Annotated in this window: 54 protein-coding genes and 1 pseudogene (1 of these 55 cut by a window edge); 30 read left to right on the top strand and 25 right to left on the bottom strand. The window is 61.2% G+C overall.

The genetic code is table 11. The features are described from left to right. A protein-coding gene (locus tag AC1Q9F_RS10985; RefSeq protein WP_207983771.1) for a helicase HerA-like domain-containing protein crosses the window boundary here: on the bottom strand, positions 1-686 show its 5' portion. Its footprint begins 802 nt before the window's first position; the window shows 686 of its 1,488 coding nt (coding positions 1-686); it begins with the start codon at positions 684-686; the stop codon falls past the left edge of the window. Between the two features lie 188 nt (positions 687-874). Here AC1Q9F_RS10985 and AC1Q9F_RS10990 point away from each other — a divergent pair. The 5 genes and pseudogenes from AC1Q9F_RS10990 to gpgF form a co-directional block, all read left to right on the top strand. Continuing rightward, a pseudogene (locus tag AC1Q9F_RS10990) lies at positions 875-1,906 on the top strand (HAMP domain-containing protein); the annotation flags it as partial. Between the two features lie 93 nt (positions 1,907-1,999). Next, entirely contained in the window at positions 2,000-2,764 is a 765-nt protein-coding gene (locus tag AC1Q9F_RS10995; protein ID WP_371807424.1) for a methyl-accepting chemotaxis protein, read from the top strand. Positions 2,765-2,923: 159 nt separating this feature from the next. Further along, positions 2,924-4,036 (top strand): N-acetylglucosaminyl phosphatidylglycerol synthase, encoded by a 1,113-nt coding sequence (gene gpgS / locus AC1Q9F_RS11000; RefSeq protein ID WP_492619929.1) that lies wholly within the window; start codon positions 2,924-2,926, stop codon positions 4,034-4,036. Further along, complete coding sequence (gene gpgD / locus AC1Q9F_RS11005) at positions 4,029-4,805, top strand: N-acetylglucosaminyl phosphatidylglycerol deacetylase (RefSeq protein ID WP_492619928.1); 777 nt, start codon at positions 4,029-4,031, stop codon at positions 4,803-4,805. Before gpgS ends, gpgD begins: the two co-directional genes overlap by 8 nt. Beyond that, on the top strand, positions 4,802-5,800 hold the full coding sequence (gpgF, locus tag AC1Q9F_RS11010) for a glucosaminyl phosphatidylglycerol flippase (protein ID WP_492619927.1): 999 nt from the start codon (positions 4,802-4,804) through the stop codon (positions 5,798-5,800). Before gpgD ends, gpgF begins: the two co-directional genes overlap by 4 nt. Here the strand turns inward: gpgF and AC1Q9F_RS11015 are convergent. Both AC1Q9F_RS11015 and purU read right to left on the bottom strand, forming a co-directional pair. Then, on the bottom strand, positions 5,784-5,960 hold the full coding sequence (locus AC1Q9F_RS11015; protein WP_007951232.1) for a hypothetical protein: 177 nt from the start codon (positions 5,958-5,960) through the stop codon (positions 5,784-5,786). The genes gpgF and AC1Q9F_RS11015 overlap by 17 nt on opposite strands. 92 nt (positions 5,961-6,052) lie before the next feature. Continuing rightward, positions 6,053-6,901 carry a formyltetrahydrofolate deformylase gene (gene purU / locus AC1Q9F_RS11020; protein WP_207983777.1) on the bottom strand — a complete coding sequence of 283 codons (849 nt, stop codon included), beginning with the start codon at positions 6,899-6,901 and terminating at the stop codon, positions 6,053-6,055. 339 nt (positions 6,902-7,240) lie between these two features. Here purU and mvaT point away from each other — a divergent pair, with 339 nt between their 5' ends. Then, entirely contained in the window at positions 7,241-7,618 is a 378-nt protein-coding gene (gene mvaT / locus AC1Q9F_RS11025) for a histone-like nucleoid-structuring protein MvaT (protein WP_007951234.1), read from the top strand. 101 nt (positions 7,619-7,719) lie between these two features. Here mvaT and sbcB read toward each other — a convergent pair whose 3' ends face one another. After that, positions 7,720-9,150, bottom strand: a complete 1,431-nt coding sequence (sbcB, locus tag AC1Q9F_RS11030) for an exodeoxyribonuclease I (RefSeq protein ID WP_492619926.1) — start codon at positions 9,148-9,150, stop codon at positions 7,720-7,722. A 180-nt stretch (positions 9,151-9,330) separates the two neighbouring features. On the opposite strand from sbcB, the gene AC1Q9F_RS11035 reads away from it, so the two are divergent. The 8 genes from AC1Q9F_RS11035 (at position 9,331) to AC1Q9F_RS11070 (ending at position 17,411) form a co-directional block, all read left to right on the top strand. After that, positions 9,331-10,056 carry an RDD family protein gene (locus AC1Q9F_RS11035; protein WP_492619925.1) on the top strand — a complete coding sequence of 242 codons (726 nt, stop codon included), beginning with the start codon at positions 9,331-9,333 and terminating at the stop codon, positions 10,054-10,056. Continuing rightward, positions 10,053-11,030, top strand: coding sequence for a stage II sporulation protein M (locus tag AC1Q9F_RS11040; RefSeq protein ID WP_492619924.1), 978 nt, complete (start codon positions 10,053-10,055; stop codon positions 11,028-11,030). Before AC1Q9F_RS11035 ends, AC1Q9F_RS11040 begins: the two co-directional genes overlap by 4 nt. Continuing rightward, on the top strand, positions 11,017-12,561 hold the full coding sequence (locus AC1Q9F_RS11045) for a DUF4129 domain-containing protein (RefSeq protein WP_492619923.1): 1,545 nt from the start codon (positions 11,017-11,019) through the stop codon (positions 12,559-12,561). The genes AC1Q9F_RS11040 and AC1Q9F_RS11045 overlap by 14 nt, the downstream gene beginning before the upstream one ends. Then, positions 12,558-13,724, top strand: coding sequence for a DUF4350 domain-containing protein (locus tag AC1Q9F_RS11050; RefSeq protein ID WP_492619922.1), 1,167 nt, complete (start codon positions 12,558-12,560; stop codon positions 13,722-13,724). The genes AC1Q9F_RS11045 and AC1Q9F_RS11050 overlap by 4 nt, the downstream gene beginning before the upstream one ends. Further along, a complete protein-coding gene (locus AC1Q9F_RS11055) occupies positions 13,721-14,722 on the top strand; it encodes an AAA family ATPase (protein ID WP_207983783.1) in 1,002 nt (333 codons plus the stop codon). The genes AC1Q9F_RS11050 and AC1Q9F_RS11055 overlap by 4 nt, the downstream gene beginning before the upstream one ends. Then, on the top strand, positions 14,719-16,053 hold the full coding sequence (locus tag AC1Q9F_RS11060) for a DUF58 domain-containing protein (RefSeq protein WP_207983784.1): 1,335 nt from the start codon (positions 14,719-14,721) through the stop codon (positions 16,051-16,053). Before AC1Q9F_RS11055 ends, AC1Q9F_RS11060 begins: the two co-directional genes overlap by 4 nt. Positions 16,054-16,246: 193 nt before the next feature. Further along, complete coding sequence (locus tag AC1Q9F_RS11065) at positions 16,247-16,462, top strand: hypothetical protein (RefSeq protein WP_207983785.1); 216 nt, start codon at positions 16,247-16,249, stop codon at positions 16,460-16,462. 544 nt (positions 16,463-17,006) lie between these two features. Beyond that, positions 17,007-17,411 (top strand): DUF6124 family protein, encoded by a 405-nt coding sequence (locus AC1Q9F_RS11070; protein WP_207983786.1) that lies wholly within the window; start codon positions 17,007-17,009, stop codon positions 17,409-17,411. 46 nt (positions 17,412-17,457) lie between these two features. Here the strand turns inward: AC1Q9F_RS11070 and AC1Q9F_RS11075 are convergent, their stop codons facing one another. Next, positions 17,458-17,817, bottom strand: a complete 360-nt coding sequence (locus AC1Q9F_RS11075) for a PilZ domain-containing protein (RefSeq protein ID WP_129973149.1) — start codon at positions 17,815-17,817, stop codon at positions 17,458-17,460. A gap of 218 nt (positions 17,818-18,035) precedes the next feature. Beyond that, positions 18,036-18,422, bottom strand: a complete 387-nt coding sequence (locus AC1Q9F_RS11080; protein WP_492619921.1) for a tetratricopeptide repeat protein — start codon at positions 18,420-18,422, stop codon at positions 18,036-18,038. A 174-nt stretch (positions 18,423-18,596) separates the two neighbouring features. On the opposite strand from AC1Q9F_RS11080, the gene pyk reads away from it, so the two are divergent. Both pyk and AC1Q9F_RS11090 read left to right on the top strand, forming a co-directional pair. Further along, the gene (gene pyk / locus AC1Q9F_RS11085) at positions 18,597-20,048 is read left to right on the top strand and encodes a pyruvate kinase (protein WP_007951250.1); all 1,452 of its coding nucleotides are present in this window, start codon (positions 18,597-18,599) and stop codon (positions 20,046-20,048) included. Between the two features lie 173 nt (positions 20,049-20,221). Further along, positions 20,222-21,475 carry an NHL repeat-containing protein gene (locus AC1Q9F_RS11090; RefSeq protein ID WP_492619920.1) on the top strand — a complete coding sequence of 418 codons (1,254 nt, stop codon included), beginning with the start codon at positions 20,222-20,224 and terminating at the stop codon, positions 21,473-21,475. A gap of 141 nt (positions 21,476-21,616) precedes the next feature. Here the strand turns inward: AC1Q9F_RS11090 and AC1Q9F_RS11095 are convergent, their stop codons facing one another. The 3 genes from AC1Q9F_RS11095 to AC1Q9F_RS11105 are packed head-to-tail and all read right to left on the bottom strand — an operon-like array spanning position 21,617 to position 24,430. Then, a complete protein-coding gene (locus AC1Q9F_RS11095; protein ID WP_492619919.1) occupies positions 21,617-22,366 on the bottom strand; it encodes an enoyl-CoA hydratase-related protein in 750 nt (249 codons plus the stop codon). Between the two features lie 29 nt (positions 22,367-22,395). After that, on the bottom strand, positions 22,396-23,331 hold the full coding sequence (locus AC1Q9F_RS11100; protein WP_207983788.1) for an iron-sulfur-binding ferredoxin reductase: 936 nt from the start codon (positions 23,329-23,331) through the stop codon (positions 22,396-22,398). Next, positions 23,324-24,430 (bottom strand): GGDEF domain-containing protein, encoded by a 1,107-nt coding sequence (locus tag AC1Q9F_RS11105; RefSeq protein ID WP_207983789.1) that lies wholly within the window; start codon positions 24,428-24,430, stop codon positions 23,324-23,326. The genes AC1Q9F_RS11100 and AC1Q9F_RS11105 overlap by 8 nt, the downstream gene beginning before the upstream one ends. A gap of 311 nt (positions 24,431-24,741) precedes the next feature. Between AC1Q9F_RS11105 and AC1Q9F_RS11110 the strand changes: the two genes are divergently transcribed. The 4 genes from AC1Q9F_RS11110 to AC1Q9F_RS11125 all read left to right on the top strand — a co-directional run bounded on the left by AC1Q9F_RS11110 (position 24,742) and on the right by AC1Q9F_RS11125 (position 31,219). After that, complete coding sequence (locus AC1Q9F_RS11110) at positions 24,742-26,265, top strand: fumarate hydratase (protein WP_007960181.1); 1,524 nt, start codon at positions 24,742-24,744, stop codon at positions 26,263-26,265. Positions 26,266-26,509: 244 nt separating this feature from the next. Further along, complete coding sequence (locus AC1Q9F_RS11115; RefSeq protein ID WP_207983790.1) at positions 26,510-28,270, top strand: sensor histidine kinase; 1,761 nt, start codon at positions 26,510-26,512, stop codon at positions 28,268-28,270. Continuing rightward, complete coding sequence (locus AC1Q9F_RS11120) at positions 28,270-29,598, top strand: sigma-54-dependent transcriptional regulator (protein ID WP_074688402.1); 1,329 nt, start codon at positions 28,270-28,272, stop codon at positions 29,596-29,598. The genes AC1Q9F_RS11115 and AC1Q9F_RS11120 overlap by 1 nt, the downstream gene beginning before the upstream one ends. 301 nt (positions 29,599-29,899) lie before the next feature. After that, a complete protein-coding gene (locus AC1Q9F_RS11125) occupies positions 29,900-31,219 on the top strand; it encodes an MFS transporter (protein WP_492619918.1) in 1,320 nt (439 codons plus the stop codon). A gap of 129 nt (positions 31,220-31,348) precedes the next feature. Here AC1Q9F_RS11125 and AC1Q9F_RS11130 read toward each other — a convergent pair whose 3' ends face one another. Then, positions 31,349-32,107 (bottom strand): COG4705 family protein, encoded by a 759-nt coding sequence (locus AC1Q9F_RS11130; RefSeq protein ID WP_273901624.1) that lies wholly within the window; start codon positions 32,105-32,107, stop codon positions 31,349-31,351. Positions 32,108-32,455: 348 nt separating this feature from the next. Here AC1Q9F_RS11130 and AC1Q9F_RS11135 point away from each other — a divergent pair, with 348 nt between their 5' ends. Both AC1Q9F_RS11135 and AC1Q9F_RS11140 read left to right on the top strand, forming a co-directional pair. After that, positions 32,456-32,773, top strand: a complete 318-nt coding sequence (locus AC1Q9F_RS11135) for a hypothetical protein (protein ID WP_085610837.1) — start codon at positions 32,456-32,458, stop codon at positions 32,771-32,773. Between the two features lie 128 nt (positions 32,774-32,901). Then, on the top strand, positions 32,902-33,531 hold the full coding sequence (locus tag AC1Q9F_RS11140; protein ID WP_011335689.1) for a flavin reductase family protein: 630 nt from the start codon (positions 32,902-32,904) through the stop codon (positions 33,529-33,531). 4 nt (positions 33,532-33,535) lie between these two features. On the opposite strand, the gene AC1Q9F_RS11145 is transcribed toward AC1Q9F_RS11140, so the two are convergent. Both AC1Q9F_RS11145 and AC1Q9F_RS11150 read right to left on the bottom strand, forming a co-directional pair. Beyond that, the gene (locus tag AC1Q9F_RS11145) at positions 33,536-33,778 is read right to left on the bottom strand and encodes a hypothetical protein (RefSeq protein ID WP_207983792.1); all 243 of its coding nucleotides are present in this window, start codon (positions 33,776-33,778) and stop codon (positions 33,536-33,538) included. A 43-nt stretch (positions 33,779-33,821) separates the two neighbouring features. Further along, on the bottom strand, positions 33,822-34,175 hold the full coding sequence (locus tag AC1Q9F_RS11150) for a putative quinol monooxygenase (RefSeq protein ID WP_007960171.1): 354 nt from the start codon (positions 34,173-34,175) through the stop codon (positions 33,822-33,824). Positions 34,176-34,510: 335 nt separating this feature from the next. Between AC1Q9F_RS11150 and AC1Q9F_RS11155 the strand changes: the two genes are divergently transcribed. Next, on the top strand, positions 34,511-35,440 hold the full coding sequence (locus AC1Q9F_RS11155) for an AraC family transcriptional regulator (protein WP_064383794.1): 930 nt from the start codon (positions 34,511-34,513) through the stop codon (positions 35,438-35,440). Between the two features lie 152 nt (positions 35,441-35,592). On the opposite strand, the gene AC1Q9F_RS11160 is transcribed toward AC1Q9F_RS11155, so the two are convergent. From AC1Q9F_RS11160 to AC1Q9F_RS11185, 6 genes are all read right to left on the bottom strand, one after another. Further along, a complete protein-coding gene (locus AC1Q9F_RS11160; protein WP_108563115.1) occupies positions 35,593-36,648 on the bottom strand; it encodes an ABC transporter ATP-binding protein in 1,056 nt (351 codons plus the stop codon). Positions 36,649-36,662: 14 nt separating this feature from the next. After that, complete coding sequence (locus tag AC1Q9F_RS11165; RefSeq protein WP_007960165.1) at positions 36,663-37,511, bottom strand: ABC transporter permease; 849 nt, start codon at positions 37,509-37,511, stop codon at positions 36,663-36,665. Further along, a complete protein-coding gene (locus tag AC1Q9F_RS11170; RefSeq protein ID WP_007960163.1) occupies positions 37,508-38,416 on the bottom strand; it encodes an ABC transporter permease in 909 nt (302 codons plus the stop codon). Before AC1Q9F_RS11170 ends, AC1Q9F_RS11165 begins: the two co-directional genes overlap by 4 nt. Positions 38,417-38,608: 192 nt before the next feature. Then, complete coding sequence (locus AC1Q9F_RS11175) at positions 38,609-39,712, bottom strand: ABC transporter substrate-binding protein (RefSeq protein ID WP_492619917.1); 1,104 nt, start codon at positions 39,710-39,712, stop codon at positions 38,609-38,611. A 217-nt stretch (positions 39,713-39,929) separates the two neighbouring features. After that, entirely contained in the window at positions 39,930-41,381 is a 1,452-nt protein-coding gene (locus tag AC1Q9F_RS11180) for an aldehyde dehydrogenase family protein (protein WP_492619916.1), read from the bottom strand. Next, on the bottom strand, positions 41,378-43,015 hold the full coding sequence (locus AC1Q9F_RS11185; protein WP_127799643.1) for a 5-guanidino-2-oxopentanoate decarboxylase: 1,638 nt from the start codon (positions 43,013-43,015) through the stop codon (positions 41,378-41,380). Before AC1Q9F_RS11185 ends, AC1Q9F_RS11180 begins: the two co-directional genes overlap by 4 nt. Before the next feature lie 139 nt (positions 43,016-43,154). On the opposite strand from AC1Q9F_RS11185, the gene AC1Q9F_RS11190 reads away from it, so the two are divergent. Beyond that, positions 43,155-44,033 carry a LysR substrate-binding domain-containing protein gene (locus AC1Q9F_RS11190; RefSeq protein ID WP_129973307.1) on the top strand — a complete coding sequence of 293 codons (879 nt, stop codon included), beginning with the start codon at positions 43,155-43,157 and terminating at the stop codon, positions 44,031-44,033. Between the two features lie 46 nt (positions 44,034-44,079). Here AC1Q9F_RS11190 and AC1Q9F_RS11195 read toward each other — a convergent pair whose 3' ends face one another. Both AC1Q9F_RS11195 and AC1Q9F_RS11200 read right to left on the bottom strand, forming a co-directional pair. Continuing rightward, positions 44,080-44,694, bottom strand: a complete 615-nt coding sequence (locus AC1Q9F_RS11195) for an NAD(P)-dependent oxidoreductase (protein ID WP_492619915.1) — start codon at positions 44,692-44,694, stop codon at positions 44,080-44,082. A 46-nt stretch (positions 44,695-44,740) separates the two neighbouring features. Then, a complete protein-coding gene (locus tag AC1Q9F_RS11200; RefSeq protein ID WP_492619914.1) occupies positions 44,741-45,619 on the bottom strand; it encodes an MBL fold metallo-hydrolase in 879 nt (292 codons plus the stop codon). 115 nt (positions 45,620-45,734) lie between these two features. Here AC1Q9F_RS11200 and AC1Q9F_RS11205 point away from each other — a divergent pair, with 115 nt between their 5' ends. Both AC1Q9F_RS11205 and AC1Q9F_RS11210 read left to right on the top strand, forming a co-directional pair. Further along, entirely contained in the window at positions 45,735-46,640 is a 906-nt protein-coding gene (locus tag AC1Q9F_RS11205; RefSeq protein WP_492619913.1) for a LysR family transcriptional regulator, read from the top strand. An 86-nt stretch (positions 46,641-46,726) separates the two neighbouring features. Next, a complete protein-coding gene (locus tag AC1Q9F_RS11210) occupies positions 46,727-46,903 on the top strand; it encodes a hypothetical protein (RefSeq protein WP_007953274.1) in 177 nt (58 codons plus the stop codon). Between the two features lie 8 nt (positions 46,904-46,911). On the opposite strand, the gene AC1Q9F_RS11215 is transcribed toward AC1Q9F_RS11210, so the two are convergent. Beyond that, a complete protein-coding gene (locus tag AC1Q9F_RS11215) occupies positions 46,912-47,808 on the bottom strand; it encodes a helix-turn-helix domain-containing protein (protein WP_007953272.1) in 897 nt (298 codons plus the stop codon). 178 nt (positions 47,809-47,986) lie between these two features. Here AC1Q9F_RS11215 and pobA point away from each other — a divergent pair, with 178 nt between their 5' ends. Together pobA and AC1Q9F_RS11225 are read left to right on the top strand one after the other, a co-directional pair. Further along, a complete protein-coding gene (pobA, locus tag AC1Q9F_RS11220) occupies positions 47,987-49,180 on the top strand; it encodes a 4-hydroxybenzoate 3-monooxygenase (protein WP_492619912.1) in 1,194 nt (397 codons plus the stop codon). Positions 49,181-49,259: 79 nt separating this feature from the next. Continuing rightward, positions 49,260-50,777 (top strand): MDR family MFS transporter, encoded by a 1,518-nt coding sequence (locus tag AC1Q9F_RS11225; protein WP_103387419.1) that lies wholly within the window; start codon positions 49,260-49,262, stop codon positions 50,775-50,777. A gap of 44 nt (positions 50,778-50,821) precedes the next feature. On the opposite strand, the gene AC1Q9F_RS11230 is transcribed toward AC1Q9F_RS11225, so the two are convergent. From AC1Q9F_RS11230 to AC1Q9F_RS11245, 4 genes are all read right to left on the bottom strand, one after another. After that, entirely contained in the window at positions 50,822-51,670 is an 849-nt protein-coding gene (locus AC1Q9F_RS11230) for a cache domain-containing protein (RefSeq protein ID WP_085606706.1), read from the bottom strand. A 124-nt stretch (positions 51,671-51,794) separates the two neighbouring features. Then, positions 51,795-52,673, bottom strand: coding sequence for an ATPase (locus AC1Q9F_RS11235; RefSeq protein ID WP_492619911.1), 879 nt, complete (start codon positions 52,671-52,673; stop codon positions 51,795-51,797). Between the two features lie 116 nt (positions 52,674-52,789). Further along, positions 52,790-53,782, bottom strand: coding sequence for an NAD-dependent epimerase/dehydratase family protein (locus AC1Q9F_RS11240; protein WP_492619910.1), 993 nt, complete (start codon positions 53,780-53,782; stop codon positions 52,790-52,792). A 54-nt stretch (positions 53,783-53,836) separates the two neighbouring features. Further along, the gene (locus AC1Q9F_RS11245; protein ID WP_492619909.1) at positions 53,837-54,730 is read right to left on the bottom strand and encodes a LysR family transcriptional regulator ArgP; all 894 of its coding nucleotides are present in this window, start codon (positions 54,728-54,730) and stop codon (positions 53,837-53,839) included. Between the two features lie 96 nt (positions 54,731-54,826). Here AC1Q9F_RS11245 and AC1Q9F_RS11250 point away from each other — a divergent pair, with 96 nt between their 5' ends. Together AC1Q9F_RS11250 and AC1Q9F_RS11255 are read left to right on the top strand one after the other, a co-directional pair. Continuing rightward, positions 54,827-55,228 (top strand): ACT domain-containing protein, encoded by a 402-nt coding sequence (locus AC1Q9F_RS11250; protein ID WP_492619908.1) that lies wholly within the window; start codon positions 54,827-54,829, stop codon positions 55,226-55,228. A gap of 5 nt (positions 55,229-55,233) precedes the next feature. Beyond that, positions 55,234-55,836, top strand: coding sequence for a LysE/ArgO family amino acid transporter (locus tag AC1Q9F_RS11255; protein ID WP_085606714.1), 603 nt, complete (start codon positions 55,234-55,236; stop codon positions 55,834-55,836). The last annotated feature ends 64 nt before the right edge of the window (positions 55,837-55,900 follow it).

The following is a 55,900-nucleotide window of genomic DNA, read 5'->3' on the forward strand; positions in this document are numbered from 1 at the left end:
CTGGCATCCAGCAGATGAATCCGCCCGCGACCGTCAGCGGTCGGCTGCAGAATGTCTTCCAGTTGCAGCGCCGGCTCGCCGAACAACGCTTCGGCGCCCTGCTGCTCCAGAGTGGCCAGACGCCGCAACAGCGCCTGACTGGAGCCGGTGGTGAACAGCGCGGCGTCTTCGCCCAGCAGTTGCGGATTGTCCTTGAGGTGATTGAGCAGCGCTTTCAGGTCTTTGAGATCCAGCAGCAACAGGCCTTCGCGATCCGCCACCTTGAACGCTGCGTACAACGCCGATTGCTGGCTATCGGTCAGTTCCAGTAAGGCGCCGATCAGCAGCGGGCCCATTTCACTCAACGTAGTGCGCAACGGATGACCGGACTGACCGTGGATGTCCCACAAGGTCACCGGATACGCCTGAGGCGTGTGCTTGAGCCACGGCATGCCGGCGATGCGTTCGGCGATCTTGCCCTGAGGGTTGCCGGCAGCACCGAGGCCGCACAGGTCGCCCTTGACGTCGGCGGCGAACACCGCGACCCCGGCGTCGCTGAACGCCTCGGCCAGACGCTGCAAAGTAACGGTCTTGCCGGTACCGGTTGCGCCGGCTACCAGTCCGTGACGGTTGGCCAGGCGCATGGCCTGGGCGATCGGTTGCCCGGCGAGGTCGGCGCCGATGACGAGTTGCGAAGATTCAGGCATTTGGTCACCCAATGGTTAATCTTTGATCGAGCATGGCCGATAGCTAAAGGTGACAGATGCGACTGACATCCGCATCGGAGATTTCCCTAAGGAGAAGCGGAAATACCTGCTTGTACCCATCAAGCCCACCTGGCGAGTATCTATAGAAGCACGCCCTGAATAATAAGACCTTAGCGGAACCCCAAGCCATGAACAAAAATCTGCGTTTCAGCCATAAAATTTTGCTTGCCGCCGCCCTCATCGTCATTGCCGCCTTCGCCTCGTTCACGCTGTACAACGACTGGTTGCAACGCAATGCGATCCGCGAGGACCTGGACAATTACCTCAACGAGATGGGCGAGGTCACAGCCGACAACATCCAGACCTGGCTCAGCGGGCGCATCCTGCTGATCGAGAACGCTGCCCAGAACATCGCCATCAATCCCGAGCCTGCCGCTGTCGCCAGCCTGCTGGAACAGAAAGCCCTGACGTCGACCTTCATGGCGTCCTACCTCGGCGATGCCACCGGGCACTTCACCATCCGCCCGGATGCGAAAATGCCGGACGGTTTCGATCCGCGCGTTCGCCCTTGGTATAAAGGTGCGGAAAGCAGCAGCTCGTCGACCCTGACCGAACCGTACATCGATGCGGCCACCGGTCAGACCATCATTTCCATCGCCACTGCCGCGAAAAAGGCCGGCCAGAGCGTGGGCGTAGTAGGGGGTGACCTGAGCCTGCAAACCCTGATCAACACCCTCAGCGCCCGGGACTTCTCCGGCATGGGCTACGCGTTCCTGGTCAGCGCCGACGGCAAGATCCTGGTGCACCCGGACAAGGCCCTGGTGATGAAATCGCTGAAGGAAGCCTTTCCGCAGGACACCCCGCGCATCAGCAGCGACTTCAGTGAAGTCACCGTCGACGGCAAGACCCGCATCGTCAACTTCACCCCGATCAAGGGCCTGCCGTCGGTGAACTGGTACATCGGTCTGTCGGTAGATAAAGACAAAGCCTTCTCGATGCTCAGCGAATTCCGCGCCTCGGCCGTGATCGCGACCGTGATTGCCGTGGCGATCATCATTGCCCTGCTCGGTATGCTGATCCGCATTCTGATCCAGCCGCTGCACGTCATGACCCGCGCCATGGAAGACATCGCCGACGGCGAAGGCGACCTGACCAAGCGCCTGACCATCCAGAACCAGGACGAATTCGGCGTGCTCGGCACGGCGTTCAACCGTTTCGTCGAGCGTATTCACGGTTCGATCCGCGAAGTGTCGTCGGCCACCGGCCAGGTCAACGAAGTCGCCCTGCGCGTCGTCGCGGCCTCGAACTCGTCGATGTACAACTCCGACCAGCAAGCCTCGCGCACCAACAGCGTGGCCGCCGCGATCAACCAGCTCGGCGCCGCCGCCCAGGAAATCGCCCGCAACGCCGCCCAGGCCTCGACCCAGGCCAGCGATGCCCGTGGCCTGGCCGAAGACGGTCAGCAAGTGGTGGATCGCAGCATCAAGGCGATGAATCAGCTGTCGAGCATGCTCAGCGCGTCGAGCAGCAACATCGAATCGCTGAACAGCAAGACCGTGAACATCGGCCAGATCCTGGAAGTGATCACCAGCATTTCCCAGCAGACCAACCTGTTGGCGCTCAACGCGGCCATCGAGGCAGCACGTGCCGGTGAAGCCGGTCGCGGATTTGCGGTGGTGGCGGACGAAGTGCGCAACCTCGCCCACCGCACCCAGGAATCGGCGCAACAGGTACAGACCATGATCGAGGAGCTGCAAGTCGGCGCCCGCGAATCCGTCAGCACCATGAGTGACAGCCAGCGCCACAGCCAGGACAGCGTGGACATCGCCAACCTCGCCGGCGAACGCCTGAACAGCGTGACCCAGCGCATTGGTGAAATCGACGGGATGAACCAGTCGGTGGCGACCGCGACCGAGGAGCAGACTGCAGTGGTCGAGTCGATCAACGTGGATATCACCGAGATCAATACGCTGAACCAGGAAGGTGTCGAGAACCTGCAGGCGACGTTGCGTGCTTGCTCGGATCTGGAGCAGCAGGCTTCGCGTCTGAAACAACTGGTTGGCAGTTTCCGCATTTAAAGCCGTTCTACCGGTCGTCTTCGTCAGTTCATTGCTATCCGACGAAGACGGCCAACAATCCCTCCAAAACCAGCCCTGCACCCCACCGCGAAACCCCGACCGAACATCTATTCTTGATAAAGGTCAACCAAGGGAGATCAACGCGGAGGGACGTTCACCGTGCATATCGCCGACATCACCATGTTCTACGCCCCGGCCAGCGGCGGCGTGCGCACCTATCTGGATGCCAAGCACCGTCGGCTGGGGGGCAAACCCGGCATCCGCCACAGCCTGCTGATTCCCGGCGCGCATTTCGGCGAACAGGATGGCGTCTACACGGTTCCCGCCCCCGCCCTGCCCTTTGGCAAGGGCTATCGTTTTCCCCTGCGCCTGGCCCCTTGGCGAAACGTCCTGCAGGATCTGCAGCCGGATCTGATCGAAGTCGGCGACCCGTACCTCACCGCCTGGGCCGCGCTCGATGCGCGTCGGCAGCTGGATGTGCCGGTGATCGGCTTCTATCACTCCGACCTGCCGCTATTGGTGGGCAACCGAATGGGCCACTGGGTCACGCCGAATGTCGACGCGTATGTGCGCAAGTTGTACGGCAATTTCGACCGGGTACTGGCGCCCAGCCAGGTCATGGCCGACAAGCTCAGCGGGCTGGGTGTGCGCAACGTGTTCGTGCAGCCGCTGGGCGTTGACCTGAACACTTTCCACCCGGATGCCTGCGACGCTGGGTTGCGCAGCGACCTGGGGATCGCCGAGGACACCCGCCTGCTGATCTTCGCCGGTCGCGGTTCCAAGGAGAAAAACCTGCCGGTGCTGCTCGACTGCATGAAACGCCTGGGCCCGCGTTATCACCTGTTGCTGGTCGGCTCGTCGATGCCGGCGTCCGTTCCGGACAACGTCAGCGTGATCGACCGGTTCTGCCCGGCCGCGCAGGTCGCGCGGCTGATGGCCAGTGCCGACGCGCTGATCCACGCCGGCGATCAGGAAACCTTCGGTCTGGTGATTCTGGAGGCCATGGCCTGCGGCATTCCGGTGGTGGCAGTGGCGGCCGGGGCATTCGAGGAAATCGTCAGAGAATCCTGCGGCCTGCTCTGCGCGCCGAACAACTCGCAAGCCATGGCCAATGCCGTGCGCGAACTGTTCAGTCGCGGGACTGGCGTACTCGGGCAGCAGGCACGCCAGCATGTCGAACGGCATTACGCCTGGGACACAGTGGTCGACAGCCTGCTGGGCCATTACCACGCCGTGCTCGGCAATTCGGTTCCACGGGTGGCCAATGGCTGAATTTCACGAGCGCCCGGCGCTGATGCTGGTGCTGCATGACGTGGCGCCCTCCACGTGGGCCGATTATCGAGCGTTCGTCGAAGCCGTTGACCGGTTGGGCAACGTCCCGATGACGTGGCTGGTGGTCCCGGATTTCCATCGACACGATGCCCTTGAAGCCCATCCGGCGTTTTGTCGAATGCTCGACGAACGCGTCGCACGCGGCGATGAACTGGCCCTGCACGGCCACTTTCATGAAGACACCGAACCCGGCCCGCGCACGGCGCGCGACTGGTTCATGCGCCGTGTCTACACCCATGAAGGCGAGTTCTATCAGTTGTCTCGTGAAGCCGCCCTCGCCCGGCTGCGCCCGGGCATCGATCTGTTTCGGCGCCACGGCTGGCCGCTTCACGGTTTCGTCGCCCCGGCCTGGCTGATGAGCGCCGGCACACGCCAGGCACTGCGCGAATTGCCGCTGCGCTACACCAGCGATCCGCAGCATCTTTATCACTTGCCGGACTTCACCGCAGTCGAGGCCCCGGGACTGGTCTGGAGCGCACGCAGCGCCTGGCGTCGCGGCATGTCGAAGGTGGTCAGCGAACAGCGGGAACAGCGCTGGCGTCAGGCGCCGGTGATTCGTCTAGGCTTGCACCCGGTGGACATGCGCCACCGGTTTTCCCGGGATTACTGGTGGCGCACCCTTGAACGACTGCTGGCGGACGGACGCGTGCCCATGACCAAAATCGACTGGCTGACACGCCAGCGCACTCAAGCCGAGCGTGCCGCTTGAGCCGCGGCATTCTGTTGCTGATCGGCCTGCTGGTGGCCGTGGCGGTGCCCGTCCTGCTCGGAGGCGGCGAAACCTGGGAGCGCCTGCAAGCCTTTCCGCTGCGCTGGCTGTTGATCATGTTCGCCATGGTTCTGCTGTGCTGGGGCATCAACACCTTGCGCCTGCGGCTGTTGCTCGGCGATCAGCGTGACCGGGTCACGCCCGTCAAAAGCCTCGGGGTGGTGATGGCCGCCGAATTTGCCTGGTGCGCCACGCCTGGCGGCAGCGGCGGGCCGTTGACGATCATGGCATTGCTGGCCCGCAGCGGCGTGCGCCCTGCCCGGGGCAGCGCCGTGTTTGCAATGGATCAGTTGAGCGATCTGCTGTTTTTTCTCTGCGCCTTGAGCGGGATCCTGATCTACGCGCTGTTTCAGCATCTCAGCGACCGTATGGAGTGGCTACTGATCGTCAGTGCCCTGTCTTTGACCGGTGGCCTGTTCAGTTGCGTGCTGGTCGCGCGCTATCACCGTCGATTGATTCGCCTGAGCGGGCGCCTGCTGGCCGGAATGAACGTCGAACCCCGTACCCGACGGCGCTGGGCGCGGCAGTTGCTGCACTTTCTGGCCGCTTTCACCGATGCGCTGAAATTGCCATGGCAGACATTGATCAAGGTGTTCGTCCTGACCTGCGTGCATTGGTCGCTGCGCTATAGCGTGCTGTATCTGGCGTTGCGCGGGCTGGGGGCGGATGTGCAGTGGGCCTGGACGTTTCTGATCCAGATGCTTTCGCTGGGTGCGGGGCAATTCAGCCTGTTGCCGGGCGGTGCCGGTGCGGCGGAATTGACCTCGGCGGCGCTGCTGGCGCCGATGGTCGGCAAATCGACCGCGGCGGCGGCGATCCTGATCTGGCGGGTGGTGACGTATTACTTCTATCTGCTGGTCGGTGGCCCGGTGTTTCTATTGATGCTGGGCCGGCCGTTGCTGAAAAAGCTGCTGAGCGTCAGACGGGCTTCTTGAGGTCATCCTCTTCGTCCTTGAGTTGTTCCCACAGTTCGGCAGCGCCGGGAAACTCCGTGCCGTCCTCCGGGCTCAGGTCATCCGGGTCATAGCGGCTGAGGCAGCCTTCGCCCAGGGTGGCGGGTGCCTTGGAAGTGGCTTTGTCCAGTGGATCGCTCATGAACGCTTCCTCACAGGGCTGCAACAAGTCGAAAAAAAGGGCCTGAGGCGATTGAACGCCCAGGCCCTTTGTTTTTCAACCGAAAGGTTCGATCAGAACACCACGGTCTTGTTGCCGTGCACCAGCACGCGGTCTTCCAGGTGATAGCGCAGGCCACGGGCCAGTACCATCTTCTCGACATCACGGCCGAAACGCACCATGTCGTCGATGCTGTCGCTGTGGCTGACGCGGACCACGTCCTGCTCGATGATCGGGCCGGCGTCCAGCTCTTCGGTCACGTAGTGGCAGGTCGCACCGATCAGCTTCACGCCGCGCAGAGACGCCTGGTGGTACGGCTTGGCGCCGACGAACGACGGCAGGAAGCTGTGGTGAATGTTGATGACCTTGTGCGCGTATTCGCGGCACATGTCCGGCGGCAGGATCTGCATGTAGCGCGCCAGCACCACCACTTCGGCGTCGTGCTGCTTGACCAGGCGCGACACTTCGTCGAAGGCCGGTTGTTTGTCCTGCGGATTGACCGGGACGTGGTAATAAGGAATGCCGTGCCACTCGACCATGCTGCGCAGGTCGTCATGGTTGGAAATCACGCAGGAGATCTCGCAATCGAGCTCATCGCTGTGCCAGCGGTGCAGCAGGTCGGCCAGGCAGTGGGATTCGCGGCTGGCCATCAGCACCACACGTTTTTTCTGCTCGGTGTCGGTGATGCGCCAGTCCATCGAGAACTCTTCGGCGATCGGTGCAAACTTCTCGCGCAACACCTCGATACCGAAAGGCAGGGAATCGGCACGGATTTCGTGACGCATGAAGAACCAGCCGACCTGGTTATCCGAGTGGTGGCTCGCTTCGGTGATCCAGCCATTGTGGGCCGCCAGAAAGTTACTGACTTTGGCAACGATGCCAACGCGGTCCGGGCAAGAAATCACCAGCCGAAAAGTGCGCATGAGGGGAAAACTCCAGAACTTCGCAAAGGCGCCCATTCTAGCGACTGCGCGGAAAAACTGCAGTATTGATGACCCTCGGAGCCTCACGGCAGGCCGTCCCAGCTTTTTTGACGCTGACAAACGCCAGAATGATGGCGCAGTAATAGCCATGCTTGAACAGACCTGTGTGAATATCTGTGAAGACTCCATCACAATATTTAACTGAACAATCAATTCAGGGCTTTTCAACGTAACTAATTCAAATAAAAACCCCGGTTAAATGTTTACTTGATGAAACAGCCTGACTATTATTGCCGCACTGTCCCCTGCCATCGCGCACTCCCACATAAGGTAGTAATCATGTCCTTGATCAACGAATATCGTGCCACCGAAGAAGCTATCAAAGAGCTGCAAGCCCGTTTGAAGAACCTGTCGCAAGACGACAAACTGCAAGCCGAGCTGGAATTCGAAGGCAAACTGCGCACACTGATGGGCGAATATTCCAAATCCCTGCGCGACATCATCGCGCTGCTGGATCCAGAGTCCAAAACCAAAGCACCACGTGGCGGCGCAGCCAAAACTACCGGCACCAAGCGTGCTCGCAAAGTTAAACAATACAAAAACCCGCACAACGGCGAAGTCATCGAAACCAAAGGTGGCAACCACAAAACTCTGAAAGAGTGGAAAGCCAAGTGGGGCGGTGACGTGGTTGAAGGCTGGGCTACCCTGCTGGGCTAAGCCGCAACCCTTGTCGCAGAGCGCCTCTGTGACAAAAAAAACGCCAGCGAATGCTGGCGTTTTTTTTATGCCCGGCATTCAAGCGCCGGACATGTTCGATTTCAAAGATCCAAACGTTTGCGTAATGCCTGGACATAGTTCTGCCATTCAACCAGCACCTCGGCCTGCATCGGCGCGGCACTAAGCAGCCATTGCTCCATGGCCTCGGCAAAAGATTGCAAGGTATTAGGGGCGCCCCACTCCGGCGCGGACAAGCGTTGCCGGCAAAAGATTTTCCAGCGTTCTTGCTCTTCGAAATTCAACGTATCGGGAAAGTTACGTGCTCGATATCGAAACAACAATTCAGGCAAACGTTCATCATCGAACGGCCATTGCTCTCGCGCCAATTGAGCAGGATCGGTCGTCCTCACTTGCTCACATAAACGACGATCGCGATCACCGATAAATCCGTCGTACAACTGTTGTTCGGGATCTTCACCCGAGGTGAAATCTTCGCTGGCATAAATCGCCGAGACTTTATCTTTCCAAACTTGTTGTGCGTCACTTAGTCGCAATGCACGCGCCTGATACAACGCCATGTCCAGACCCAGACGCTGCTGATCTTCAGCTCTCAGCACCGACAACGGCGCCACCACCGGGCACTTGTTGATGTGGATGAGTTTGAGCGGCACCGGCAATTCGCCTTCGGCCAGGTCGTCACGCCGGGTGTACAGGCGCTGACGCAATGTTTCGGCATCCAGGTCGAGCAGGCCCTGCGGATCCAGGTGCAGATCACAGACGATCAACGCGTTCTTGTTGCGCGGATGCCAGGCCAGCGGCAGCACCACGCCGACATAACTGCGCGCAGCGGAGAAGCGACCGGAAATGTGCACCATCGGCTGCAACAGGCGAATCTGGTCCATGACCTTCTGTTTGCTGCGCAGCTGGAACAGCCAGTCGTACAGCTTCGGCTGCTTCTCGCGGATCAACCGGGCCAGGGCAATGGTGGCGCGCACGTCCGACAACGCTTCGTGGGCATTGCCGTGATCGATGTTGTTGGCGGCAGTCAGCCGTTCGAGCTTGAGCGTCACCTTGCCTTCGTCATCGGTCGGCCAGACCAGCCCGTCCGGGCGCAACGCATAGGCGGCGCGCACTACATCGATCAGATCCCAGCGACTGTTGCCGCCCTGCCATTCACGGGCATAGGGATCGAAAAAGTTGCGGTACAGACTGTAGCGGGTCATCTCGTCGTCGAAGCGCAGGGTGTTGTAACCCGCGCCGCAGGTGCCGGGAGCCGCGAGCTGGGCATGGACCCGGGTCATGAAGTCGGCTTCGCTCAAGCCTTGCTCGGCGAGGCGGCTCGGGGTGATGCCGGTGATCGCGCACGCCGCCGGGTGCGGCAGGATGTCTTCGCTGGGCTGGCAGTAAAGATTGACCGGCGCGTCGATTTCGTTGAGTTCGTGGTCGGTGCGGATCCCGGCCACCTGCAACGGGCGGTCGCATCGGGGATTGATGCCGGTGGTTTCGTAGTCGTACCAGAAAATGGAAGTCACGGGCGGTTCCTGAACTGAAGATCGGCAAAGTCTAGGCGTTCGACCGCTGTCGCGGCCAGCACCGCATCATTCAGTCACCTTTGGTTGAAAGATGTGTATGACATAGTTATGTCGTTTCCCCCCGAGAGACTGCTAGCATCGGACGCACTTGCATCCCGATCCGGCAACATCAGGTAGCCCATGCTCGAGACCACAGCACCGCCAAGGAAAGCACCGCTGAGCCCGCCACTGGACACACGGCACCAGGTCGAAACGCCGGAAGGCATCGACCTTCCGCTGCGTCCCGCCGGCCTGATGGTGCGTGCTGTGGCGTTCACCCTCGATCTGGGGTTGCGCGGGCTGATCCTGGGCTTGATGCTCATGGTGCTGGCGCTGCTCGGCAAACTCGGCATCGGCCTGGGCTCACTGCTGCTGTTCGTGGTGAGCTGGTGGTACATGGTGTTGTTCGAAGTGCTGCGTCAGGGCCGCTCGCCGGGCAAGCAATGGATGGGCCTGCGGGTGGTGCACGACGACGGCACACCGGTCGGCTGGTCGGCGTCGCTGCTGCGCAACCTGCTACGTTTTGTCGACCTGATGCCGTTCGGCTATTTCCTCGGTGCGATCAGTTGCCTGCAACACCCGACCTTCAAACGCCTCGGCGACATCGCTGCCGGCACGCTGGTGATCTACAGCGAACGCCCTCTGAAGCGCCCGCAATTGCCCGATGCCGAACCGCGCCGCTCACCGATCCCGCTGACCCTGACCGAACAACGCGCCCTGCTCGCCTTCGCCGAGCGCCAGGGTGAACTGTCGACGGCGCGGGTCAATGAACTCGCGGCGTTGCTCGCTCAGCCGCTGCATATCAGTGCGCCGAAAGCCGTCGGCGAACTCAACGGCATCGCTCGCGGCCTGTTGGGTCCGACATGAAGCAAAGCCTTTTCGAATCCCGCCACAAGGCCGAATGGGAGCGCTTCACCCTCGCTCTCGAACGACTTGAAAGAGGCAAGGACACTTCGCAGGTCGCGGAATTTCCCAAGGCCTATCGCCGACTTTGCCAGCATCTGGCGCTGGCGCAGGAACGTGGCTACAGCAGTTTTCTGGTCGACTCGCTGCAACAGCAAGTGCTGCGCGGCCATCAACAGCTTTACCGGCATCGCAGCCAGCTCGGGGCCAACGTGCTGGGTTTCATCCTGGCAGGCTTTCCACGGTTGGTGCGCGCGGAATGGCGTTTCGTACTCGCCGCCGCCGTGCTGTTCTTCGGCAGCCTGGCCGGTTTCGGCTTGCTGGTTTTCCTGTTTCCGGAGCTGGTCTACAACCTCATCCCCGCCGATCAGGTCCGCGAGATGCAGAGCATGTACGACCCCGCCGCCGGCCATCTCGGGCGTTCGGCCGAGCGCGCCGCCAGCGAGGACTGGGTGATGTTCGGCTACTACATCATGCACAACATCGGCATCGCCTTTCAGACCTTCGCCAGCGGTTTGCTGCTGGGCGTGGGCAGCGCGTTTTTCCTGCTTTACAACGGGCTGATCATCGGCGCGGTAGCCGGGCATCTCAGTGAAATCGGCTTCGGCCAGACCTTCTGGTCGTTCGTGATCGGGCACGGTGCGTTCGAACTCAGCGCCATCGCCCTGGCCGGTGCGGCAGGACTGAAACTGGGTTGGGCATTGATCGCGCCGGGACGCCTGACACGAATCGAGGCCCTGCAGATCGCAGCGCGCCAGAGCATCCTGCTGATCTGCGGCGTGATGCTGTTTCTGTTGATCGCCGCGTTTATCGAAGCCTACTGGTCGTCGCGCACCGGGGTTACGCCGCAGACCAAATACCTGGTCGGCGCCGGGCTCTGGCTCTGCGTGACGATCTATCTGCTGTTCGCCGGAAGGACCCGCCATGCGCCTGAGTGACGCGACCGTGGCGATCCGTCCGCGCACCACCTGGGAAGCCATGGACCTGGGCGTGCTCATGAGCCAGCAACATCGGCGCCTGCTGATGACCAGTTGGGCCATCGTCACCCTGCCGCTGTTCGCGGTGCTCAGCCTGTTATTGTGGGATTCACCGTCGCTCGCCGTGTTCATCTTCTGGTGGCTGAAACCGGCCTACGAACGCTTGCCGCTGTACATCCTGTCCAAGGCGCTGTTCGGCGAAACACCCACCTTGAAACAGGCCTTGCGCCAGTGGCCGCGCCTACTCAAGCCGCAACTCATCGCCAGCCTGACCTGGCGTCGCCTCAGCCTCAGTCGCAGCTTCCTGCTGCCCGTGCTGCAACTCGAAGGCCTCGACGGCACTGCCCGCCAGCAGCGTTTGCAGGTGTTGTTGCAACGCAATGCCGGCGCCGCACAGTGGCTGACGATCATCGGCGTGCATCTGGAAACGGCGCTGTGGATCGGCGCGATGGTGTTGTTCTACCTGCTACTGCCGCAACAGGTCGAAACCGATTGGGACTGGCAAACCCTGGTCTTCGCGGCTGACTACGAATGGCGCTGGCTGGAACATCTGACCAATGCGTTCTATGCGCTGATCCTGGTGATCTGGGAACCGGTGTATGTCGCCTGCGGGTTCAGTCTGTATCTGAACCGCCGCACCGTCCTCGAAGCCTGGGACATCGAACTGGTGTTCCGCCGCTTGCGCCAGCGTTTGAACAGCAGCGCGATCGGCTTGCTGCTGGTGGTGTGTCTGCTGCTGCCGGGCGTGCCCTCAGCCTGGGCTGCCGACCCTGCCACTGCTCCGGATGCACCGCGTCTTTTGAACCAGCCACTGACCAGCGAGGCGTCCCGCAACAGCATCAAGGCCTTGCTCGAACAACCGCCGTTCAAGAACAAGGAAACCGTCACCCGTTATCGCTTCGGCGAAGATCCCGCGGCTGCCGAAAAGTCCAAGGAAGGCGAGGCACCGCAATGGTTGAAAACCCTGCTCGACTGGCTGGACGGCCGACACCTCGACGGCCTGGCCAAGGCGATCGAAGTCGTCCTGTGGGGCGCGGTGATCGCCGGGCTCGGCTGGCTGATCTGGCGCTATCGGGATTTTCTGCAAGCGTTCGTCGGCCGCCGTCCGCGCTTGCCCAAAGCGTACAAAAGACCTTTGCCGCAACAGGCCTTCGGTCTGGATCTGCAAAAGGAAACGTTGCCCGATGACATCGCCAGCCACGCGGAACAGCTCTGGCAAACCGAACCGCGCGCAGCGTTGGGTCTGCTGTACCGGGCGCTGCTCAGTCATCTATTGCACGACTTCAACCTGACCCTGAAACCCGCCGACACCGAAAGCGAAGTGCTGGCCCGGGTCGAACAGTTGCAGCGTCCGGATCTGCTCACCTATAGCCGTCACCTCACCGGCCACTGGCAGAACATGGCCTACGGGCACCGCGCACCGGCGGCGCATCTGCAACAGGAATTGTGTGAGGGCTGGCGCACCCTGTTCGGCCAAGGAGCCGCCCGTTGAACCGGCGCGCGCTCTGGCTTTTGGGTGGCGCGCTGATCGTCGCCCTGCTCGGTGCGCTGGGCATTTATCTGTACCTCAAGGCCACGCCTTACCAGGCCGAGGTCGATCACGGCCCGTCCCCCGCTGCACAAGCCAATCCTTATCTGGCGGCGGAGATGTTTTTGCGCGAACGCGGGATCGACGTCAGTCATGCCGAAAGCCTCGCCGTGTTGCCTGAAATCGACCCGCGCCAACACACGCTGCTGATGTTCAACGACCGCTCGAAAATGACTCCGCGTCAGGTCGATCAGGTTCTGAACTGGGCCCGGGCCGGCGGAAGGCTGGTGTTCGTCGCCGAATCGATCTGGGATGAAAAGACCGGACAGAGCAACGACCTGCTGCTCGACCGCGTGCAACTGCATCAATCCTTCACCAAGGATCTCAAGGGCACGCCGCCGGACGACGCCGAAGACCCTTACCCCAATCTGACCAAGCTCTATCTGGAAGACGAAGACGCCCCCGCCTATGCCGGGTTCGACACCGCGTTCCACCTAGACGACCCGAAAAACCTCGCCCAGGCCTGGGCCAACAGCGCCCGCGCCACCCACATGATGCAACTGCCCTACGGCGTCGGTTCAATTACCGTGGTCACCGATGCCGACCTGTGGAAAACCCCGGCCATCGCCCAGCACGACAACGCGTGGCTGCTCTGGTATCTGAGCGCCGATACCGCTGTGACACTGCTGTACAACACCGAACACGACGGTCTGCTGACCCTGCTCTGGCGCTATTTCCCGCAAGCCATTGTTGCCCTGCTGGCGCTGATCGGTCTGTGGTTGTGGCATGTCGGCGTACGCCAAGGCCCGGTGCAGGCGCCCGCCCCGAGTGGTCGTCGACAGTTGATGGAACACCTGCGCGCCAGTGCCGATTTCATCCTCCGTCACAACGGCCAACAGACCTTGCTGCAAGCGTTGCAGCAAGACGTCCTGCGCCGCGCCCGTCACCGTCATCCCGGCTTCGACCAACTGAACGTCGCCGAACAATGGCTGGTGCTGTCGCGCCTGACCCGCCAGCCGACCCGTGCCATCAGCCAGGCCCTGAGCCCGGCACCGAAGCGGCGTATGTCCAGCGCCGAATTCTGCCGTCAGGTTGCCCACCTGCAAGCCTTGAGGAACACGCTATGACCGAACACATCGAACCCGGCTCGCCCAGCCACGCGGCCCAGCAACGCCAGCGCGCCAGCCAGTTGGCGCAAGCGGTGCGCGGTGAATTGCAAAAGGCGCTGATCGGTCAGAACCCGGTGATCGACGACGTGCTGACCGCGCTGATCGCTGGCGGTCACGTGCTGCTCGAAGGCGTTCCCGGCCTCGGCAAAACCTTGTTGGTACGCGCCCTGGCAAAATGCTTCGGCGGCGAGTTCGCGCGCATCCAGTTCACCCCGGACCTGATGCCCAGCGACGTCACAGGCCACGCGGTCTACGACCTGCAGACCGAACAATTCAAACTGCGCAAAGGCCCGTTGTTCACCAACCTGTTGCTGGCCGACGAGATCAACCGCGCCCCGGCCAAGACGCAAGCAGCCTTACTCGAAGCGATGCAGGAACGTCAGGTCACCCTCGAAGGCCGGGCCCTGCCGATTGCCCAGCCGTTCATGGTGCTCGCCACGCAAAACCCGATTGAGCAGGAAGGCACTTACCCGCTGCCCGAAGCCGAACTTGATCGCTTCATGCTCAAGGTGCGCATGGATTATCCCGACGCCGATCAGGAGCTGGACATGGTGCGCCAGGTCAGCCGCTCGACCCGCGCCGACATGCTCGACGTGCAACCGCTGCGCACCGTGTTGCAAGCCAAGGACGTGCAAGCCCTGCAACGCATCGCCAGTGATCTGCCGCTGGACGATCAGGTGCTCGATTACGCCGTACGCCTGGCCCGCAGCACCCGCACCTGGCCGGGACTGACCCTCGGTGCCGGGCCACGCGCCTCTATTGCACTGGTGCGTTGCGCCCGCGCCCGGGCCTTGTTGCGCGGCGGCGAATTCGTGATCCCGGACGACATCAAGGGCTGCGCACTGGCGGTATTACGCCACCGCGTACGCCTTGCACCGGAGCTGGACATCGAAGGGCTGCAAGTCGATCAAGTCCTTCAGCAATTGCTCGACCAAGTGCCGGCGCCGCGCCTGTGAAACCCTCGCGCCTGCTGTTGATCTGGCTGGCGATCCTGCTGGCCATCGGCATTGTGCTGGGCGCGTTGCAGGCGCTGGACGTCGAGGTGCCATCGAGCCTGCTGTCGATCAACTGGGGATTGTTGCTGGCGCTGTTTGCGCTGAGCCTGCTGGACGCGCTGCGCCTCAAGCGCCTGCCCTCGCCCCGCGTGCAACGACAGATGCCCGGCAGCCTGGCACTCGGTCGCTGGAGCGAAATCCGGCTGGACATCGAACACGACTTCGCCCAGCCACTGGCCATTCAACTCTTCGACCACGTACCCGACGGCCTCAGCCACGAACACCTGCCGCTCTTCACCGAACTGCAACCCGGCCAGCGCAGCCTGATCGGCTATCGCCTGCGCCCGCTCAAGCGCGGCCACTTCACCTTCGAAACCTGCGAGCTCAATCTGCCGAGCCCCTTGGGCCTGTGGTCCGGCAAACGCCTGCTGAACATCACCGACCACACCCGCGTCTACCCCGACTTCGCCCGCCTTTATGGCGGCCAGTTGCTGGCGGTCGACAACTGGCTCAGCCAGCTCGGCGTACGCCAGCGCCAACGTCGTGGCCAAGGGATGGAATTCCATCAACTGCGGGAATTTCGCGAAGGCGACAGCCTGCGCCAGATCGACTGGAAAGCCACCGCCCGCCACCGCACACCGATTGCCCGAGAATACGAAGACGAACGGGATCAACAGATTGTTTTCATGCTCGACTGCGGGCGACAGATGCGCAGCCAGGATGGGGAGCTGTCGCATTTCGATCATGCGTTGAATGCGTGTCTGCTGTTGAGTTATGTGGCGTTGCGGCAAGGGGATGCGGTGGGGTTGTCCACCTTCGCCAGTGATCAGCATCGGTTTATTGCACCGGTCAAAGGCGCGGGGCAGCTCAAGGTGTTGCTCAACGGTGTTTACGATCTGGATAGCACGCGGCGTTCGGCGGATTATCCGGCGGCGGTGAATCAGTTGCTGGCGAAGCAAAAACGCCGGGCGCTGGTGGTGCTGGTGACGAATGTGCGGGATAAGGATGATGAGGAATTGCTGGACGCCGTCAGACAACTAAGCCAACAGCATCGAGTACTCGTGGCCAGCCTGCGTGAAAGCACGCTTGAAGATAGACGGCATTCGCAGGTGCAAACGATTGAGCAAGCGCTTGAATACTGCGCAACAGTGGATTACCTGAACGCCCGATCGGTGCTCCATGAAAAATTGAGTGCCCAAGGAGTGCAAGTGATAGATGTCCCCCCAAGTGAATTGAGTACAGATGTAATTTCGCGATATCTGAGCTGGAAAAAATCTGGAGCACTCTGCTAACACATTGTGAAATACACACGGGAGGGCCAGATTAAAACTACGAAAATCAAAAGCTCTAAACAATAAGCTGGCTCAGTTCACCCGAGGAGCATCACAAGCTGATGCATCTCACCAGTTGAGTAGAAATCGCTAGCCAACTAACACTCGCAAATGCCACTGCTATGCTTGGTTTTTTGCAAAAAGGAGCCTAAGAATGACCGTTCAATACTCTCTATCAGACGTGTTGGAAAGGATGTATCAGAATCAACTCGGCTTGGAGGCCGCTCTGATGGAATTAGTACTCCAGGTCGAAGCACAGGGAATGGTGGATACCGGAAACAACGTCCGAGAAGCACTTTTTACAATTGGAGAAAACGCTGGCTTCATCAATCAAGGTTTGGCCAAGCTGAAAGGAAAACGTCCCAGCTGAAGCTCTCGGACCTTCACCTATGTCTCCAAGATCTTTCGATGTATTTCTTCTACGGTTCGTGTCCTCTAAAAACTAATAATTAACTGGGGGTTTTCTTACAGCTCGGTTCTCAAGAAAACTCCCTTTGCCTACGACTACACTAGCTCTGCCCCACGTGTAAAAACCTTCAAAAAGAGAGGCAAAACTGTTGCTCTCTCACTTTTTGTGGACAACAGAAAAACGGTGGAATTGAGGCTACAACACGTGACGCTTTTGCCTACATGTAAGCGCGAATCCGCTGGCTTGTGCACCTTAGCGTTGCCCCGTAACTTGATCCCCGTCGCTGCCAATCAGCGGCCGGGTTTAGTCGCCCGAGGTAAGATAGGTTTGCAAACGCATCGTCCAGTCGGGTATTCCCTATCCCTGCACTCGATGGTGGCTGTGAGCAGGGTGCCCCCGGGCACGCCGGAAAAGCCTACTTCCCCGGTCGACTAACCTGCTTACAGCTGCCACCCCCTCGTTTAGTCGCGAAGCGGTAACAGCCCAACTTATTAGGAAGTTAGGTATGTTTAAAGCTACACCAAATCCGCCTTCGGATATCGATCCAACTGACAAGACTGATCAAACCGATCCGGTCTCTCCCTACGCCTCCACCGATTCAAAGAAACTCCACGACGCCGCCCACCGGGCCCTCGACTTCTACCTCAATCCCTCGCCCGAAAAACCGCGCAACTCCGTGGATCGCGGCATGCAGATGTTCAAGGTCGATCCGGACATTAACCCGGAAGCCATCGCCATCCAGACCTACGAAACCTTTTCTTCGGTCAGCATCCTGCTGCTCGACCTGGCCGACAGCCTGGACGACAAGCCGCGGCATCTGGCGATGGCGATCTATCAGTTGAGTGAGCTGGGGTTGTTGCTGGTGGAGAAGACGCTGGATAACGAACGGGCGATTGCGACAACCGCGTAAGAAAAAAAGGCCACAACCTTCGGCAGGTTGTGGCCCTTTTTTGTTTTCAGGCCGAGGCAGGCAACGGCTGAAAACTGAAGTACTGCTTCAACGCCTCGACCAGTTGCCCATACTCGGGCGGCGTCCGGTACAGGCTGAAGCCTGCGTCGTAATGCTGGGGTGTCGCGTCTTCGTGGCACCACAGGCAGCACGCGGTGAGGTCGATGACCTGCTGACAACCCTCGCCCAAGGGGATTTTCAGGCGCAGGTTGAATTCGGCACCGATCATCATCGGCAACTGGCTGATGAGCATCAAACCGTCTTCGGACACATTGCCAAGAAAGCCGATGGGTTTGTCGGTGACGCTGTTGAACACTCGCAGAAAATACGGCAGCTGGTGCCGTTCGATTCGACGGTCGGTAAACATACGCAATTCGCCATGCAAGGCTCCATCACAGAGCCGCACTCTCGCTTCGGAACGGGCCTGTGCGTCAGACCCGCTCTCCCCGCTCCCGGTGTGGCGCTCTCCACGTGCATCTCATGCCAGTCGCAGGTGTTGCGCCGGTACAGATATCGATCTGTACCGGTGTCAATCGACTATAGCTCACCCTATACAAGCAGCCAGCTTTTGTATGACAACCGCCATCAGAAGCTGGTTGGACGTACCACGGCGGCAGCGCTGCGAGTCGGGTAGTGACCCAGGCTCTGCAGGGTTTCCAGACGCGCGCGGGCGCGGTAGGCGTATTCGCTGTTGGGGTACGAGGCGATGATGAACTGATAGGTCTGCGCCGCATCGACGAACATTTTCTGCCGTTCGAGGCACTGGCCACGCATCATCGACACTTCCGGCCACACATAAGGGCGGGCACGGCTGGCGCGTTCGACCTTGGACAGTTCGAGCATCACTTGCTCGCAGTTGCCCCGGTCGTAGGCGCTGTAGGCGTTGTTCAAATGATGGTTCATCGACCAACGGGTGCAGCCCGTGACGGCGAGGACGCTGAGGGCAAGGGCGGCAATGGGCACGAATCGCATGGGGGGTTCTCCTGTCTTGTGCTCTGTATCGACCCCTGGTCGGAAATCTTCAGGCGCGTTTGTCCCAAAGTTGCCGTGTTCAATAAAGAAAGTATTAAGTAGTGCAAACGAACAATGACTACACCCCAAGAGCATAGTAGCCTTCGCTGGCGCTTGAACCTGAGGAGTCTTTGCATGTCCGTCCGTCGTACCAAAATCGTCGCTACCCTTGGCCCGGCCAGTAACTCGCCGGAAGTTCTCGAACAGCTGATTCTGGCTGGCCTGGACGTCGCCCGTCTGAACTTCTCCCACGGCACCCCCGACGAGCACAAGGCTCGCGCGAAGCTGGTGCGTGACCTCGCTGCCAAGCACGGCCGCTTTGTCGCCCTGCTGGGTGACCTGCAAGGCCCGAAAATCCGTATCGCCAAATTCGCCAACAAGCGCATCGAGCTGAAGATCGGTGACCAGTTCACCTTCTCCACCAGCCATCCGCTGACCGAAGGCAACCAGCAGGTTGTCGGTATCGACTACCCGGATCTGGTCAAGGACTGCGGCGTGGGCGACGAGCTGCTGCTCGACGACGGCCGCGTAGTGATGCGCGTTGAAACCGCCACCGCAACCGAGCTGAACTGCGTCGTGACCATCGGCGGCCCGCTGTCCGACCACAAAGGCATCAACCGTCGCGGTGGCGGCCTGACCGCTCCGGCCCTGACTGAAAAAGACAAGGCCGACATCAAGCTCGCCGCTGAAATGGAAGTCGACTACCTCGCCGTGTCCTTCCCGCGTGACGCGGCCGACATGAACTACGCCCGTCAACTGCGCGACGAAGCCGGCGGCACCGCCTGGCTGGTAGCGAAGATCGAACGCGCCGAAGCCGTGGCCGACGACGAAACCCTCGACGGTCTGATCAAGGCTTCCGACGCCGTGATGGTTGCCCGTGGCGACCTGGGTGTGGAAATCGGCGACGCCGAACTGGTGGGCATCCAGAAGAAAATCATTCTGCATGCACGCCGCCACAACAAGGCTGTGATCGTGGCGACCCAGATGATGGAGTCGATGATCCAGAACCCGATGCCGACCCGCGCCGAAGTGTCCGACGTGGCCAACGCCGTGCTCGACTACACCGACGCCGTGATGCTGTCGGCCGAATCCGCTGCCGGCGCGTATCCCCTGGAAGCCGTGCAGGCGATGGCGCGCATCTGCGTCGGCGCTGAAAAGCACCCGACCAGCAAGACCTCCAGCCACCGCATCGGCAAGGAATTCGAGCGCTGCGACGAAAGCATCGCACTGGCGACCATGTACACCGCCAACCACTTCCCGGGCGTCAAGGCGATCATCGCGCTGACCGAAAGCGGCTACACCCCGCTGATCATGTCGCGTATCCGTTCATCGGTGCCGATCTACTGCTTCACCCCGCACCGCGAAGCCCAGGCCCGCGCGGCGATGTTCCGTGGCGTGTACACCGTACCGTTCGACCCGGCTTCGCTGGCCCCGAACGAAGTCAGCCAGAAAGCCATCGACGAGCTGGTCAAGCGCGGCGTGGTGGAGAAAGGCGACTGGGTCATCCTGACCAAGGGCGACAGCTACCACACCACCGGCGGCACCAACGGCATGAAGATCCTGCACGTGGGCGACCCGCAGGTCTGAGTGACCGGTTGCTGAAAACGAAAAGCCCCGCCATGTGAATGGCGGGGCTTTTTCATTTCAGACTGCCTCATAGGCCAGAGAGTACCGTTTGTCGGAACTGTTATTTCTAACAGTAGCGAATGGTAGCTCGCAGAGTGGACGCTCAGTGCTTCTCTTCGAAAGGAGCAAAATAAATGTCGAATATCTCAAGTTCAATTCCCGAGTTTAATGGTGAGCTAGACTTATCCTTCGCAAAAAATGGCGAGTTTATCGCGCCTCTACCGCCGAATGTTAAAAGCATGAGGATCCTCGGATTCACTGAAGATGAAGAACATATTTACATAGTTGGTTACCTGGACTACGAACCTTCAAAAAATGACTATGTTTGTTGCCGCCTGAGCAAGGATGGAAAATTTGAAACAGACTTCGGCGACCAGGGATATGCCAGAGGAAACTTCAGCGACGAGGGCATCACCATCAACGGAGTGGCCAGACAAGCAATTATTCAATACATCGACGGGAACAAAAAAATCCTGCTGATTGGGGATACCCATTCCCAGCAACCCGCTCTGGTTCGCCTGAATTCGGATGGCAGCCTGGATAAAAGTTATGGGATAGACGGAAAGATCATCATAGAGCTTCCTTCGCTCACCATAGGCACTCAGCAACCCGATAGCACTGCAGATGTTTCGCAGGCTGTTGCTTTGGAAGATACCAATGTTATTTTTCTCGAATCAACGACTGAAGGTGCATATGTCATTAGAGTGAACACGAATGGATCGCTCGACGATACATTCAATGGTTCAGGCTATCGACTATTCAAACGTTCGGAGGAGGGAATTTTTTTATTTGCCATTTCAGAAACTACGGATGGCAAGTATTTGTTAGGTGGAACCCGGTCTAATCCTGAAAGACCGAATTCAGGGTTGATTATCCGATTACTGGCAAACGGAGAAAATGATCCTGAATACGGGGTAAACGGAGTTGTAGAAATTGAAGATACAAGCATCCAAAAAAAAGACTATGCATTTACAGCGCTCGCGCCTCAACACAACAACCGTACGGCCGCGTTTGGTCGGGCCGAAGAAAGTACAACTTCAGGCTTGATTACCAGTATTGAACCAGACGGCAGCAGGAATATTCAATTCAACCGGGCAGAGCCACTAGTCACACAGGTGGATCATAATCACACGAAATGGTTGAGTGGACGAATGTTGCCCAATGGCCAGTTGCAAGTACTTGGGCAGGCCGATGATTTACCAAATTCCGATAAAAATCTTGTTATTGTTCAACTCAACGCCAACGGCACAATCGATAACACCTATGGCAGGAACGGTGTCGTGCGCTTCGCTGGCACTTCGGAAACACTGATGAAGTTCGATGGGAACAGGGTACTGTTCACCCGGCTCGAAAATCAGCAGGCACTTATGTGTGGTCTTGTTCCTTGACCAGGCGAAATACTGGCCTCTTGGGCAATAAAACGTCCGGGTGAAGTTTCAACACCGGACGTTGCCTGAGCGTCTTACACATGTAGCACCCAAGTCGGCTCATTCCCTCTCCTCCGGTGAGGAAGGGAATGGGATGGCTTTTCAATGCCGTTTGATGAATCCCGTCAACGCCGCCAACGCCTCCGGCGAGCGCAGCCGCTGGGTGAACAGCGCGCCCTCCTCCTCGATCACCTTGCGAATCAACTCGCGATCCGGCGCCCGCATCAACTGTTTGCTGATCCGCACCGCCTCAGCCGGCAACTCATCAAACCGCAACGCCATCTCCCGCGCCTTGGCCAGTGCCGCTTCGCCACTGCCCAGCGCCTCGGTTGCGATCCCCCATTGCGCCGCCTGCTCACCGGTAAAACCCTCACCGAGCAGCAACAACTCCGACGCCTTGGCCTGCCCAAGCAAACGCGGCAGGATCAGGCTGGAGCCGAACTCCGGGCACAACCCGAGATTGACGAACGGCATGCGCAGCCGCGCATCCCGCGCCACGTACACCAGATCGCAATGCAGCAACAGCGTCGTGCCAATCCCCACCGCCGCCCCGGCCACGGCGGCGATCACCGGTTTGCGGCATTCGAGCAGTTTGAGCATGAAGTGGAACACCGGGCTGTCGAGGTCGCTCGGCGGTTGCTGGATGAAGTCGGCGATGTCGTTGCCGGCGGTGAAGCACTCGGCGCTGCCGGTGATCAGCACGGCGTTGATCTCGGGATCGTGATTAGCCTGCTTGAGCGCGTTGGCCAACTGGCTGTACATGGCGCGGGTCAGGGCGTTTTTCTTGTCCGGGCGGTTGAGGCGCAGGGTCAGCAAACCGCGTTCGCGGTGCAGCAGGATGGCTTCGGGCATGGCAGGTCTCGCGTCTGAGAATTCAGCGCTCAACCACGGCTCAGGAAGACATCGGCCAGCAGTTGATTGCGCGGCAGTCCGGCCAGGAACAGACGCTTGGCAAACGCGTCGACGCTGGCAGTCGAGCCGCAGACTAAGGCCAGGGTTTGTCGGGAGACAAGGCGCAGTTGCGCCAAAGCGCCCGGCAACTCGGCCGCCGTCCACCCTTCGACGCTGAGGTTTTCCCGCTGCGCGGCCAGTGCTTCAAGGGGTTTGGCCAGGTAATGTCCGTCGGCATCATGGGCCAGGTGAATGACGCGAATGGCGCCCCGATGATCGTGACGCAAGGCTTCGCGCAACACGCCGAACAACGGGCCGAGCCCGGTGCCGGCGGCGAGCAGCCACAGCGGCCGGTCGTGCCAGTCCGGGTCGTAATGCAGCGCGCCGCCGCGCAGTTCGCCGAGGCGGATCGGATCGCCGATCTGCAAGCGGCGCGCGGCATCGCTGAATTCACCGGGCTGGCGACAATCGAGGTGGAACTCGAGAAAGCGGTCTTCTTCCGGCAGGCTCGCCAGCGAATACGGCCGCGCAATGTGGCCGGCCCACAGCACCAGATGCTGACCGGCGCTGTAGCGCAACGGCCGCTGGGGTGTCAGGCGCAGACGCAACACGCTGTCGCCGAGCCAGTCCAGCGCTTCGACCGTGGCCGGGCGACCATCGGTGACGGGATCGAAGGCGTGTATCTGCAAGTCTTCGATGACCTGACACTGACAGGCCAGCCGCCAGCCCTGATCACGCTGTTCGGCGCTCAGGGCATCGGGGCGACTGTCGGCGGGCAAGCCTTGCACGCATTGCACCAGACACGCATGGCAACTGCCGGCGCGGCAGCTATAAGGCACCGCCACACCGTTCTGATTGAGGGCATCGAGCAAGTTGCTGCCCGCCGCCACCGACCACTGTCGTTCACCGACCCGCAGTTCAGGCATCGACGTTCTCCCACGCGGCTGCGCAACGGTTGCGCCCGTCGCGCTTGGCCCGGTACAGCGCCTGATCGGCGCGCTGCAAGGCGTCGTCCAGATCATCGCCCAGTTCCAGCAGGGTCATGCCAGCGGACAGGCTCAGGTTTTTCACATTCAGGCCCACCAGTTCGACGTCGGTGAAGGCGATGCGCAGCCGTTCGCAGCAAGCGGTCAGGCGCTCGGCGTTGCAATCGGGCAGCAGCACCACGAATTCTTCACCACCATAACGCGCCAGCACGTCGCCGTCGCGCAGACAGGCCCCGGCCACGCCGGCGAAGGCTTGCAGCACCTGATCGCCGGCGGCGTGGCCGTGAATATCGTTGATGCGTTTGAAGTGGTCGAGGTCGATCAGCGCCAGACCGTGCACCACGTTGGCCTCCATCGCATTCAGCTCGCGGGTGGCCAGGCGCAGGAAATGTCGGCGGTTGAACAGCCCGGTCAGTTCGTCAGTGGCGACCAGGTCTTCGAGCTGGCGCATCATCCCGCGCAGGGTGTCCTGATGCGCCTGCAAGGCAAACCGGCGCTGGCGCATGCGTTGGCGCGAGGTCTGGACGAAGCTGGCGTAAATCACCAGCCATACCAGCACGATCAGCAGGATGCACACCTGCAACGCGGCCAGCGCCGGGTCGGGCAACTCGAAGTGGTAGCCGCCCCACAAGGTGATGGCGCAGAAGCTGAAGAACACCAGCATCGCGCAGCGCACGAACGCCCGTCGCGAAAGGTGGAACAGACCGAACAGCAGGATCAGCACATAAAAGACCAGGAATTCGCCCCGGGCTTCGTCCAGATGGGCGATCAACCACGTCTGCCAGCCAAGGCCCAGCAGCACTTGGACTTCGGTCAGGCTCGGGTCGGAAAAGCGCAGGTTGCAGCCGGAAAAGAACACGGCGAACAGAGTCGCCTGGCAGATCACCACCAGCGCGCTGCCGACGGCGACGCCTGCCAGCGAGTCGTTGTAGTGTCCGGTGAAATACGCCAGCCACAGCAGCAGCAAGGCCAATCCATAGGTGGCTGCAGCGAGGGCGAAGCGTTTGAGCAAAAGACGTTGAATGGCGTTATGGGTCAATCGTTGACTCACCGTGCGATAAGAGGCTGACCGAGTGTCCTACTCTACAGACCGGCTGCCACTTTAGTGGCGCAGGCGATAAATGACCATTGATTTTCGGGCCGGGTATTTGGCGTCAAAAACCTGCAGCCATGCGACCAACGAATGACTCCCGGCAGATGTGCCCGCCACCGAGGCGCGGTATACTGCCGCGCCTTTTTAGCGTCGCGCCAGCAGCCCCGGCGTGCCTTGAAAGGTGTCTGCGACCGACCGATGCACCCAAGCCGCAGGCACCTTATTGAATGTTCCCGTCTTTTAGAGGAGCGCGACTCATGACCGTGATCAAGCAAGACGACCTGATTCAGAGCGTTGCCGACGCCCTGCAGTTCATTTCCTACTACCACCCCGTGGACTTCATCCAGGCGATGCACGAAGCCTACCTGCGCGAAGAATCGCCAGCGGCCCGTGACTCGATGGCGCAGATCCTGATCAACTCGCGCATGTGCGCCACCGGCCACCGGCCGATCTGCCAGGACACCGGCATCGTGACCGTGTTCGTGCGTGTGGGCATGGACGTGCGTTGGGATGGCGCGACCATGAGCCTGGACGACATGATCAACGAAGGCGTGCGCCGCGCCTACAATCTGCCGGAAAACGTCCTGCGTGCTTCCATTCTGGCCGACCCGGCCGGTGCGCGTAAGAACACCAAGGACAATACCCCGGCGGTCATCCACTACTCCATCGTTCCGGGTAACACCGTGGAAGTGGACGTGGCGGCCAAGGGCGGCGGCTCCGAGAACAAGTCGAAAATGGCCATGCTCAATCCGTCCGACTCGATCGTCGACTGGGTACTCAAGACCGTTCCGACCATGGGCGCCGGCTGGTGCCCACCGGGCATGCTGGGTATCGGCATCGGCGGTACTGCCGAGAAAGCCGCCGTCATGGCGAAAGAAGTGTTGATGGAATCCATCGACATTCACGAGCTGAAAGCCCGTGGCCCACAGAACCGCATCGAAGAAATGCGTCTGGAGCTGTTCGAGAAGGTCAACCAGCTGGGCATCGGCGCCCAGGGCCTCGGTGGCCTGACCACCGTGCTCGACGTGAAGATCATGGATTACCCGACCCACGCAGCCTCCCTGCCGGTGTGCATGATCCCGAACTGCGCCGCCACCCGTCACGCGCACTTCGTGCTCGACGGTTCCGGCCCTGCTTCGCTGGAAGCGCCACCGCTGGACGCCTACCCGGAAATCGTCTGGGAAGCCGGCCCGTCGGCCCGTCGCGTCAACCTCGACACCCTGACCCCGGAAGACGTGCAGAGCTGGAAGCCGGGCGAAACCGTCCTGCTCAACGGCAAGATGCTCACCGGTCGCGACGCTGCGCACAAGCGCATGGTCGAGATGTTGAACAAGGGCGAAACCCTGCCGGTGGACCTCAAAGGTCGCTTCATCTACTACGTCGGCCCGGTTGACCCGGTCGGTGACGAAGTGGTTGGCCCGGCTGGCCCGACCACCGCCACGCGGATGGACAAGTTCACCCGTCAGATCCTCGAGCAGACCGGCCTGTTGGGCATGATCGGCAAGTCCGAGCGCGGCCCGACCGCGATCGACGCGATCAAGGACAACAAGGCTGTGTACCTGATGGCCGTCGGCGGTGCCGCTTACCTGGTGGCGCAAGCGATCAAGAAGTCCAAGGTTCTGGCGTTCGCCGAGCTGGGCATGGAAGCGATCTACGAGTTCGAGGTCAAGGACATGCCGGTCACCGTCGCGGTGGACAGCAAAGGTGAATCGGTGCACATCACCGGTCCTGCGATCTGGCAGCAGAAGATCAGCGAAAGCCTGGCAGTTGAAGTGCAGTAAGCTATTCGCCATATAAAAACGGCCGGCTCATCCAAATGGAGAGCCGGCCGTTTTTTTGAGTGTATAAAATCCGTACAACCAAACATCTATATGCAGAGCGGTTTTTTCGTGCGCAATTACCGATGCCTTCAGTGATCGGTATCGGCAAAAAGTACCGCATGCTCATAGCGCCTATGAACGGGAGCCCCGCCTACACATCTGCATGGTATCGTGCCCGCCCGTCCTGCCATCCGTTTGCCACAGCATGCTGCCGACTTCCCGTACCCTGCGTCTGTCGTTGTATACCCTGCTGATCATCGCCGGTGCCGCCCTTGCTGCAACGCTTGCGATCCGCCACGCCGAGCGCCAGGCGCTGGAAGAAGACGCCGCGCGGGCCAATCAACAGCTGGCGCTGTACGCCAACTCGCTGCATACCCTGATCGACCGCTATCGCGCCCTGCCCGCCGTGCTGGCGCTGGACCCGCAATTGCGTGCGGCGCTGGCAGGTCCGGTCGATGCCGAACAGCAGGCTGCGCTGAATCTGAAGCTGGAAAAGATCAACGGCGCCGCACAATCCTCGACCCTTGAATTGCTCGACCACACCGGCCTTGCGGTGGCAGCCAGCAACTGGCGTCTGCCCAGCAGTTACGTCGGTCACAACTACGGCTTTCGCCCCTATTTCAGTCAGACCCGCACTCAGGGCACCGGGCGTTTCTACGCGGTCGGCGTGACCAGCGGGATTCCCGGTTACTTCCTGTCCAGCGCGGTGCTCGGCGACAACGGCGAGTTTCTCGGGGCGATGGTGGTCAAGCTCGAATTCCCCGAGCTCGAACGTGAATGGAGCCAAGGCAATGACACCCTGCTGGTCAGCGATGCACGCGGGATCATCTTCATCGCCAACCAGCCCGGCTGGCGCTATCGCCTGCTGCATCCGTTGAGCCCGGCCGATTACCGCGAGATCAAGGCCACCCGCCAATACGACAAACAGTCGCTGGTGCCGCTGACGCATCTGGCGCTGCGCAGCTTCGACGACAACAGTGACCTGCGCCGCGTCGAAGGCCCGCAAGGCACGGCGGATTACCTGTGGGAATCGCTGCCGCTGAGCGCCGAAGGCTGGACCTTGCATCTGCTGCGGCACCCCCAGGTGTCCTTCGAGGATCAGCGCAATGCCGGGCTCGCCGCCGCCGGAGTATGGCTGGCGCTGGTGTTCCTGCTGCTGTTCCTCAACCAGCGCTGGCGTCTGGCGAAGATGCGCCAGCGCAGCCGCGAAGAGCTTGAGCAACTGGTCGAGGAACGCACCCGGGATTTGCGCACCGCCCAGGACGGTCTGGTGCAGTCGGCAAAACTGGCGGCACTGGGGCAGATGTCCGCCGCGCTGGCCCACGAAATCAATCAGCCGCTGACCGCCCAGCGTATGCAGCTGGCGACCCTGCGCCTGCTGCTCGATCATGGCCGGGTCGACGACGCCTACAAGGCGCTCAAACCGGTGGATGAAATGCTCACGCGCATGGCCGCCCTCACCGGCCACCTGAAAACCTTCGCCCGCAAGAGCCCCAGCGGTTTGCGCGAACGGCTGGATCTGGCGACGGTGGTCGATCAGGCCCTGCAACTGCTCGATGCGCGTCTGCGCGATGAACAAGTCAGTCTGGTGCTGCACCTGACCCGTCCGGCGTGGGTGCGCGGCGATGCGATCCGCCTCGAACAAGTGTTGATCAATTTGCTGCGCAATGCCCTCGATGCGATGCAGGGCAAACCGTGCAAACGTCTGGAAATCCGTCTGGAAGCCGACGAGCAACTGTGGCGCCTGAGCGTTATCGACAACGGTGGCGGCATCGCCGAAGAACATCTGGGTCAGGTGTTCGATCCGTTCTTCACCACCAAACCTGTGGGTGACGGGCTGGGTCTGGGGCTGGCGGTTTCCTTTGCCATCGTCCATGAATCCGGCGGGCGCCTGTGTGCCGAGAATGGCGACAACGGCGCGGTGTTCAGCCTGACCTTGCCGATCGATCTGGAGGCGCACATCTGATGCTCAATTCTGTGATGGTGGTCGATGACGAAAGCAGCATTCGCAATGCCGTTGAGCAATGGTTGAGCCTGTCCGGGTTCGAGGTGCAATTGTTCAGCCGCGCCGAGGAATGCCTGGCGGCGTTGCCCGCGCATTTTGCCGGGGTGATTGTCAGCGACGTGCGCATGCCCGGGCTCAGCGGTCTTGAACTGCTGGCCGAAGTGCAGCGCCGGGATGCCGACCTGCCGGTGATTCTGCTGACCGGCCACGGCGATGTGCCGATGGCGGTCGAAGCGATGCGCGATGGCGCCTATGACTTTCTGGAAAAACCCTTCAGCCCCGAGACCCTGCTCGGCAGTCTGCGCCGGGCGCTGGACAAGCGTCGGCTGGTGCTGGAAAACCGCGCCCTGCACGAGCAGGCCGACAACCGCGCCAGACTCGATGCGACGCTGCTCGGAGTATCCCGTGGCTTGCAGACCTTGCGCCGTCAGGTGCTGGACCTCGCAACATTGCCGGTCAACGTGCTGATCCGTGGCGAGACCGGCAGCGGCAAGGAACTGGTCGCCCGCTGCCTGCACGACTTCGGCCCGCGCGCCGACAAGCCGTTTGTGGCGCTGAACTGCGCGGCGATCCCCGAGCAGTTGTTCGAAGCCGAGTTGTTCGGTCATGAGAGCGGCGCGTTCACCGGCGCTTCGGGCAAGCGCATCGGCAAGCTGGAATACGCCGACGGCGGCACGCTGTTTCTCGATGAAATTGAAAGCATGCCCCTGGCCCAGCAGGTGAAACTGCTGCGGGTGTTGCAGGAGCAGAAGCTGGAGCGGCTGGGATCGAACCAGAGCATTCGCGTGGACTTGCGGATTGTCGCGGCGACCAAACCCGACTTGCTGGATGAAGCGCGGGCCGGGCGTTTTCGCGAGGATCTGGCGTATCGCCTGAACGTCGCCGAGCTGCGATTGCCGCCGCTGCGTGATCGGCGGGAAGACATTCCGCTGTTGTTTGAATCCTTCGCACAGAGCGCCGCCCAGCGTTTGGGCCGCACGTTCCCACCGCTCAGTGGTGCGCAGTTGAGCCATCTGCTGAGTCATGACTGGCCGGGTAACGTGCGGGAGTTGGCGAACGTTGCCGAGCGTCAGGTGCTGGGGCTCGATGAACCGGTGCAGGGGATTGATCCGGGGCAGTCGCTGGCGGCGCAGCAAGAGGCGTTTGAGGCGCAGTGTTTGCGGGCTGCTTTGACACGGCACAAGGGGGATGTGAAAGCCGTGCTTGAGGAGCTGCAACTGCCGAGGCGCACGTTCAATGAAAAGATGCAGCGGCATGGCTTGACCCGGGAAATGTTCGTACCCGACTGATCGCTCCCACGTGATCGTTCCCACGCTCCGCGTGGGAATGCAGCCCGGGACGCTCTGCGTCCCAAAGCGGACGCAGAGCGTCCATTGAGGCATTCCCACGCAGAGCGTGGGAACGATCAGATCAACGATCAGATAGGCGGAAATCCGCTCATTCATTCCGGATCATCGGCAAAATCCCGCTCAACCCATCTCCCCAGCCCCTCTAAACCGGCCCTCCCCCCGTTGGCACAGCTCCTGCTATAGCCCTCGCAGGCTGCGTTTCAACGCGCTCCACAAAAACAATTAAACGAAGGATCCTTCAATGGATAACTCCAACGCCCTGCCCCTTGGGTCGGCTGCCGTGCCGGCCAAAGAACGAACCACCGCCAGTCGCATCAAGTCGATCTTCAGCGGTTCCGTCGGCAACATGGTCGAGTGGTACGACTGGTACGTCTATGCCGCCTTCTCGCTGTACTTCGCCAAAGCCTTCTTCCCCAAAGGCGACACCACCGCCCAACTGCTCAACACCGCCGCGATCTTCGCCGTGGGCTTCCTGATGCGCCCGATCGGTGGCTGGCTGATGGGCCTGTACGCCGACAAGGTCGGACGCAAAAAAGCCCTGATGGCCTCGGTTTATCTGATGTGCTTCGGCTCGCTGATCATCGCCCTGAGCCCGGGTTATGAAACCATCGGTGTCGGCGCGCCGATCCTGCTGGTGTTCGCCCGTCTGCTGCAAGGCCTGTCGGTCGGTGGCGAATACGGCACCTCGGCCACTTATCTGTCGGAGATGGCGACCAAGGATCGTCGCGGCTTCTTCTCCAGCTTCCAGTACGTGACCCTGATTTCCGGCCAGCTCATCGCGCTGGGCGTGCTGATCGTGCTGCAACAATTCTTGACCACCGAAGAGCTGTACGCGTGGGGCTGGCGTATTCCGTTCGCCATCGGCGCGCTGTGCGCAATCGTGGCGCTGTACCTGCGTCGCGGCATGGAAGAAACCGAGTCGTTCACCAAGAAGGAAAAGTCCAAGGAAAGCGCGATGCGCACCTTGATGCGCCATCCGAAGGAACTGCTCACCGTGGTCGGCCTGACCATGGGCGGTACGCTGGCGTTCTACACCTACACCACCTACATGCAGAAATACCTGGTGAACACCGTCGGCATGAGCATCTCCGACTCCACCACCATTTCTGCCGCCACGCTGTTCCTGTTCATGTGCCTGCAACCGATCATCGGCGGCCTGTCCGATAAAATCGGTCGTCGTCCGATCCTGATCGCCTTCGGCGTGCTCGGGACGATTTTCACCGTGCCGATCCTGATGACCCTGCACACCATCCAGACCTGGTGGGGCGCGTTCTTCCTGATCATGGCGGCGCTGATCATCGTCAGCGGCTACACCTCGATCAACGCTGTGGTGAAGGCCGAACTGTTCCCGACCGAAATCCGCGCCCTGGGCGTCGGCCTGCCGTACGCACTGACCGTGTCGATCTTCGGCGGCACCGCCGAATACATCGCGCTGTGGTTCAAGAGCATCGGCATGGAAACCGGTTACTACTGGTACGTGACCGCGTGCATCGCGGTGTCCCTGCTGGTGTACATCACCATGAAGGACACACAGAAACACTCGCGCATCGTCACTGACTGACCGGGTTTCTACAGCCACTGCAATGGTGGCTGTTCTGGCCCCATCGCGAGCAAGCTCGCTCCCACATTGGATCGGCGTACAACTGACCCTGTGGGAGCGAGCTTGCTCGCGATTGAAGTCACCTCGGTATCAGGACAACTCGGCAACGTCCTGTTTGCTGCCATAACGCTTCTGCGCATACGACGCGCCCACGATCATCACCAGCAGAATCCCCGCCAGCACCGCCGACGAACCGATGGTGCCGAAATCCAGTCCGCCCTTCTCATGGGACTTGGTCATCAAGTCGCCCAAGGTCGCGCCAAACGGCCGGGTCAGCACGAACGCCACCCAGAACAGCGCCACCGACGAAATTTTCGTGAAGTACTTGAGCAGAACGACCACGCCAATCGCCGAGCCGATCAACAGCGCGCCACCGGCAAAGCCCAGGCCGGAGTCGTCCGCCAGGTAATCGCCGAGCGCGGTGCCCAGGGTGTTGGAGAACAGAATCGCCATCCAGTAGAACATCTCGCCGCGAAAGCTCTGCACCTTGGTGACGTTGAGCGAATCGCCGCTCAGGCGCCATGCCGCGAAGATCGCCAGCAGGATCGCGATCAGGATCATGGAACCTGTGGCGTAACCCAGTTCCAGCGTGCGGTCCATGAAGTCCGACATGGTGGTGCCGGCGGTGCTGGTCGACAGGATCACGATCCAGTACAGCAACGGTTTGTAGGTCTTGGACATCAGCTGCGCGATCAGTGTCAGGACAAACACGCTGATCAGGATCAGCGAGCTGATGGCGTAGCCGACGTTAAGGGTCATCGACAACAAATCCCCCGCGGTTTCCCCCAGGGTCGTCGCGCAGATTTTCATGACCCAGAAGGCCAGGGTGATTTGAGGCAGTTTGTTCATCGCGGGCAACGCTCCAGTGTGTGACGGCCGTTTTTTGGCTTTATGGCCGTGGGCAGACTGGCGTTGCGCGGGTGAAAAACCGGTCGGGAATCCATAAAAAATCTGTCACACAGGCAAAAAACGGCGATTAATCACCGGTTAATGCCCCTGCCGCATCCTGCACCTACCTGATCGATTAACTGCGCGACGCTCGCTCCGACGACGAAAGCGAATTGAATGCGTCGCCCTTAATATCAAGTTAACCGATTGTTTTTAGCATTATTTTGCGCTTTTTAATCAATTTAGTTGGCGTAGCATGAACCCCATGCGAAACACATCGCCAACGAATTTCGAATCTGGAGAACGACCATGAAAACCAAACTGATCCTCGCCCTGACCCTGTCCGTACTGGCCGCCAACACTTTCGCCGCCGACGGTTCGGACAAAACCAAATCCGCCGACTTCATTTCCGGCGCCAGCGCCGCCATCGAAACCAGCCACACCGGCACCTACGCAGCTGACGGTTTCGACAAGACCAACGTCGGCAAAGCCGTCGCTGCTGATGGTTTCGACAAGACCGGCACTGCCAACGCTATCGCTGCTGACGGTTTCGATAAAACCGGCACCGCCAACGCCATCGCCGCCGACGGCTTTGATAAAACCGGTACCGCCGCTGCCATCAGCTGATTGCCAGGATGCAGACACCAAAGCCCGGCCATTGCCGGGCTTGTTCATTTCCAAAGGTCGGTATTTGATCTTCGCGGATCGGACTTGCACTATTGGTCGCTTATAGAAGCCTTCAGGATCACCCCGCCATGCCCGATGACATCCATTTCTACGAACCGGCCAACGGCCACGGCCTGCCCCACGATCCGTTCAACGCGATCGTTGGCCCGCGTCCCATCGGCTGGATTTCATCGCAGGATGCCGAGGGCCGGCTGAACCTGGCGCCCTACAGCTTTTTCAACGCGTTCAACTACATTCCGCCGATCATCGGGTTCTCCAGCGTCGGTCGCAAAGACAGCCTGAACAACATCGAACAGACCGGCGAATTCGTCTGGAACCTCGCCACCCGGCCGCTGGCCGAGCAGATGAACCAGAGCTGCGCGATGGTCGGGCCGGAGGTCAACGAGTTCGAACTGGCGGGGCTGACGCCGGTGGCGTCGAAGGTGATTGCCGTGCCGCGCGTGGCCGAAAGCCCGGTGTCCTTTGAATGCAAGGTCACCCAGATCATTCAGTTGCAGCGCGCCGACGGCGAGACCGTGCCGAGCTGGCTGGTGCTTGGCGAGGTGGTCGCCGTGCACATCGCCAAGTGGCTGTTGAAGGACGGGATCTACGACACCGCCGCCGCCGAACCGATACTGCGGGGCGGCGGGCCGGCGGACTATTTCCAGCTGGGGCCGGAGGCGTTGTTCAAGATGTGGCGCCCGGGGGCGACGAAGTAAGCGCTTACCAGATCAGCTCAGCGTCGTCGGTGACGCCCTTGAGCTTGTCCAGTTCATTGATCGCGGCTTCATCGGCGGCGATGGCGCCGGGGAAAACCTGATCGTCCAGCAGTTTGTGAAAGCGCGGTGCGCCGCCGTCGACCAGGGCCTTGACGGCGATTGCCGCGTGATAACCCTTGTTGCCGCCCAACTCGACGGGGACTACAGCGGAAACCGCTTCGAAGTGTTCGAACTCTTTACGTGCCATATCGCAGGTCCTGGCTCAGTCGGATAAGCCCGACATTAAACATTCAACCGGCGAGTTTGTGTATCGGCGCAGTGCATTGCCCTACGGCCTGGGCGGCCGAGACTTCCTTGAAGGTGTGGAAATCCAGGCTGTTGACCACCAGTTCCTGCACCAGCTCGGCAAAGATTTCCATCGACGGGCTGCTGAAATACGCGGTCATCGATTGCTGGTTGTTCCAGAAACCGGAGACCAGCCACAACTCCGGATCACACTGCGAATGCTGCAAGGCGAAGCTCAGGCAACCGGGGGCGGCGCGGGACGGTTCGATCAGGGCGCTCAGGCGCATACCGAGTTCCGCTGAGCGTCCGGCGCGCGCTCGAACGAAGGCCATATGACTGACGGGAATCTGCTTGGACATGTTCAACCCTCCCAGGGAGTCGCGTGGCAGCCGGGGACGGGCTGCGACAGGATCCAAGGTTAAGGGCCGGGCAGCGTTCGCCGTTAGTCGATTCCTGCCGTCGCGTTGCACAATCCTGCGAGACTGTCGTGCAGACCTGTAACAAGTCGTGAATTGCTGTCACCATCCTGTCACACCGGTTTCGAGCAAGTTTGGCGGGGCTCGCCCTGTCATGTCTGGGCAGGTACGCAACGCCATGCAGGATCAGGCAAGCATTTCGCAGGATGTGTCTACCGCTTGCGCTTGCACAAACTTATGCTCTGCTCCCATTCCATCCCTTGCCGAGGAGGCTGTGCATGACGTCATTCGATCGTTTTCAGGCGCCGCCCGATGCCGACATGGAAAAGCAGCGCGCGGAACTGGCGGCCATCATTCGCCGCAACACATCCGAAGATGGCAGTTATGCCACTGCCGTCGGCTCGCTGTTCATGTCGCGCCACACCCAGTCCCATGATTTCGCCCCGGTGCTCGCGCAACCGGCGCTGTGCATCATGGCCCAGGGTCGCAAAGAGGTTCGGCTGGCGGACGAATTCTTCAATTACGACCCGCTGAATTATCTGGTGGTATCGGTCTCGATGCCGTTGAGCGGTCGGGTGGTGAATGTCTCGCCTGAAGAGCCGATCCTCGCCGTGCGCCTGGACATTGATCCGGCGGAAATCACCGCACTGATCGCCGACGCCGGCCCTATGGGCGTACCGACCCGTCCGACCGGACGCGGTTTGTATGTGGAAAAGATCGACAGCGCCATGCTCGATGCGGTGCTGCGTCTGGCCCGCCTGCTCGACGCGCCGAAAGACATCGCGATGCTCGCGCCGCTGATCCGTCGGGAAATTCTCTATCGCCTGCTGCGCAGTCCGCAGGGCCATCGGCTGTACGAAATTGCCATCGCCAACAGCCAGAGCCACCGCATCAGCCAGGCGATCAAATGGCTCAACGGCAACTTCGAACAGCCGCTGCGCATTGATGATCTGGCGAAGGAAGTGAACCTCAGCGTCTCGACCCTGCATCACCGCTTCAAGGCGATGACGGCGATGAGTCCGTTGCAGTATCAGAAGCAGCTGCGGCTGCAAGAGGCGCGGCGGTTGATGTTGGCTGAAGGGCTGGAAGCGTCGGCGGCGGGGTATCGGGTGGGGTATGAAAGTCCATCGCAGTTCAGTCGTGAGTACAGCCGGTTGTTTGGCGCGCCGCCGTTGCGGGATCTGGCGCGGTTGCGGCTGACCGTCTGATCTGGATTATTGCGTCGCGGCTACTGGCCTCTTCGCGGGCAAGCCCGCTCCCACAGGTTCTGTGTCGTACAAAGGTTTTGCAGTCGACACCAGCCAAATGTGGGAGCGGGCTTGCCCGCGAAGAGGTCGGCAGAGCCAGCATCAAATCTGGATCAGGCGCCCAACACCCGACACGCCTCACTCGGCAACGTCACCGACACCGGATGCCCGATCCCCAGTCCGATGCCCTGACACGGCGTGCTCAGCGCCGTGAAGGTCACCCCGGAACATTCCACCGTAGTCTCGATAGTCGCGCCGATATCCCGCACAAACGTCACTTTGCCCAGCAGACGATTGCCCGCCGTGGCCTGGGGCGCCGACAGTTGCAGGTCTTCGGGGCGGATCAGCATTTTCACTTTCTGCCCGACCACGATGCTGCTGCAGATCGGCACTTGCAGTGCATCGCCGCCCGGCAGCACGACCTTGCCATCGCCCAGTGCGGTAGCCGGGAAGATATTGCCGGAGCCGATAAAGTCCGCGACGAATTCGTTGGCCGGATGGCGGTAGATTTCAATCGGCGTCCCCACCTGCTGCACCCGATGCTCACCCAGCACCACCACGATATCGGCCATGGTCATGGCCTCGCGCTGATCGTGGGTCACCATAATCGTGGTGATGTTCAGGCGTTGTTGCAGCTGACGGATTTCCACCTGCATCGACTCGCGTAACTTGGCGTCCAGCGCCGACAGCGGTTCGTCGAGCAGAAGGATTTTCGGGTGCGAGGCAATCGCCCGGGCAATCGCCACTCGCTGACGCTGGCCGCCGGACAGTTTCGCTACCGGGCGATCAATCATCGGTTGCAGCTGGATCAGCTCCAACAACTCCACCACCCGCGCCTGTTGATCGGCCTTGCTCACACCGCGCAGTTTCAGCGGATAGGCGATGTTCTCGCCCACGGTCATGTGCGGGAACAAGGCCAGCGACTGGAACACCATGCCGAAGTTGCGCAGGTGCGCCGGGGTGTGGCCGATGTCCTCGCCGTCCAGGCGGATCTCGCCGCCGGTGAGGGTTTCCAGCCCGGCGATCATTCGCAGCAACGTGGTCTTGCCGCAGCCCGAAGGGCCGAGGAAGCACACCAGCTTGCCCTCGGGCAAATGCAGATTGACGTCTTTTACCGCGCAGGCCGAGCCGTAGTGTTTCTCGACGTTTTCCAGAATCAGTCCAGTCATGTTGCACCTCACAATCAAAAGGAAACGCCGCCCTCGCCCACCAGCTTCTCCAGCGCCCAGATCAGGACGAAGTCGATCAGCACGATCAGCACGGCAAACGAGAACACGGTAGGGTCGAGCGATGACACGGTGCGGCTGTACATCCAGATCGGCACGGTCATGACGTCGATGGTGTAGAGGAAATAGGTCACGGTGAATTCGTTGAACGAGACGATGAATGCCAGCAGCATCCCCGCCAGAATCCCCGACTTCATCAACGGCACCACCACATCGACGATGGCGCGCAACGGCGAGGCGCCGAGCATCTGCGCGGCTTCTTCGACTTCGCTGCCGATGGAAAGCATGGCCGCCGTGCAGTTCTTCACCACGAACGGCAGCGCCAGAATCACGTGAGCAATTACCAGCCGCGAGGTGGTCATGTGGAACGGCAGGCTGTCGAACACCAGCAGCAAGGCCAGCCCCAGCACCACCATCGGAAACACCAGCGGCAGCGACATCAGTTGCAGCGCCACGCCCTTGCCACGGAACTCGCAACGGGTCAGCGCGTAGGCCGCCGGCACCGCGATCAGCGTGGCGAAAATCATCGTCAGGCATGACACCAGCAAACTGGTGCCCATGGCCTGGCCGAGGCTCAGCACATCGCTGGCATCCGGCGAGACGAAGGTGTGCCACGCCGCCTTGTACCACTGCAGGCTGTAGCTGCTCGGCGGGAAGTCGAGGTTCGACGCGCCGCTGAACGACATCACGATCATGGTCAGGATCGGCAACACGGCCAGGAACAAAATGATCCCGGACAGGATGCCGGCGAACTTGCCGGTGTCGCCCGGCAACAGCGACTGACGCTTCTTGATCAGGGCACTCATTGCGAAGCCTCCAGCAGACGGCGACGGCGGCCGGTGATGTATTCGGACAAGGTCATGATGGCGAGCGTCGTGACGATCAGCACCACCCCGGCGGCGGATGCGGCAGGCCAGTTCATCAGCGGAGCGATCTGGTCATGCACCATCACCGCGAGCATCGGCACGCGCCGGCCACCGAGCAACAGCGGCACCACGAAGCTGCTGGCGTTGTAGGCGAACACCAGGGTCGCGCCGGTGATGATTCCCGGCAGACTCATCGGCAACACCACCTGACGGAACACTTGAAAGCGGCTGGCGCCGAGGGTCGCGGCAGCTTCTTCGTAGCTGCGGGCGACACCGCGCATGGCGCTGGCGATCGGCAGCACAGCGAGCGGGAACGCGGTCTGCACCAGGCCCATCAACACGCCGTTCTGGTTGTACAGCAACATGATCGGGCGCTTGATCAGACCGAGGCCCATCAGGGTCTGGTTGAGCATGCCGCCGGGACCGAGGATCACCAGCCAGCCATAGCTTTGCAGCAGCAGGTTGACCAGCAGCGGCAACAGCACCGCCGCCAGAAAAATCCGCCGCACGAACGGCGAGGTCAGGCGCGACATGGTGTAGGCCACCGGGATCGCCAGCACCACCGCGATCACCGCGCTGATCAGCGCCAGACGCAAGGTCAGCAGCAACGATTTGAGGTAGTAGGGTTCGAGCAACTGCGCGTAACTGGCCAGGCTGAAACCGGACCACTCCGCCCCCTTGGTGCCGACGCTCATGCGCAGCACCAGCAGGCTGGCGGCAATCAGCACGCCGAGAAACAGCATCGACGGCGTGAGGAAAAACCACGCTCGCGCGGTCGGCGAAACACCGCGCGCCGGGCGCACGTCACCCGCGCCGACCGGTTGGGTCAGGGATTGATGTTCCATAGCAATGATCTCGTCAATGGAAAAACAACTGACAGACACTGCCTTCAAATTCACCGAGAAACTTGTGGGAGCGAGCTTGCTCGCGATAGCAATCTGTCAGTCGACACTGTCGGTGAATGTCAGTCCGCAATCGCGAGCAAGCTCGCTCCCACAGGTACTTCGGTGTTTGAAGAACCTGCGTCCATCACTCGATCAGGAAGAAAAGATTTCCGTGTAGCGACGAATCCACTGGTCATGCACGGTCGCCAGGAAGGCGTTGTCGTGCATGATCGCCTTCTCCGCGATCTGCTCCGGCGTGAGGATGAACGGGCTCTTGCGCGCTTCGGCGGAGATGATCGCCTTGGCGTTGACCGGGCCGTTGAAGATGTCTTCGGCCATCTTGCCCTGCACCAGCGGGTCGAGGGAGTGGTCGATAAAGGCGTAGGCCAGGTCGGTGTCGCCCGGACGATTCTTCGGCATCACCGAGAGCATCAGGTCGGTGTAGAAACCTTCCTTCATGCCGAACGTGGCGCCGAGGCCATAGTTCGGATCGCGGATCTGCTTGGGGAAAAACGCCGGGGCATATAAGCCGCCCATGTCCAGGGAACCGGTGCGGAACAGCTCGGCGATCTGGTTGGGGTTTTCGCCCAGAGTCACCACGCGGTCTTTCAGCTCGGCGAGTTTCTTGAAGCCCGGCTCGATGTTGTGCTCGTCACCACCGGCCAGTTTGGCGGCGATGATGATCAGGTCCATCGCCTCGGTCCAGTTCGGCGGCGGCAGGAAAATGCTCGGTGCCAGATCGGCGTCCCACAGCGCGGCGTAACTGTCCGGCGCTTCCTTCTGGGTGCGAGTGCTGTAGACCAGACTGTTGCACCACAGCAGGTAGCCGATGCCATGACCGTTGGCCCCGGTGCGGTATTTTTCCGGGACATCGACCAGGTTGGGAATACGGTTGAGATCGGGTTTTTCCAGCAGTCCGGCAGCGGCCAGACCTTCGGCACCGACGCCAGCCAGGGTGATGATGTCGTACTGCGGACGGTCACCGCCGGCCTTGAGTTTGGCGACCATTTCCGAGGTGCTGCCGGTGCGGTCGGCAATCACTTTGGCGCCGGTCTTGGCTTCGAAGGTTGCAGCGATATTGCGCAGTGCGGCGAGGCCCGTGTCATCGGACCAGGTCAACAGGCGCAGGGTCTTGCCGGCAAAGCGGGTGTCGCTGGCACTGGCCCGGATGAAGGGCACGCTCATGGCCGCCGCAGCCACCGAGGCCACGCCGACGGTTTTGATGAATTGACGCCTGTTCAGATCGTGCTCGCCCATTTAGGACTCCCATTATTCTTGTAAGTATGAGACTGATCGCAACCCTTGCATCTGCCTGACCGGAATTGCTCAAGCGCCCGGTTTCAAAGGGCTTGAGCGTGGTCTGCGGGTTCATCCTGAGGTCGTGCAAAACACCTGACTATCGATAAAAACTCATTGGAGCCATGACGCCGGCGCATGCCTCGTTGCGAGGCATGCGCTGACCTTTTTCGGGCATTCAGAGCGCGCGGATCACGTGCTTGATTTCCTGAAATGCCGCCAGGCCCCACGGCCCCAATTCGCGGCCGATGCTGCTCTGTTTGTAGCCGCCCCAAGCGGTCTGCGGGAAAATCACCTGCGGCGCGTTGAGCCACACCAGCCCCGCCTGCAAGGCGTTGGCGACCCGATCCGCGGTCTCGGCATTGCGCGTGACGACGCTGGCCACCAGACCGAACTGACTGTCGTTGGCCAGCGCAATCGCCTCGGCCTCCGAAGCAAAACTGCGCACGCAGATCACCGGGCCGAAGATCTCTTCACACCACAGCGCACTGTCGAGGGGCACTTCGGTGAAGATCGTCGGCTGCAAGAAATATCCGCGCGGCAGATCGGCCGGACGATTGCCGCCACAGATCAGCTTTGCACCGGCACTCAAACCACGGTCGATGTGACCGAGCACGCGCTGGTACTGCGCCTGATTGACCAGCGCGCCCATCTCGACTTCCGAATCGAACGGATCGGCCACACGGATTTTTTCCGCGCGAGCCTTCAGACGAATCAGGAATTCATCGGCGATTTCATCGGCAACCAGCACCCGGCTGGTGGCCGAGCACATCTGCCCGGCGTTAAAGAAACCGCCACCGCAGGCCAGTTCCACCGCCAGATCCAGGTCGGCATCTTCCAGAATCAGCAGTGAGGATTTGCCGCCCAGCTCCAGGCTCACGCCCTTCACGGTTTCAGCGGCGCGCTGCATCACCTGCACACCGACGGCGTTGCTGCCGGTGAAGGAAACCTTGGCGATGCGCGGGTCCGCCGACAGCGGCGCACCGACTGCCAGACCGGTGCCGCACACCAGGTTGAACACGCCTTTGGGCAGACCGGATTCGGCGATGATGGTCGCCAGTTCCAGCTCCGGCAGCGGCGTGACTTCCGACGGTTTAAGCACCACGCAGCAACCAGCGGCCAGGGCCGGCGCGAGTTTCCACGCGGTGGTGACCATCGGGAAATTCCACGGCACGATCAGCCCGACCACACCGCACGGCTCGCGGCGCAGACGTGCGTTGAAATCATCACTGGGCAGCGGAACGTCGCTGTCGAGTCTGGCGTCGAGGCCTTCGGCGAGCTCGGCGTAGTACTCGAACGTGGCGATCACGTCGTCGACATCGATGCCCGCTTCGAACTGCGGTTTGCCGTTGTTGCTCGACTGCAACTTCATCAGATGTTCGCGGCCGTTGCGCACGCCATTGGCGATGTTGCGCAGGATCGCAGCGCGCTCGGCACCGGTGGTTTTCGACCAGCCTTTGAAGGCTTCAGTCGCCGCCGCTACAGCCTGGTTGACGGCGCTTTCGTCACCGCCATTGACCGTGGTCAGCAGCGCTTCAGTGGCCGGGTTGATCACGCGCAGGTGTTCGCGGCCGGCGGACCATTGGCCGTTGATGTACAGGCCGTCGAGTGTGGTCGGGAAATTGATCATTGGGCCACCGCCTTCATCCATTGGGTCTGGTCGATTTCGATCAGGGTCGGGCCCTGACGATCGGTGGCGGCGCGCAGTGCACCGCGCAGGTGTTCGGCCGAGCTGATCGCTTCCGCCGCGCAACCCAGGGCCTTGGCCACACCGATGAAGTCCGGGGTGTAGATGTCCACGCCCACCGGCTCGATGGCGCGGTTGACCATGTATTTCTTGATCTCTTCGTAACCCTGGTTATTCCACAGCAGGATGATCACCGGCGTGCGTGCTTCCACGGCGCTGGCCAGTTCCGGCAGGGTGAATTGCAGACCGCCGTCACCGATCAGGCACACCACCGGCGGACGTGCACCGTGTTCGAGGTTGCCGCCAAGCCACGCGCCAATCGCCGCCGGCAAGGCGTAACCGAGGGTGCCGTAACCGGTGGACGAGTTGAACCAGCGGCGCGGACGCTCCGGGTTGAACGTCAGGTTGCCGGTGTACACCGGTTGCGTGGAGTCACCGACGAACACTGCGTTCGGCAATTCGTGCAGCACGGTTTCGAGGAAACGGGTCTGGGCCAGCGTCGGGGCATCCCAGGTCGCGGCCAGGTCTTCACGCAGACGCGCGGCGCGTACCTGACCCCAATCGTTGCGGCGCTCGGCCAGCGGTTTGTGCGACAGCGCGCTGAGCAGCGCTTGTGCCGCGTTGCGCGAGTCGGCCACCAATGCAACATGAGGCGGGTAGTTGCGCACGGTCTGGTCTGGATCGATATCGACGCGCAGCAACTTGCCGGGAATTTCGAAACCGCCGGCGAAGGTCACGTCGTAGTCGGTTTCCGCCAGTTCGGTGCCGATCGCCAGGATCACGTCGGCATCGGCCACCAAAGCGCGAGTCGCCACCAGGCTCTGGGTCGAACCGATCAACAGCGGGTGGCTGGACGGCAACATCCCTTTGGCGTTGATGGTCAGGGCCACCGGTGCGTCGAGCAGTTCAGCCAGTTCGGTGAGTTCGGCAGCCGCGTCGATGGCGCCGCCACCGGCGAGGATCAGCGGACGCTGGGCGCCGGCCAGCAGTTCGGTCATGCGGCTCACGGCGGCCGGCGCGGCACCGGCGCGGTCGATGTTGACCGGCACGCTGGTCAGCAGTTCGTCGGCTTCTTCGACCAGCACGTCCAGCGGAATTTCGATGTGCACCGGACGTGGACGCCCGGCCTGGAACAGCGCAAACGCGCGGGCCAATACGCCCGGCAATTCGGACGCCGACATCAGCGTGTGGGAGAACGCAGCCACGCCACCGACCAGTGCGCTCTGGTTCGGCAGTTCATGCAGCTTGCCGCGACCGCCGCCCAGTTGGCTGCGTGACTGCACACTGGAGATCACCAGCATCGGGATCGAATCGGCGTAAGCCTGGCCCATGGCGGTGGTGATGTTGGTCATGCCCGGGCCGGTGATGATGAAGCACACGCCCGGTTTGCCGCTGGTGCGGGCGTAGCCGTCGGCCATGAAGCCGGCGCCCTGCTCATGGCGCGGGGTGACGTGGTTGATGCTCGAACGGGCCAGCCCGCGATACAGCTCCACGGTATGCACCCCGGGAATGCCGAACACCTGCTCGACCCCATAATCTTCGAGTAACTTGACCAGTACTTCGCCACACGTCGCCATGTCTTTGCCCTTCTTGTTCGTTGAGGCACCGGGCTTTAAAGGAACCGGTGATTGGCCTCATTGAAACGGGCGACCCGTAGCCGCAACAATCGATAAAAGCTCATACTAGCCATGTCCTCACGTCATACCTTGGATCCACATGAAACGACTGCCTCCCCTGCCCGCCCTGCATACGTTTCTGATTACCGCGCAGTGCTGCAACTTCACCCGGGCCGCCGAGCAGTTGCACATCACCCAGGGTGCGGTGAGCCGGCAGATCGCCGGGCTGGAGGAACATCTGGGTTATGAGCTGTTCATTCGCCTGGCCCGGGGCCTGGAGCTGACGGCCGAAGGTCGCGAATGGCTGCCACGGGTGCAACAGGTGTTCAGCCTGATCGGCGACTCGGTGGAGCAGATCGGCGCCAAGCGCGAGACCCTGCAACTCAAGGCGCCGAGCTGCGTGATGCGCTGGCTGTTGCCGCGCCTGCTGCAATGGCAGCGCGAGCGCCCGGACGTGCCGGTGAAACTCACGGCGTCGCTGCAACACGGGGTGGACTTTCATCGCGAGCAGTTCGACGCGGCGGTGATCTACGGCACCGCGCCCCACGACTCGCCCGCGACCCTGCATCTGTTCGATGAGCAACTGACGCCGGTCTGCTCGCCGACGCTGCTCAACGGTGGGCCGGCCCTGCACGCACCGGCAGATCTGCAACAGCATCTGCTGCTGCACCCGACTCACACGGATGACGACTGGACACTCTGGCTCGAAGCCGCCGAACTGCACTTGAGCAACATCGCCAGCGGTCAGCATTTCGAGACGCTGGATCAGGCGATGTCGATGGCGTCCCACGGGACGGGGGTGGCGATCGGCGACTGGTCACTGATCGGCGACGACCTGAACGCCGGGCGACTGGTGATGCCGTTCGATCTGAAGGTGAAGACGGGATTGGGCTATTACATCGTCGCACCGGCATCGGAGCCGTCGGCGAAGTTGCAGGAATTGATGGGGTGGCTGGTGGAGCAGGCTCATACGCGTTGAAGCCTTGATGATCGTTCCCACGCTCTGCGTGGGAACGATCCAGAACTTAATATCCGACGGTAAACCGCTGACGCGAATGCTTCGGCGTTTCCACTTCGTCGATCAGCGCAATCGCATAGTCGGCAAAGGTGATCGAGCTCTGGCCTTCAGCACTCACCAACAAGTCATCCTTGCCGACCCGGAACTTGCCGGTGCGCTCGCCTTCGACAAACAGCGCCGACGGCGACAGGAACGTCCAGTCCAGCTCCTTCTCCTGACGCAGCGCCTCAAGGAACGCCGCACCGGCACTGGCCTCAGCCTTGTACTCGGCCGGGAAACCGGCGCTGTCGATCACGCGAGTGCCGTCAGGCAGCAACAGCGAACCGGCGCCGCCGACCACCAGCAGACGTTTCACCCCGGCCTGTTTCACCGGGCCGATCAGCGCGCTGGCCGGTACCGTGGCGAAATGCGCGGCGCTGATCACCACATCGTGACCGGCGACGGCGTCCTGCAATGCCGCGGAATCCAGCACGTCGACATTCTTGCTGACCACACCGGCGCGGGCGCCGATCTTCGAGGTATCCCGAGCGATGGCGGTGACGCTGTGGCCGCGACGCAGGGCTTCTTCCAGCAATTGGCTGCCGGCACGGCCGGTGGCGCCAATGATTGCGATCTTGCTCATGACATTCTCCAGTTGGCTTGAGAGTGCTGCGTTTTTCAGAATCGGGTTACCACTGCATTTCGCCCTTGGCGACTTTCGCGCTCAGCTCCAGCGAGCTCTCTTCGCCCAGTTTCGGGTAGCGTTTTTTCATCGCGGCGATCAGCGCGGCAGAGTCCTTGGCCTTGGCGGTTTCGGCGTCGAACGCCTTGATGTAGTCGGCGGTGAATTTCACGGCCGCCAGCGAACGGGCACTGTCACCCAGGTAGTGACCCGGCACCACGGTTCTCGGTTTCAGGGTTTCGATCGAGTGCAGGGTTTCCAGCCAGTCGGCGTGGGATTGCGCAGTCTGGGTGTCGGCCATCCACACGTGGATGTTCTCGGCGACGACCACACCACCGACCACGGCTTTCAGCGACGGAATCCACACGAAGCTGCGATCCGGCTGCTTGCCTTCCAGACCGACCACCTGCAGTTTCTGCCCTTCGAGCATCAGGCTGTCGCCCTTGAGCACGCCCGGCACGATGGTTTTGGCCGGCACGTCGGCGCCCATTTTCGGGCCCCAGAACGCGAGTTTGCCGTCGACGGTTTTTTTGATGTGATCAACGGTCGGTTGCGAAGCCAGCACCTTGGCATTCGGGAAGGCTTTGGTCAGGGTGTCGAGACCGAAGTAGTAATCCGGGTCACCGTGGCTGATGTAGATGGTGGTCAGTTGCTTGCCGCTGGCGCGGATCTTTTCCACCACTTGCTCGGCCTGGGATTTGCCGAACTGCGCGTCCACCAGAATCGCGTCTTTCTCGCCGCTGACCAGTACCGAGGTCACCGGGAAAATCGCGTTGGTGCCCGGGTTGTAGACGTCGAGGGTCAGATTGGCAGCCGCTGCGTGGGCAGCAAAGCCGAGGGTGGCGGTGGCCAGTAAGACGCGCTTGAGGGTGGTGAAGCCGATCATGGGTTGCTCCGCTGTTCGAATGCCGTGCTTGGCGATGGGGACAGAGCTTAGTTGCCAGACTCGTTACAAAAAATGCGATGCTTGAACATAGTTTGTTTCTGAAAGCGGGCAAATCATGGATCGTCTCCAAGCAATGCGGGTGTTTGTCACGGTAGTGGATCTGGGCAGCCAGTCGGCGGCGGCCGATCACCTGGACCTGTCGCGGCCGGTTGTGTCGCGCTATCTGGCGGAACTGGAAGACTGGGTCGGCGCGCGCCTGATGCACCGCACCACCCGCAAGTTGAGCCTGACCGCCGCCGGCAACGAGATCCTGCCGCGCTGCCGGCAGATGCTGGAGCTGTCCGGCGACATGCAGGCCGCCGTCAGCGAACCTGCCGATGCCCCACGGGGTTTGCTGCGGATCAGCGTCAGCACCTCGTTCGGCCAGGCGCAACTGGCCGATGCCATGGCGGCGTTCGTCAAAGCGTATCCGGGGGTGAACATCGACCTGCAAATGCTTGATCGCACCGTGAACCTGGTGGACGAGCGCATCGACCTGGCGATCCGCACCAGCAACGACCTCGATCCCAACCTGATCGCCCGGCGCCTGACGGTCTGCCGTTCGGTGGTTTGCGCCGCGCCCGTCTATCTGCAGGAGCATCCGCAGCCGCAGCGCGTAGAAGAGCTGAGCCGGCACAACTGCCTGACCCATTCCTATTTCGGCAAGAGCCTGTGGCATTTCGAGGAAGATGGCGAACCGGTTTCGGTGCCGGTGCAGGGCAACATCAGCGCCAACGAGGCCAGCACCCTGCTGCGCGCGACCCTGGCCGGCGCCGGCGTGGCGATGCTGCCGACCTATCAGGCCGGGGTGCATGTGCACAGCGGCGAACTGGTTCGCCTGCTACCCCACGCCGAGCCGCGGCAGATGAACATCTACGCCGTGTATGCCTCGCGCAAGCACATGCCGGCGGCGTTGCGCTGCATGCTGGACTTTCTGGTGCAGCGTTTTCCCGAAAACCCGCAATGGGATATCGGGCTGTAATCCCGTTCGCAGAGCCGCTGGCAACTTCACGGCGCTGACCTATGCTGAAAGTAGTACCCAAGGGTATTCGTTCAGAGGTCAACGCCATGAACACCAGAACAAGAAGATACCTCGCGATTTTCATCACCTGCGCGGCCACGCTGGCGCTGTACGGCACCGCGGCATGGCGCGTGGAGCAGTTGCGGCAACTGCCCCGTGAATACGCGAGCTGCAACTTCGAGCGCTGCATTCCTCACAACGCCACCCTCAACGCCCTGCGCTGATACGGGGCTCAGGCGTCGTCGTTCTGTTCGGCCTTCAAGCGGTCGCGGAACGCCTTTGGCGAGATCCCCACCCGGCGCCGGAACAGGCGCGTGAAGTTGGTCGGATCGGAAAACCCCAACACCTCGGACATCTCGTAAATGGTCATGCTCGTATAAGTCAGCAGACGCTTGGCTTCCAGCAACTGACGCTCGTGCATGATCTGCAACGCCGGCTGCCCCGCCAGTTCACGGCAGGTGCCGTTAAGGTGCGAGACGGAAATCCCCAGACGATGAGCCAGGTCTTCGACCTTGACGTGCTGGCGGTAGGTTTCTTCCACCAGTTGAATGAACCCGTTGAGGTATTCGCGCTGACGCTGCGGGCGTTGCGTGGCGTTGTGGCGGTGGATCGCCTGACGGCTGACCCAGACCATGATCACACTGACCAGCGAATGCATGAGCATTTCCCGCGCCGGTTGATGGCCGTTGTACTCGGCCTGCAATGCGGCAAACAGACTGTTGAGGTACTCCGCATCCTTGCCCGCCGGATAGCTTTCGGCCTGGGCCAGGGCCTGCACCGCGCTGCCCAGTTGCGCCTGCAAATGGTTGATCAACGGTGTGGCGAGGGTGACGACAAATCCTTCGACGTCCTCGGAAAAACGGAATCCATGCACCGATAACGGCGGCAGGATCTGGATCGCGGCTTCGTTCAGTTGCGTGCGTTGGCCTTCGATTTCAAGCTCTGCCTGACCTTTGAATACGAAGAGCAACTGGCACAAATCGGCGTGGCGGTGGGGTTTGATTTCCCATTGGTGTTCGCGGCTGCGTTTGGAAATGGTTTCACAGTGCAGCAAGTCAGGGGTCGGCCAGTCCAGGCTTTCACCGTAGAGCTTGAACACCGGAATCGAAGGCAGGTCAGGCTTGTTCATCACTTCAATCCAGGCCTCGAGGTTTGCGGGCGATAATCGCACCGATTGGCAGAATGTACAGGTATCGGCTCAGTTTTCACCTTCAATTGACAGACCCGCAAGGGAAAAATGCAAGCACTCGAATCCTGAAAATCATTCACCGGCGTTTGTCGCGTGAAGCTTGCGAGTCATAAAAACAATGAAAACGCTGAAAACCCAAGTCGCCATCATTGGCGCCGGTCCGTCCGGATTATTGCTCGGCCAGCTGCTGCACAACGCCGGCATCGACACCCTGATTCTGGAGCGCCAGACACCTGACTATGTGCTCGGCCGAATCCGCGCCGGTGTGCTTGAACAAGGCATGGTAGAGCTGTTGCGCGAGGCTGGCGTGGGTCAGCGGATGGACGCCGAAGGTCTGGTGCACGGTGGTTTCGAACTGGCCCTCGACGGGCGCCGGATCCACATCGACCTGCAAGCCCTGACCGGTGGAAAAACCGTGATGGTCTATGGCCAGACCGAGGTCACCCGCGACCTGATGGCCGCTCGTCGGGAGACCGGCGGACAGACAATCTATGAAGCCAGCCATGTCGTTCCCTGTGGCATGAAAAGCGACGAAGCCTATGTCACCTTCGAAAAGGACGGCGAAACTTGGCGCGTCGATTGCGACTACATCGCCGGTTGCGACGGTTTCCACGGCGTGGCCCGGCAGTCGATTCCCGAGGACTGCCTGAAAGTCTTCGAACGGGTCTATCCGTTTGGCTGGCTGGGGATTCTCGCCGACACGCCGCCGATTCACGATGAACTGGTCTACGCCCGCCACGAGCGCGGCTTCGCCCTGTGCAGCATGCGGTCGGCGACCCGCACCCGCTATTACCTGCAAGTGGCGGCCGAGGAAAACGTCGATGACTGGTCGGATCAGCGTTTCTGGGATGAGCTGCGCAATCGTCTACCGGAGGATCTGGCGCAGAAACTCGTGACCGGTCCGTCGATTGAAAAGAGCATCGCGCCGCTGCGCAGTTTTGTGGTCGAGCCGATGCAATACGGGCGGATGTTTCTGGTTGGGGATGCTGCGCACATCGTTCCGCCGACCGGTGCCAAGGGTTTGAATCTGGCGGCCAGCGATGTCAGCACGCTGTTCAGGATTTTGCTGAAGGTTTACCGCGAAGGTCGCACCGAGTTGCTGGAAAAATACTCGGAGATCTGCCTGCGCCGGGTGTGGAAAGCCGAGCGGTTTTCCTGGTGGATGACTTCGATGTTGCACCGCTTCGATGAGCATGATGATTTCAGCCAGCGGATCTGTGCTTCGGAACTGGACTACTTTGTCAGCTCGGAGGCCGGTCAAAAAACCATTGCAGAAAATTACGTCGGGCTTCCTTATGAGGCTATCGAATAGCTTCCTACCGACTTACACTGGCGAGCACTCACCCGCTCGCCCTGGCACTGCGGGTCAATCACTGCCCGCAGGTTCGCCCGTGACCAATCTCAACCATCCCGAAACGCCCAAACCGGCCATTCGCAGCGTGCTGGTCGCGCTGATGATGGCGATCTTTCTCGGTGCGCTGGACCAGACCATCGTCGCCGTTTCCATGCCGGCCATCTCCGCACAATTCAAGGACGTCAGCCTGCTGGCCTGGGTGATTTCCGGCTACATGGTGGCGATGACCGTGGCGGTGCCGATCTACGGCAAGCTCGGCGATCTGTACGGGCGGCGCAAACTGATGCTGTTCGGCATGGGCCTGTTTACCCTTGCCTCGCTGTTCTGCGGCATGGCTCAGAGCATGGAGCAACTGGTGCTGGCGCGAATTTTCCAGGGCATCGGTGCCGGCGGGATGATTTCGGTGAGTCAGGCGATCATCGGCGACATCGTGCCCCCTCGCGAACGCGGGCGCTATCAGGGTTATTTCAGCAGCATGTACGCGGTGGCCAGTGTGGCCGGCCCGGTGCTCGGCGGTTACATGACCGAGTACCTGTCATGGCGCTGGGTGTTCCTGATCAACCTGCCGTTGGGTCTCGGCGCGTACTGGGTGGCGCGACGCAACCTGATCGGCCTGCCGATTCCCCAGCGCAAACCAGTCATCGATTATCTCGGCACGCTGCTGATGATCATCGGCCTGACCGCGCTGTTGCTGGCGATCACTCAGGTCGGCCAGGGCCATGCATGGCGCAGCAGCGAAGTGCTCGGGCTGTTCGCTTGCGCGGTGGCGGTGTTGGCGGTGTTCGTCTGGCATGAACGACGCGCCCGGGAGCCGTTGCTGCCGATGCACCTGTTCACCAACCGCAGTGCGCTGCTGTGCTGGTGCACGATTTTCTTTTGCAGCTTCCAGGCGATTTCCCTGATCGTGCTGATGCCGCTGCGCTTTCAGAGCGTCACCGGCGCCGGGGCCGACAGCGCGGCATTGCACTTGCTGCCGCTGGCGATGGGTTTGCCGATCGGCGCGTATTTCGCCGGACGTCGCACCTCGATCACCGGGCGCTATAAACCGCAGATTTTGACCGGCGCGCTGCTGATGCCGATCTCGATCCTCGGCATGGCCTTCAGCCCGCCCGATGCGACGCTGCTCAGCAGCCTGTTCATGTTGCTCAGCGGTATCGCCGGCGGCATGCAGTTCCCGACATCGCTGGTCGGCACGCAGAATTCGGTCGAGCAAAAGGACATCGGTGTCGCCACCAGCACCACCAACCTGTTCCGCTCCCTGGGTGGCGCAGTGGGCGTGGCGTTAATGTCGGCGCTGTTGCTGGCATTGTTGCAGGATTCCAGTTTCGCCCACCTGGCCGGCAGCTCGCTGATGAGCGAAGGGCATTCCGGCAACGTGCTGCTCGACGGTCTGAACGCGGCGCCCGGCGATGCGCAGAACGCCTTGCGTGCCGAGTTGCTGGTGACGTTCCGGCATTTGCTGATGGTCAGCGCGGCGGTGTCGCTGCTCGGGCTGGCGGCGGCAATCGCGATGCCGAACCGGTTGCTGCGGGGCCGTGAGCACGGCGCCCGCTGATTGATGACGATGTCTCCCACGCGCGGCGTGGGAGCTTTCAGCATTCAAGCACTGTAATAACCGACCGCCACCAGCATATTCCCGACCTTTTTCAGGTAGGCATGCTTGTCCTCGACCTTGCCGGTCACCGGGTTTTTCCAGCGGTACTCGTACTCGCCCTCATCCTGTTTGCCGATCAGCGCCAGAATCGGTTCGCCCACCGGTTTGCCTTCCGGGTCGTCAACCTTGGCGAAATCGGTGTTGATCAGCCGCAGGTTGGTGCCGTGAGCAACGTAGCGCCGGTTGTCGAGATTGACCACGAACACATACAGGTCGTCCTGCAGGTAACCGCCCTTGAGCGAGTTGATCGCGGACAGCGTGCCCTTCTCATCTTTGGTCAGGTCGGTGGCCGCTTTGTCGAGCAACGCTTTCGCCTGCTCCGCCGACGCGCGCGGCAGGTAATAACCCACCGCCAGAATCCGCTGACCGATGCGTTGATAGTAAACGTGCTTGCGCTCGACCTTGCCGTCGGACCAGTTCTGCCAGCGGTATTCGGCCTGCTGGATGCCGTTGCCTTCCGGCACTTTCAAGGCGTCCTTGAACGACTTCTGCAAGTCCGGCCCGAGGACTTCGCTCACGTCACGCCCGATCAATGCCGACGATGGCCCACCGCTGGCAAGCATCACGCCCTTGGTGTCGACCACGAACACGTAACGGTCCTTGTCGACGAATTCGCCCTGGCGGCTGAACGCCGCGAACGCCTTGTCGCCGTTGTCGTGGTAATAGGCCAGCGCCTTTTCCAGCAAGGCGATGGCGGCCTTGCTGTCGTCTTTTTCCGTGGTGGCCGCGTTGGCCTGACCGAAACTCAACAGCAGCACCGCGCCGAGCCAGGCCAGCTTGTGCACAAACCCCATGACGCATCCCTCGTTCTTGTTGGTGTTTCAAGAGCGTAGACGGCCTGAAGGCATGTATGGATATTCAGAAAGCTTCTGAATGTTGCTGTGGCGAGGGCGTTCGCGCCCGCGCCACACAAGAGGCTTACGGACGGGCGTTGAGTTGCTGTTGCAGGTTCTGGATCTGCGCTTGCAGGGTGTTGATGTTGCGGGTCATCTGCCCACGGAACGCATCGAACTCGGCGGTGTTGGTGCCGCCCTGCGCAGCGGCCGGACGGTTGTCCTGCTCACTCTTGAGGATGACGATTTCCTGCTCCAGACGATCGATTGCAGGGTTCGATCCACCTTGTTTCTTCAGGGCCGTGATGTCGGCACCGAGGCTCTTGAACTGCGCATCGAAACCCTTCACCTGTGCATCCAAGCTCTTGAGCTGAGCATCGAGCTTGCTGGTGTCGGCCGGCGTGCTTTTCAGCGTGGCCAGCTCGGCGCTCAGGGCTTTGACCTGAGCCTGCAACTGGGTGTTGGCGTTCTGTTGTTCAGTGGTCTGGGCGGTCATCTGCGCCAGGCGTTTGTCCAGATCTGTCGCCTGACCGGCCACGCCCTGTTGCTGTTTGCTCTGATCCTGAAGCGCGCTTTGCAGCTGTTTGATCTGCAGCTTCAAGGCTTCGCTGTCGGTGGTGACGTTGGTCTGGCTGGCCACGACCTTGCCGGAAATGTCCTGCAGACGCCCCGCCGCTTCCTCACTGATGCGCGCGAAACTTTCCTGGGTCGCCACCAGTTGTTGCTCCATCAGCGAAATCTGCTGGAAGCTCCACCAGGCCAGACCAATGAATGCGAAGAACAATGCGCCGACCAGTGCCCACAACGGCCCGGTGCTGGCGGCCTTGACCTTGACCACCGGCGGCGTGCGCGAATGCACGGAGGTGCGGGCGGTGGTGGCCGGAAAATCGTCGTCATCGAGGGTATCGGCGCGCAGGCTCGGTACATCGTCGAAATCGTCGTGGGCATCGTTACGCATGGACATTGAGGCAACCTTTGTGAAACGCGGTGATGGCAGATTGGGGCGAAGTATAAACCCCGCGGCCGCTGAGGTTGACCCTCAGGCCGTGGCGCGGTTCATTGCCGGTCGGCAGATTCGTATCAACGAATGTCCTGAGCCTTCCACCAGCCACAGAACTCATCGAGGGCCGTCCACAGACTGACTTTCGGATCGTAGTCCAGATAATGCCGGGCACGGCTGATGTCGAGGGTGAAATTTTTGTTCATCACCTGCATGCCCAGGCGCGACAGGGTCGGCTCGGGACGCCCGGGCCAGAGCTTGCACACACCTTCGTTGAGCGCCGCGACGCTGTAGGCCAGACCATAGGAACGGTACTTGGTGACCTGTGGGACTTCCATCTTGCGCATCACGTAATTGACCACATCCCACAGCGGCACCGGAGTGCCGTTGCTGATGTTGTAGGCCTTGCCCAGCGCGGAAGCATCGGCCAGCAGACTGCTGAGCAACGCTTCGTTGAGGTTGTGCACGCTGGTGAAATCGACCTTGTTCAGACCGTTGCCGATGATTGCCAGACGGCCCTTGCGCTGCATGTTCAACAAGCGCGGGAAGATGCTCATGTCGCCGGCGCCGGTGACGAAACGCGGGCGCAGGGCGAGGGTTTCGAGGCCGAATTCCTGGGCGCCGAAGACCTTTTGTTCGGCCAGGTATTTGGTCGCGGCGTAGTGATGCTTGAAGCGCTTGGGCACTTGTTCTTCGGTCAGGCCGAGATGATCGCGACCGTCAAAGTAGATCGAGGGCGACGACAGATGCACCAGCCGCCGAACCCGTTGCTTCAGGCAGGCCTCGACCACGTTTTCGGTGACCTGCACATTGCCCTGATGGAAGTCCTGATAGCGGCCCCACAAGCCGACCGCGCCGGCGCAATGCACCACCGCTTCGACATCGCTGCACAGCGCACGCACCAGATCCGGATCGCTCAAATCGCCTTGAACGAACTCGGCACCGCGACGCACCAGATGCTCGACACCCTCGGCCCGGCGACCGTTGACCCGCACGTCCAGGCCCTGCTCCAGGGCGAAACGCGCAAAGCGTCCGCCAATGAAGCCGCTTGCGCCGGTGACCAGAATTTTCATGTAGAGCTCCGCTGTCTTTCGTTTTGCCTGATTCGTGAGTCTTGACGCTGGCCGTCAGTCCAACGGCACCAGCCATTGCGCCGACGAGCGCACCAATTGCTCGGTCAACAGCCCGAGCAACTGACCGCCATTGCGCCAATGATGCCAGTACAAGGGCACGTCGATCGGTTTATCTGGCAACAGTTCGCGCAGTACGCCGCGCTCCAGTTGCTCGCGCACCTGTAATTCCGGCACCAGTCCCCAGCCGAGCCCGGCTTCGGTCAGGCGGATGAAGCCTTCGGATGACGGGCACAGATGATGTTCGAAACCGCCATCGACACCGAGGGACGCGAGGTATCGATGCTGGAGAAAATCGTCCGGGCCAAACACCAACGCCGGGGTGCGCGGTAACTGTTCAGCCCGCACGCCCTCGGGAAAATGCCGCTCGATGAACGCCGGACTGGCCAGCGCCCGATAGCGCATCGCCCCGAGCAACGCGCTGCGCGCGCCCGCCACCGGACGCTCGCTGGCGCACAGGCAACCGGCCACTTCACCGGCGCGCATGCGTTTGAGGCCGACGGTCTGGTCTTCGACGATCAGATCGAGCAATAGATGTTGTTCGGCGCAGAAGTCGCCCACCGCCTCGGCCCACCAAGTGGCGAGGCTGTCGGCATTCAGGGCGATACGCAGGCGCTCCGGCAGGCCTTCTTCGTCCAGGGCCGGCACCAGCGTCTGCAAATCCCGTTCAAGCAGGCGCACCTGCTGCACATGGTTGAGCAGGCGCCGGCCGATCTCGGTCGGCGACGGCGGCGTGCCGCGCACCAAAACCGGCTGGCCGACCCGCGCCTCCAGCAGTTTGATCCGCTGGGAAATCGCCGATTGCGAAAGGCCCAGCACCTGCGCCGCCCGTTCGAATCCGGCCTGCTCGACCACGGCGGCCAGAGCGGAAAGCAATTTGTAGTCGAACATCAGTTTTCCTAATGAGCGATCAGCACTATTGGTTTTTCTTATACAGCGTCAACCGGGAGAATAGCCAGCAAGCACTCTCTATCAAGGACCACCCCCATGGCTGGCGAAACCTCATTGACCACCCTGCTGCGCAGCATGAGCCCGCAGCTCAATGCCGGCGAATACGTCTTCTGCACCCTGCGCGACGGCCAGTTGCCGAGCGGTCTGGAGGTCGTAGGCAGTTTCCGTGAGCAGGAAGGTCTGACGGTGATTCTCGAACGTTCCCACGCCGAGCGCGCCGGTTTGAGTTTCGATTACGTCGCAGCCTGGATCACCTTGAACGTGCATTCGGCGCTGGAAGCCGTCGGCCTGACCGCCGCATTCGCTACCGCACTGGGCAAGGCAGGTATCAGCTGTAACGTGATTGCCGGCTACTACCACGATCATTTGTTCGTCGGTCAGGCCGACGCCGAACGCGCCATGCAAGTGCTGCGCGATCTCGCAGCCAACGCGGAGTAATCGTCATGTGGCAAAGCTATACCAACGGTTTGCTGGTGGCGTTCGGGCTGATCATGGCGATCGGCACGCAGAATGCCTTTGTCCTGGCGCAGAGCCTGCGGCGTGAACATCACCTGCCGGTCGCGGCGCTGTGCGTCGCCTGCGATGCGTTGCTGGTGGCGGCAGGTGTTTTCGGTCTGGCCACGGTGCTGGCGCAAAACCCGACCTTGCTGGCGGTCGCACGCTGGGGCGGCGCGATCTTCCTGATCTGGTACGGCAGCCAAGCGCTGCGCAGGGCGTTTTCGAAACAGAGCCTGCAACAGGGTGAAAACCAGACCGTGCGTTCGTTGCGGGCGGTGATGCTCAGTGCACTGGCTGTGACGTTGCTCAACCCGCACGTCTATCTCGACACCGTTTTGCTGATCGGCTCCCTCGGTGCGCAACAGTCGGTGCCCGGCGCTTATGTCGTTGGCGCGGCGAGTGCTTCGCTGCTGTGGTTCTTCACCCTGGCGTTCGGCGCCGCATGGCTCGCACCATGGCTGGCGCGGCCGAGTACCTGGCGGATTCTCGATCTGTTGGTGGCAGTGATGATGTTCACGGTGGCAGGGCAATTGATATTGGCTTCATGATTTATTCCAAACAGCTCTGGAACCTCTATCCCACACAGTTGTTGCGTGGTTAAGCCGCACCCCC

The sequence above is a fragment of the Pseudomonas sp. GW823-FHT04A03 genome (assembly GCF_058796615.1).

Coding starts and splice junctions, on each gene's coding strand:
- gpgD (WP_492619928.1), top strand. CDS start 4,029: ATGGCTGAATTTCACGAGCGCCCGGCGCTGATGCTGGTGCTGCATGAC.
- AC1Q9F_RS11215 (WP_007953272.1), bottom strand. CDS start 47,808: ATGAACAAGCCTGACCTGCCTTCGATTCCGGTGTTCAAGCTCTACGGT.
- AC1Q9F_RS11015 (WP_007951232.1), bottom strand. CDS start 5,960: ATGAGCGATCCACTGGACAAAGCCACTTCCAAGGCACCCGCCACCCTG.
- pobA (WP_492619912.1), top strand. CDS start 47,987: ATGAAAACGCTGAAAACCCAAGTCGCCATCATTGGCGCCGGTCCGTCC.
- AC1Q9F_RS11055 (WP_207983783.1), top strand. CDS start 13,721: ATGACCGAACACATCGAACCCGGCTCGCCCAGCCACGCGGCCCAGCAA.
- AC1Q9F_RS11200 (WP_492619914.1), bottom strand. CDS start 45,619: ATGATCGGCTTCACCACCCTCAAGCGCGTCTTACTGGCCACCGCCACC.
- AC1Q9F_RS11210 (WP_007953274.1), top strand. CDS start 46,727: ATGAACACCAGAACAAGAAGATACCTCGCGATTTTCATCACCTGCGCG.
- pyk (WP_007951250.1), top strand. CDS start 18,597: ATGTCCGTCCGTCGTACCAAAATCGTCGCTACCCTTGGCCCGGCCAGT.
- AC1Q9F_RS11125 (WP_492619918.1), top strand. CDS start 29,900: ATGGATAACTCCAACGCCCTGCCCCTTGGGTCGGCTGCCGTGCCGGCC.
- AC1Q9F_RS10995 (WP_371807424.1), top strand. CDS start 2,000: ATGTACAACTCCGACCAGCAAGCCTCGCGCACCAACAGCGTGGCCGCC.
- AC1Q9F_RS11180 (WP_492619916.1), bottom strand. CDS start 41,381: ATGATCAATTTCCCGACCACACTCGACGGCCTGTACATCAACGGCCAA.
- AC1Q9F_RS11120 (WP_074688402.1), top strand. CDS start 28,270: ATGCTCAATTCTGTGATGGTGGTCGATGACGAAAGCAGCATTCGCAAT.
- AC1Q9F_RS11185 (WP_127799643.1), bottom strand. CDS start 43,015: ATGGCGACGTGTGGCGAAGTACTGGTCAAGTTACTCGAAGATTATGGG.
- AC1Q9F_RS11160 (WP_108563115.1), bottom strand. CDS start 36,648: ATGACTGGACTGATTCTGGAAAACGTCGAGAAACACTACGGCTCGGCC.
- AC1Q9F_RS11155 (WP_064383794.1), top strand. CDS start 34,511: ATGACGTCATTCGATCGTTTTCAGGCGCCGCCCGATGCCGACATGGAA.
- AC1Q9F_RS11240 (WP_492619910.1), bottom strand. CDS start 53,782: ATGAAAATTCTGGTCACCGGCGCAAGCGGCTTCATTGGCGGACGCTTT.
- AC1Q9F_RS11150 (WP_007960171.1), bottom strand. CDS start 34,175: ATGTCCAAGCAGATTCCCGTCAGTCATATGGCCTTCGTTCGAGCGCGC.
- AC1Q9F_RS11095 (WP_492619919.1), bottom strand. CDS start 22,366: ATGCCCGAAGCCATCCTGCTGCACCGCGAACGCGGTTTGCTGACCCTG.
- AC1Q9F_RS11140 (WP_011335689.1), top strand. CDS start 32,902: ATGCCCGATGACATCCATTTCTACGAACCGGCCAACGGCCACGGCCTG.
- mvaT (WP_007951234.1), top strand. CDS start 7,241: ATGTCCTTGATCAACGAATATCGTGCCACCGAAGAAGCTATCAAAGAG.
- AC1Q9F_RS11145 (WP_207983792.1), bottom strand. CDS start 33,778: ATGGCACGTAAAGAGTTCGAACACTTCGAAGCGGTTTCCGCTGTAGTC.
- AC1Q9F_RS11115 (WP_207983790.1), top strand. CDS start 26,510: ATGCTGCCGACTTCCCGTACCCTGCGTCTGTCGTTGTATACCCTGCTG.
- AC1Q9F_RS11130 (WP_273901624.1), bottom strand. CDS start 32,107: ATGAACAAACTGCCTCAAATCACCCTGGCCTTCTGGGTCATGAAAATC.
- AC1Q9F_RS11070 (WP_207983786.1), top strand. CDS start 17,007: ATGTTTAAAGCTACACCAAATCCGCCTTCGGATATCGATCCAACTGAC.
- AC1Q9F_RS11205 (WP_492619913.1), top strand. CDS start 45,735: ATGGATCGTCTCCAAGCAATGCGGGTGTTTGTCACGGTAGTGGATCTG.
- AC1Q9F_RS11075 (WP_129973149.1), bottom strand. CDS start 17,817: ATGTTTACCGACCGTCGAATCGAACGGCACCAGCTGCCGTATTTTCTG.
- AC1Q9F_RS11135 (WP_085610837.1), top strand. CDS start 32,456: ATGAAAACCAAACTGATCCTCGCCCTGACCCTGTCCGTACTGGCCGCC.
- AC1Q9F_RS11040 (WP_492619924.1), top strand. CDS start 10,053: ATGAAGCAAAGCCTTTTCGAATCCCGCCACAAGGCCGAATGGGAGCGC.
- AC1Q9F_RS11045 (WP_492619923.1), top strand. CDS start 11,017: ATGCGCCTGAGTGACGCGACCGTGGCGATCCGTCCGCGCACCACCTGG.
- AC1Q9F_RS11080 (WP_492619921.1), bottom strand. CDS start 18,422: ATGCGATTCGTGCCCATTGCCGCCCTTGCCCTCAGCGTCCTCGCCGTC.
- AC1Q9F_RS11245 (WP_492619909.1), bottom strand. CDS start 54,730: ATGTTCGACTACAAATTGCTTTCCGCTCTGGCCGCCGTGGTCGAGCAG.
- AC1Q9F_RS11250 (WP_492619908.1), top strand. CDS start 54,827: ATGGCTGGCGAAACCTCATTGACCACCCTGCTGCGCAGCATGAGCCCG.
- AC1Q9F_RS11255 (WP_085606714.1), top strand. CDS start 55,234: ATGTGGCAAAGCTATACCAACGGTTTGCTGGTGGCGTTCGGGCTGATC.
- AC1Q9F_RS11110 (WP_007960181.1), top strand. CDS start 24,742: ATGACCGTGATCAAGCAAGACGACCTGATTCAGAGCGTTGCCGACGCC.
- AC1Q9F_RS11035 (WP_492619925.1), top strand. CDS start 9,331: ATGCTCGAGACCACAGCACCGCCAAGGAAAGCACCGCTGAGCCCGCCA.
- AC1Q9F_RS11195 (WP_492619915.1), bottom strand. CDS start 44,694: ATGAGCAAGATCGCAATCATTGGCGCCACCGGCCGTGCCGGCAGCCAA.
- purU (WP_207983777.1), bottom strand. CDS start 6,901: ATGCGCACTTTTCGGCTGGTGATTTCTTGCCCGGACCGCGTTGGCATC.
- AC1Q9F_RS11230 (WP_085606706.1), bottom strand. CDS start 51,670: ATGGGGTTTGTGCACAAGCTGGCCTGGCTCGGCGCGGTGCTGCTGTTG.
- AC1Q9F_RS11165 (WP_007960165.1), bottom strand. CDS start 37,511: ATGAGTGCCCTGATCAAGAAGCGTCAGTCGCTGTTGCCGGGCGACACC.
- AC1Q9F_RS11190 (WP_129973307.1), top strand. CDS start 43,155: ATGAAACGACTGCCTCCCCTGCCCGCCCTGCATACGTTTCTGATTACC.
- AC1Q9F_RS11090 (WP_492619920.1), top strand. CDS start 20,222: ATGTCGAATATCTCAAGTTCAATTCCCGAGTTTAATGGTGAGCTAGAC.
- AC1Q9F_RS11235 (WP_492619911.1), bottom strand. CDS start 52,673: ATGTCCATGCGTAACGATGCCCACGACGATTTCGACGATGTACCGAGC.
- AC1Q9F_RS11065 (WP_207983785.1), top strand. CDS start 16,247: ATGACCGTTCAATACTCTCTATCAGACGTGTTGGAAAGGATGTATCAG.
- AC1Q9F_RS11170 (WP_007960163.1), bottom strand. CDS start 38,416: ATGGAACATCAATCCCTGACCCAACCGGTCGGCGCGGGTGACGTGCGC.
- AC1Q9F_RS11175 (WP_492619917.1), bottom strand. CDS start 39,712: ATGGGCGAGCACGATCTGAACAGGCGTCAATTCATCAAAACCGTCGGC.
- AC1Q9F_RS11100 (WP_207983788.1), bottom strand. CDS start 23,331: ATGCCTGAACTGCGGGTCGGTGAACGACAGTGGTCGGTGGCGGCGGGC.